This is a genomic window from Kaistella yananensis, assembly GCF_026107505.2.
GTDB classification, from domain to species: Bacteria; Bacteroidota; Bacteroidia; order Flavobacteriales; family Weeksellaceae; genus Kaistella; species Kaistella yananensis.
In genome coordinates this window covers 634,386-692,056 of sequence record NZ_JAPCHZ010000001.1, presented here as the reverse complement: position 1 = coordinate 692,056, position 57,671 = coordinate 634,386, and the positions used below count along the sequence as shown (strand labels likewise).

The 57,671-nt window shown below is 37.9% G+C and carries 60 protein-coding genes, 2 tRNA genes and 3 pseudogenes (2 of these 65 cut by a window edge); 19 read left to right on the top strand and 46 right to left on the bottom strand.

Translation table 11 applies throughout. The features are described from left to right. The 5 genes and pseudogenes from OK344_RS03120 to OK344_RS03100 form a co-directional block, all read left to right on the top strand. Nucleotides 1-416, top strand: partial view of a helix-turn-helix domain-containing protein gene (locus OK344_RS03120; RefSeq protein WP_265143400.1) — the 3' portion only. 160 nt of this gene lie to the left of the window's left edge; only the last 416 of its 576 coding nucleotides appear in the window; its start codon lies off the left edge, out of view; the stop codon is at nucleotides 414-416. A gap of 363 nt (nucleotides 417-779) precedes the next feature. Continuing rightward, nucleotides 780-1,730, top strand: a pseudogene (locus tag OK344_RS03115) (efflux RND transporter periplasmic adaptor subunit); the annotation flags it as partial. A gap of 3 nt (nucleotides 1,731-1,733) precedes the next feature. Further along, a complete protein-coding gene (locus OK344_RS03110) occupies nucleotides 1,734-4,859 on the top strand; it encodes an efflux RND transporter permease subunit (protein WP_265143399.1) in 3,126 nt (1,041 codons plus the stop codon). A gap of 9 nt (nucleotides 4,860-4,868) precedes the next feature. After that, entirely contained in the window at nucleotides 4,869-6,164 is a 1,296-nt protein-coding gene (locus tag OK344_RS03105; RefSeq protein WP_265143398.1) for a TolC family protein, read from the top strand. An 81-nt stretch (nucleotides 6,165-6,245) separates the two neighbouring features. After that, nucleotides 6,246-6,809: a DUF2652 domain-containing protein gene (locus OK344_RS03100; protein WP_265143397.1), complete on the top strand. Its 564-nt coding sequence runs from the start codon at nucleotides 6,246-6,248 to the stop codon at nucleotides 6,807-6,809. A 55-nt stretch (nucleotides 6,810-6,864) separates the two neighbouring features. Here the strand turns inward: OK344_RS03100 and hppD are convergent, their stop codons facing one another. Beyond that, nucleotides 6,865-8,025 (bottom strand): 4-hydroxyphenylpyruvate dioxygenase, encoded by a 1,161-nt coding sequence (gene hppD, locus OK344_RS03095; RefSeq protein WP_066434350.1) that lies wholly within the window; start codon nucleotides 8,023-8,025, stop codon nucleotides 6,865-6,867. Between the two features lie 370 nt (nucleotides 8,026-8,395). On the opposite strand from hppD, the gene OK344_RS03090 reads away from it, so the two are divergent. From OK344_RS03090 to OK344_RS03050, 9 genes are all read left to right on the top strand, one after another. Further along, a complete protein-coding gene (locus tag OK344_RS03090) occupies nucleotides 8,396-8,617 on the top strand; it encodes a heavy-metal-associated domain-containing protein (protein ID WP_027384830.1) in 222 nt (73 codons plus the stop codon). Nucleotides 8,618-8,652: 35 nt separating this feature from the next. Beyond that, nucleotides 8,653-9,096: a DUF3347 domain-containing protein gene (locus tag OK344_RS03085; RefSeq protein ID WP_082738211.1), complete on the top strand. Its 444-nt coding sequence runs from the start codon at nucleotides 8,653-8,655 to the stop codon at nucleotides 9,094-9,096. 66 nt (nucleotides 9,097-9,162) lie between these two features. After that, the gene (locus OK344_RS03080; protein WP_265143394.1) at nucleotides 9,163-11,463 is read left to right on the top strand and encodes a multicopper oxidase family protein; all 2,301 of its coding nucleotides are present in this window, start codon (nucleotides 9,163-9,165) and stop codon (nucleotides 11,461-11,463) included. 162 nt (nucleotides 11,464-11,625) lie between these two features. Further along, entirely contained in the window at nucleotides 11,626-12,822 is a 1,197-nt protein-coding gene (locus OK344_RS03075) for an MFS transporter (RefSeq protein WP_265143393.1), read from the top strand. Nucleotides 12,823-13,005: 183 nt separating this feature from the next. After that, a complete protein-coding gene (locus OK344_RS03070) occupies nucleotides 13,006-13,860 on the top strand; it encodes a DUF8832 domain-containing protein (RefSeq protein WP_258454290.1) in 855 nt (284 codons plus the stop codon). Nucleotides 13,861-13,975: 115 nt separating this feature from the next. Continuing rightward, entirely contained in the window at nucleotides 13,976-14,197 is a 222-nt protein-coding gene (locus tag OK344_RS03065) for a heavy-metal-associated domain-containing protein (protein ID WP_091520439.1), read from the top strand. Between the two features lie 152 nt (nucleotides 14,198-14,349). Further along, a complete protein-coding gene (locus OK344_RS03060; protein ID WP_265143392.1) occupies nucleotides 14,350-15,006 on the top strand; it encodes an RteC domain-containing protein in 657 nt (218 codons plus the stop codon). Nucleotides 15,007-15,048: 42 nt separating this feature from the next. Continuing rightward, nucleotides 15,049-16,362 carry an IS1380 family transposase gene (locus OK344_RS03055; RefSeq protein WP_124986422.1) on the top strand — a complete coding sequence of 438 codons (1,314 nt, stop codon included), beginning with the start codon at nucleotides 15,049-15,051 and terminating at the stop codon, nucleotides 16,360-16,362. Next, nucleotides 16,359-16,580 carry an RteC domain-containing protein gene (locus OK344_RS03050; RefSeq protein WP_444875026.1) on the top strand — a complete coding sequence of 74 codons (222 nt, stop codon included), beginning with the start codon at nucleotides 16,359-16,361 and terminating at the stop codon, nucleotides 16,578-16,580. Before OK344_RS03055 ends, OK344_RS03050 begins: the two co-directional genes overlap by 4 nt. 345 nt (nucleotides 16,581-16,925) lie before the next feature. Here OK344_RS03050 and OK344_RS03045 read toward each other — a convergent pair. The 25 genes and pseudogenes from OK344_RS03045 to OK344_RS02925 form a co-directional block, all read right to left on the bottom strand. Next, a pseudogene (locus OK344_RS03045) lies at nucleotides 16,926-17,753 on the bottom strand (PRTRC system ThiF family protein). Then, nucleotides 17,750-18,481 carry a PRTRC system protein B gene (locus tag OK344_RS03040; protein WP_407936698.1) on the bottom strand — a complete coding sequence of 244 codons (732 nt, stop codon included), beginning with the start codon at nucleotides 18,479-18,481 and terminating at the stop codon, nucleotides 17,750-17,752. Before OK344_RS03040 ends, OK344_RS03045 begins: the two are co-directional and overlap by 4 nt. 21 nt (nucleotides 18,482-18,502) lie before the next feature. Beyond that, nucleotides 18,503-19,663: a hypothetical protein gene (locus OK344_RS03035; RefSeq protein WP_265143389.1), complete on the bottom strand. Its 1,161-nt coding sequence runs from the start codon at nucleotides 19,661-19,663 to the stop codon at nucleotides 18,503-18,505. Between the two features lie 87 nt (nucleotides 19,664-19,750). Beyond that, complete coding sequence (locus OK344_RS03030) at nucleotides 19,751-19,969, bottom strand: PRTRC system protein C (protein ID WP_265143388.1); 219 nt, start codon at nucleotides 19,967-19,969, stop codon at nucleotides 19,751-19,753. A gap of 41 nt (nucleotides 19,970-20,010) precedes the next feature. Continuing rightward, complete coding sequence (locus OK344_RS03025; RefSeq protein WP_265143387.1) at nucleotides 20,011-20,535, bottom strand: PRTRC system protein E; 525 nt, start codon at nucleotides 20,533-20,535, stop codon at nucleotides 20,011-20,013. A 50-nt stretch (nucleotides 20,536-20,585) separates the two neighbouring features. Continuing rightward, nucleotides 20,586-21,098, bottom strand: a complete 513-nt coding sequence (locus OK344_RS03020) for a DUF1281 family ferredoxin-like fold protein (RefSeq protein ID WP_265143386.1) — start codon at nucleotides 21,096-21,098, stop codon at nucleotides 20,586-20,588. Beyond that, nucleotides 21,082-21,327, bottom strand: a complete 246-nt coding sequence (locus OK344_RS03015) for an addiction module toxin RelE (protein ID WP_265143385.1) — start codon at nucleotides 21,325-21,327, stop codon at nucleotides 21,082-21,084. The genes OK344_RS03020 and OK344_RS03015 overlap by 17 nt, the downstream gene beginning before the upstream one ends. An 11-nt stretch (nucleotides 21,328-21,338) precedes the next feature. Next, the gene (locus OK344_RS03010; protein WP_265143384.1) at nucleotides 21,339-21,746 is read right to left on the bottom strand and encodes a single-stranded DNA-binding protein; all 408 of its coding nucleotides are present in this window, start codon (nucleotides 21,744-21,746) and stop codon (nucleotides 21,339-21,341) included. 530 nt (nucleotides 21,747-22,276) lie between these two features. Beyond that, on the bottom strand, nucleotides 22,277-23,125 hold the full coding sequence (locus tag OK344_RS03005; RefSeq protein ID WP_265143383.1) for a DUF8464 domain-containing protein: 849 nt from the start codon (nucleotides 23,123-23,125) through the stop codon (nucleotides 22,277-22,279). A 418-nt stretch (nucleotides 23,126-23,543) separates the two neighbouring features. Next, nucleotides 23,544-24,680 (bottom strand): hypothetical protein, encoded by a 1,137-nt coding sequence (locus OK344_RS03000; protein WP_265143382.1) that lies wholly within the window; start codon nucleotides 24,678-24,680, stop codon nucleotides 23,544-23,546. Between the two features lie 22 nt (nucleotides 24,681-24,702). Next, nucleotides 24,703-24,918, bottom strand: coding sequence for a hypothetical protein (locus OK344_RS02995; protein ID WP_265143381.1), 216 nt, complete (start codon nucleotides 24,916-24,918; stop codon nucleotides 24,703-24,705). A gap of 29 nt (nucleotides 24,919-24,947) precedes the next feature. Then, nucleotides 24,948-25,652: a hypothetical protein gene (locus tag OK344_RS02990; RefSeq protein ID WP_265143380.1), complete on the bottom strand. Its 705-nt coding sequence runs from the start codon at nucleotides 25,650-25,652 to the stop codon at nucleotides 24,948-24,950. 1 nt (nucleotide 25,653) lies between these two features. Continuing rightward, nucleotides 25,654-25,905 (bottom strand): DUF3853 family protein, encoded by a 252-nt coding sequence (locus OK344_RS02985; protein WP_265143379.1) that lies wholly within the window; start codon nucleotides 25,903-25,905, stop codon nucleotides 25,654-25,656. Nucleotides 25,906-25,928: 23 nt separating this feature from the next. Continuing rightward, complete coding sequence (locus tag OK344_RS02980) at nucleotides 25,929-26,522, bottom strand: transcriptional regulator (protein WP_265143378.1); 594 nt, start codon at nucleotides 26,520-26,522, stop codon at nucleotides 25,929-25,931. A gap of 9 nt (nucleotides 26,523-26,531) precedes the next feature. Further along, nucleotides 26,532-26,789 carry a helix-turn-helix domain-containing protein gene (locus tag OK344_RS02975; protein WP_265143377.1) on the bottom strand — a complete coding sequence of 86 codons (258 nt, stop codon included), beginning with the start codon at nucleotides 26,787-26,789 and terminating at the stop codon, nucleotides 26,532-26,534. A gap of 191 nt (nucleotides 26,790-26,980) precedes the next feature. After that, nucleotides 26,981-27,460 (bottom strand): immunoglobulin-like domain-containing protein, encoded by a 480-nt coding sequence (locus OK344_RS02970; RefSeq protein ID WP_265143376.1) that lies wholly within the window; start codon nucleotides 27,458-27,460, stop codon nucleotides 26,981-26,983. A 32-nt stretch (nucleotides 27,461-27,492) separates the two neighbouring features. Then, nucleotides 27,493-28,689: a chymotrypsin family serine protease gene (locus tag OK344_RS02965; protein ID WP_265143375.1), complete on the bottom strand. Its 1,197-nt coding sequence runs from the start codon at nucleotides 28,687-28,689 to the stop codon at nucleotides 27,493-27,495. A 27-nt stretch (nucleotides 28,690-28,716) separates the two neighbouring features. Further along, nucleotides 28,717-29,559: an RteC domain-containing protein gene (locus OK344_RS02960; protein WP_265143374.1), complete on the bottom strand. Its 843-nt coding sequence runs from the start codon at nucleotides 29,557-29,559 to the stop codon at nucleotides 28,717-28,719. Nucleotides 29,560-29,646: 87 nt separating this feature from the next. Next, nucleotides 29,647-30,072, bottom strand: coding sequence for a hypothetical protein (locus OK344_RS02955; protein WP_265143373.1), 426 nt, complete (start codon nucleotides 30,070-30,072; stop codon nucleotides 29,647-29,649). Nucleotides 30,073-30,081: 9 nt separating this feature from the next. Then, entirely contained in the window at nucleotides 30,082-30,612 is a 531-nt protein-coding gene (locus OK344_RS02950) for a hypothetical protein (RefSeq protein WP_265143372.1), read from the bottom strand. A gap of 20 nt (nucleotides 30,613-30,632) precedes the next feature. After that, on the bottom strand, nucleotides 30,633-31,001 hold the full coding sequence (locus tag OK344_RS02945) for a hypothetical protein (protein ID WP_265143371.1): 369 nt from the start codon (nucleotides 30,999-31,001) through the stop codon (nucleotides 30,633-30,635). Between the two features lie 4 nt (nucleotides 31,002-31,005). Continuing rightward, nucleotides 31,006-32,622: a hypothetical protein gene (locus tag OK344_RS02940; RefSeq protein ID WP_265143370.1), complete on the bottom strand. Its 1,617-nt coding sequence runs from the start codon at nucleotides 32,620-32,622 to the stop codon at nucleotides 31,006-31,008. Nucleotides 32,623-32,696: 74 nt separating this feature from the next. Next, nucleotides 32,697-33,347 (bottom strand): annotated as a pseudogene (locus OK344_RS02935) (ATP-binding cassette domain-containing protein); the annotation flags it as partial. A 138-nt stretch (nucleotides 33,348-33,485) separates the two neighbouring features. After that, entirely contained in the window at nucleotides 33,486-34,346 is an 861-nt protein-coding gene (locus OK344_RS02930; protein WP_265143369.1) for a TonB-dependent receptor, read from the bottom strand. Nucleotides 34,347-34,396: 50 nt separating this feature from the next. Continuing rightward, entirely contained in the window at nucleotides 34,397-34,618 is a 222-nt protein-coding gene (locus OK344_RS02925) for a hypothetical protein (protein ID WP_265143368.1), read from the bottom strand. A 338-nt stretch (nucleotides 34,619-34,956) separates the two neighbouring features. Between OK344_RS02925 and OK344_RS02920 the strand changes: the two genes are divergently transcribed. Continuing rightward, nucleotides 34,957-36,615, top strand: a complete 1,659-nt coding sequence (locus OK344_RS02920) for a helix-turn-helix domain-containing protein (protein ID WP_265143366.1) — start codon at nucleotides 34,957-34,959, stop codon at nucleotides 36,613-36,615. Here the strand turns inward: OK344_RS02920 and OK344_RS02915 are convergent. From OK344_RS02915 to OK344_RS02820, 20 genes are all read right to left on the bottom strand, one after another. After that, nucleotides 36,599-37,837 carry a site-specific integrase gene (locus OK344_RS02915; protein WP_265143365.1) on the bottom strand — a complete coding sequence of 413 codons (1,239 nt, stop codon included), beginning with the start codon at nucleotides 37,835-37,837 and terminating at the stop codon, nucleotides 36,599-36,601. The two genes, OK344_RS02920 and OK344_RS02915, sit on opposite strands and share 17 nt — an antisense overlap. 251 nt (nucleotides 37,838-38,088) lie before the next feature. Continuing rightward, nucleotides 38,089-38,162 (bottom strand) — tRNA-Asp (locus tag OK344_RS02910). Between the two features lie 32 nt (nucleotides 38,163-38,194). Further along, a tRNA-Asp gene (locus tag OK344_RS02905) sits at nucleotides 38,195-38,268 on the bottom strand. Between the two features lie 128 nt (nucleotides 38,269-38,396). Continuing rightward, nucleotides 38,397-38,714, bottom strand: a complete 318-nt coding sequence (trxA, locus tag OK344_RS02900; protein WP_265143364.1) for a thioredoxin — start codon at nucleotides 38,712-38,714, stop codon at nucleotides 38,397-38,399. A 73-nt stretch (nucleotides 38,715-38,787) separates the two neighbouring features. Continuing rightward, a complete protein-coding gene (locus tag OK344_RS02895; RefSeq protein ID WP_265143363.1) occupies nucleotides 38,788-39,963 on the bottom strand; it encodes a cysteine desulfurase family protein in 1,176 nt (391 codons plus the stop codon). A gap of 39 nt (nucleotides 39,964-40,002) precedes the next feature. Next, nucleotides 40,003-40,590: an HAD family hydrolase gene (locus OK344_RS02890; protein WP_265143362.1), complete on the bottom strand. Its 588-nt coding sequence runs from the start codon at nucleotides 40,588-40,590 to the stop codon at nucleotides 40,003-40,005. A gap of 10 nt (nucleotides 40,591-40,600) precedes the next feature. After that, nucleotides 40,601-41,326 (bottom strand): SDR family NAD(P)-dependent oxidoreductase, encoded by a 726-nt coding sequence (locus OK344_RS02885; protein WP_265143361.1) that lies wholly within the window; start codon nucleotides 41,324-41,326, stop codon nucleotides 40,601-40,603. Nucleotides 41,327-41,337: 11 nt separating this feature from the next. Beyond that, nucleotides 41,338-42,657 carry an FAD-binding oxidoreductase gene (locus tag OK344_RS02880; protein WP_265143360.1) on the bottom strand — a complete coding sequence of 440 codons (1,320 nt, stop codon included), beginning with the start codon at nucleotides 42,655-42,657 and terminating at the stop codon, nucleotides 41,338-41,340. Further along, complete coding sequence (locus tag OK344_RS02875) at nucleotides 42,657-43,541, bottom strand: decaprenyl-phosphate phosphoribosyltransferase (protein ID WP_265143359.1); 885 nt, start codon at nucleotides 43,539-43,541, stop codon at nucleotides 42,657-42,659. Before OK344_RS02875 ends, OK344_RS02880 begins: the two co-directional genes overlap by 1 nt. A gap of 93 nt (nucleotides 43,542-43,634) precedes the next feature. Beyond that, a complete protein-coding gene (locus OK344_RS02870; RefSeq protein WP_265143358.1) occupies nucleotides 43,635-44,327 on the bottom strand; it encodes a YiaD family glycine zipper/OmpA-like lipoprotein in 693 nt (230 codons plus the stop codon). A 15-nt stretch (nucleotides 44,328-44,342) separates the two neighbouring features. Further along, on the bottom strand, nucleotides 44,343-44,822 hold the full coding sequence (locus OK344_RS02865; protein ID WP_265143357.1) for a lipocalin family protein: 480 nt from the start codon (nucleotides 44,820-44,822) through the stop codon (nucleotides 44,343-44,345). 105 nt (nucleotides 44,823-44,927) lie between these two features. Continuing rightward, entirely contained in the window at nucleotides 44,928-46,658 is a 1,731-nt protein-coding gene (locus tag OK344_RS02860; RefSeq protein ID WP_265143356.1) for a S8 family serine peptidase, read from the bottom strand. Between the two features lie 9 nt (nucleotides 46,659-46,667). Continuing rightward, nucleotides 46,668-47,279 carry a WbqC family protein gene (locus OK344_RS02855; RefSeq protein ID WP_265143355.1) on the bottom strand — a complete coding sequence of 204 codons (612 nt, stop codon included), beginning with the start codon at nucleotides 47,277-47,279 and terminating at the stop codon, nucleotides 46,668-46,670. Between the two features lie 62 nt (nucleotides 47,280-47,341). Next, the gene (lepB, locus tag OK344_RS02850; protein ID WP_265143354.1) at nucleotides 47,342-48,994 is read right to left on the bottom strand and encodes a signal peptidase I; all 1,653 of its coding nucleotides are present in this window, start codon (nucleotides 48,992-48,994) and stop codon (nucleotides 47,342-47,344) included. Between the two features lie 73 nt (nucleotides 48,995-49,067). Next, on the bottom strand, nucleotides 49,068-49,769 hold the full coding sequence (gene dapB / locus OK344_RS02845) for a 4-hydroxy-tetrahydrodipicolinate reductase (RefSeq protein ID WP_265143353.1): 702 nt from the start codon (nucleotides 49,767-49,769) through the stop codon (nucleotides 49,068-49,070). A 19-nt stretch (nucleotides 49,770-49,788) separates the two neighbouring features. Continuing rightward, nucleotides 49,789-50,418, bottom strand: a complete 630-nt coding sequence (locus OK344_RS02840; protein ID WP_265143352.1) for a DUF5683 domain-containing protein — start codon at nucleotides 50,416-50,418, stop codon at nucleotides 49,789-49,791. Then, the gene (locus OK344_RS02835; protein ID WP_265143351.1) at nucleotides 50,419-51,306 is read right to left on the bottom strand and encodes a ParB/RepB/Spo0J family partition protein; all 888 of its coding nucleotides are present in this window, start codon (nucleotides 51,304-51,306) and stop codon (nucleotides 50,419-50,421) included. A gap of 51 nt (nucleotides 51,307-51,357) precedes the next feature. After that, nucleotides 51,358-52,131, bottom strand: a complete 774-nt coding sequence (locus tag OK344_RS02830; protein ID WP_088468771.1) for a ParA family protein — start codon at nucleotides 52,129-52,131, stop codon at nucleotides 51,358-51,360. Nucleotides 52,132-52,301: 170 nt separating this feature from the next. Continuing rightward, a complete protein-coding gene (locus OK344_RS02825) occupies nucleotides 52,302-53,117 on the bottom strand; it encodes an energy transducer TonB (protein WP_265143350.1) in 816 nt (271 codons plus the stop codon). A gap of 324 nt (nucleotides 53,118-53,441) precedes the next feature. Then, nucleotides 53,442-54,728, bottom strand: a complete 1,287-nt coding sequence (locus OK344_RS02820; RefSeq protein WP_265143349.1) for an adenylosuccinate synthase — start codon at nucleotides 54,726-54,728, stop codon at nucleotides 53,442-53,444. Between the two features lie 173 nt (nucleotides 54,729-54,901). Between OK344_RS02820 and OK344_RS02815 the strand changes: the two genes are divergently transcribed. The 4 genes from OK344_RS02815 to OK344_RS02800 form a co-directional block, all read left to right on the top strand. Next, complete coding sequence (locus OK344_RS02815; protein WP_088468768.1) at nucleotides 54,902-55,456, top strand: phosphoribosyltransferase; 555 nt, start codon at nucleotides 54,902-54,904, stop codon at nucleotides 55,454-55,456. 48 nt (nucleotides 55,457-55,504) lie between these two features. Beyond that, entirely contained in the window at nucleotides 55,505-56,083 is a 579-nt protein-coding gene (locus OK344_RS02810) for an adenylate kinase (protein ID WP_088468767.1), read from the top strand. 114 nt (nucleotides 56,084-56,197) lie between these two features. Next, the gene (gene obgE / locus OK344_RS02805) at nucleotides 56,198-57,181 is read left to right on the top strand and encodes a GTPase ObgE (RefSeq protein ID WP_265143348.1); all 984 of its coding nucleotides are present in this window, start codon (nucleotides 56,198-56,200) and stop codon (nucleotides 57,179-57,181) included. 84 nt (nucleotides 57,182-57,265) lie between these two features. Continuing rightward, a protein-coding gene (locus tag OK344_RS02800; RefSeq protein WP_265143347.1) for a DUF6438 domain-containing protein crosses the window boundary here: on the top strand, nucleotides 57,266-57,671 show its 5' portion. The gene runs 83 nt beyond the window's last position; only the first 406 of its 489 coding nucleotides appear in the window; its start codon is at nucleotides 57,266-57,268; the stop codon falls past the right edge of the window.

The window sequence follows — 57,671 nt, the reverse complement described above, 5'->3', positions numbered from 1 at the left end:
TGCTGAAAAGCATCGGCTTAGAACTGATGTACGACAAGAACCAAAAGACGATAAACAGGATAAAAGAGTTGGTGGAGAAAGGTATCACGTTGCAACTGCAAAGCGGCACTCCTACCAAATTTACAACCTTAATCAGTGGCAAGCTGCACAAGAACTACGATACATTGAGTGCCTTATTTTCTTCGGTGGAGGGAATAACACTCGAAAAGTACATCATTCATCGGAAGATTGAAAAGGTAAAAGACCTTTTGGTACATACCGAAATGTCGCTGACCGAGATTGCCCACGTACTGGGTTACAGCAGTCAGGCATACCTTTCCAACCAGTTGAAAAAACACACCGGCTTTACATCAAGCTATTTCAAGCAGGTAAAGCAGCAACAAGGGCAAAACGTTACTATGCAGATGGACGAATAGCATACTCCGCATTGAGGCTTTTTCAATCCATTCGCAGGCATTTTGCTATTTTTTAATGCGAGCATCAGAGCTACTGAAACATCAGTAGCTCTGTTTGTTTCAGGCAGATACCCACCAATCAAAGAAGTAAATTTCACAACTTTTACCCGTCATTTCGTATAGCTGCGCCTTAGCTGTAACCCGACCTTTGCCCTGTATTTAAAAGTTTAATTAAACAAAGAAGCGTAACAAAATAAATGTAAGATGAGAACAAGTAAAATTGGTTTGTTATCCCTCTTCATAATCGGAGCAGGATTGATACAGAGTTGCAAACAAAAAGAAGAAAAATAGTTAAAAGATGAGCCTCCGGTAGTCACCGTAGCCACTATCAGCAGTTCGGAAACCGAGCAATCCGTTTCCTATTCGGGTTCTATTGTACCCGACAATATGACCACCGTAAGTTTCGCCGTTCCCGGAACGATAAACAGCGTGGGCGTGAATGAGGGGCAACGTGTTAGCAAAGGACAGTTCCTTGCAAGCATTGATGCCACCGAGTACGAAGCTGCATTGCAGATTGCCAATGCCAGCTTAGACCAGAGCCAGGATGCGTTTAGAAGATTTGATGAATTGTATAAAAAAGGAAGTTTCCCTGAAAAGGACTATATCGACATCAAAACTAAAGTAGCACAGGCGGAAGCCAATAAAAAAATCAACCGCAAGCGTATTACCGACAGCCGTTTGCATTCACCGACCAATGGTATTATAACCGTTAAAACTGCCGAGGTTGGCGGTATGGCAGCACCGGGCGTTCCTGCCTTTACCATTGTAAAAACAGATATGGTATATGCACAGTTTGCCGTACCCGAAAGCGAAATCGGCAGCTTCAAACAAGGAATGCAGGTAGCCGTAAACATTCCTACACTGCAACGCAATTTCACGGGCAAAATCACTATAATCAATCCCGTAGCTGATGAAATTTCAAAAGCCTACACGCTGAAAGTTCGCTTGGACAATCCGGGTGGTGTGCTAATGCCGGGAATGATTACAGAAGTACTTGCAGGCGTTCCGGTAAAGGTTAGGCAGGTGCGTGTACCGCTTACCGCCATCATCAACAATGTAGATAAAATCCCGCACGTATATGTTGTGGATAGGAACAACACCGCTAAGCTGACAAGGGTTACAGTAGGCAAAATCGTGGGCGATGAAGTTATTATTACCGATGGTCTTAACGAGAGCCAGACAATTATCCTCGCCGGACAAAACAACGTGAAAGACGGGCAGAAAGTAAAAGCGCAAACAGCATCCGTAACCGCATCAGCCCCAAAATCTGAATAATTTATGAAAAGAAAGATAAACCTCATTGAAGCGGCAATGAAATTTCCGCAAGTACCGATAGCGATTACCGTTATTATGGTGCTTGCCGGGTTGATTTCATTAATGACGATGCCGAGAAGTGAAGACCCCCGTGTAACAGTTAGACAGGGGCTTGTCGTGGCTTTTTATCCCGGAGCCGACGAAGAACAGATAGAAAAAGAAGTAACCGACAAACTGGAACAATACCTGTTTGGTTTCGAGGAAATCAAAAAAGAAAAAACACATTCAGAGAGTAAGCCCGGACAGGTGGTGGTAACAGTCGAATTGCAGGATTATGTAAAAGACACCAAAAAATTCTGGAGCACTTTACAGCACGGTTTAGATGCCAATATGCCTCTGATAATGCCACGGGGCGTACAGGGACCGTATGTGAACAGCGACTTCGGTGATGTGGTCGTTCAAATGATTGCTGTATCAGCTCCCGGTCGTTCTTACGCCCAGTTAGAAAATTATCTGGACGAACTGGAAGACGGTATTAAGACCATTCCGCAGGTTTCCAAAATCAAGCGATACGGCGGTCAGAAGCAGCAAATATTCATTACCCTGCGTGAAGATGTATTGAAACAATACGGCTTCGGTATCAATGAAATCACAGCAACATTGAGCCAACAGAATGTAACCATTCCGAGCGGCGATATTGAGATTGACAAAAACCGTTTCCTCATTTTTACAGATGCGCAGTATCAGAATGAAAATGAAATCGGAAACCTTATTGTATATAGTTCTCCGCAGGGTGGCAATATCCGCTTGCGTGATATAGCCAAAATCGAAAGGAGATACGAAGACCTGAAAAGTAAAATTACGGTTGCGGGAAATGATGTAATGATGCTGACCGTAGAAATGCAACCCGGACAGAATATTGTCGATTTGGGAAATGCGCTGACACAAAAAGTTGCTGAAGTAAAAGAAATCCTGCCATCAGATGTGCAGGTCAACACTATTGTCGACCAACCCAAAGTGGTGGATATGAATTTGGGGCATTTCTTTATTGAGTTCGGTATTGCCATTGCCTCCGTTATCTTGGTAGTGATGCTTCTGCTACCGTTTAGAGTGGCTACAATTTCTGCTATTGCCGCACCTGTTACAATTGCCGTAACATTCGCTATCCTAAATTTACTTGGTATCGAAATGCACCAGGTTAGTTTGGCGGCAATGATTATTGTACTGGGGATGGTAGTAGATGATGCCATTATCGTAGTGGATAACTACATTGAGAAAGTGGACGAAAAAATACCGTCGTGGACTGCCGCTTGGCAAAGTGCAACGCAATTAATGGTTCCAATTTTTACTGCTACACTAACCATTGTCCTATCGTTCCTGCCGTTGGCATTTACGCTAACCGGACTAACAAGGGAGTTTGTGCAATGGATACCGATTACCGTTAGTATCGCTTTGGCGGTTTCGTTCTTGGTAGCCTTGTTCCTGACCCCATATATGTGTTACCACTTCCTGAAAAAAGGATTGAAAAAGCAAGATGATAAACCGAAAAAACGCAATTTCTTAGACAGGATGCAGGACGGTTTCGACAGGGCAATTGAGTTCTGTATGAAATGGTACAAAACCACGTTGGTAGCAGGTTTGGTTATCTTCTTCCTTTCATTCGTGGTAGGTAGTCAGGTGAAAACCGAGTTTTTCCCAATCGTTGAAAGAAACCAGTTTAACCTTGAATTGTGGATGGATAACGGTACAAATATCCACGAAACCGAAACAGCCGTTAAGAAGATAGAAAAAGAAATTGCAGGCGATAAACGAATTGTAACCACAGCGAGCTTTATAGGTACAAGCTCGCCACGTTTCTACTCCACCTACGCACCGGAGCACCCACGTGAGAACTTTGCGCAGATATTCATCAATACCACAAGCAAGGATGCCACTTCTGAAATGATTGATGAGTATGTGCAGAAATTCAACAACTACTTGCCGAACGGTTATGTACGGGTAAGGCAGTTAAGCAAGAAGCAGCAGCCCGCACCGATTGAGATACGTGTGATTGGCAAGGATATGACCGAGCAGAAAAAAGTAGCCAAACAGGTTGCGGCATTACTGGAAAATACCAAAGGCTCTAACTGGGTGCGCACCGATTATCAGAATGATTATGTAGGGCTGAAAGCCGTTGTTAAAGAAGATGTAGCCCTGCGTTTAGGCGTTAGCAAAGCGCAGATTGCGCAGGCATTGGGTGCAAAGATAAAAGGCTACCCAGTATCGCAGATGTGGGAGGGCAATAAAGCCATCGACATTGTATTGCGTACAGACGAAACCGACCGGGAAAGTCTGGATGCTTTGGGTAATATGTACATCAATTCAACATTCGGTGCTAAAGTACCTTTAAAGCAAGTGGTAGATTTACAACCGTCTTGGCATACTGGGGCTATTGTACACCGTAACGGATTAAGAACGTTAACCGTTTCTTCCGAAGCACAGTTAGGCAGAAAACCCGCAGAAGTATTTGCAGAGGTACAGCCGAAAATTGACAGCCTGAAATTACCGAAAGGCATTAAGATTGCCTACGGTGGCGAATATGAAGACGGACTGGAAAGCGGTCCCAAAATGGGAAAAGCTTTTATGATAAGTTTCGTCCTCATTTTCCTTGTCCTGTTATTCCAGTTCAAGCGTGTTGGTAAAGTATTCATTGTACTGGCTTCGTTCCCGTTGAGCTTGCTTGGTGCAATGTTAGGCTTGTTCCTTACAGGTTACGAGTTCGGGTTTATGGCAATCATCGGTATTACCGCCTTATTGGGTATTGTGGTTCGTAACGGGATTATCCTCGTTGACTATGCGGATGAACTGGTAAGCGAGCACGGTCATACAATTAGAGAAGCAGCTTTATTAGCAGCCAAAAGAAGAATGCGTCCCATCTTCCTTACCTCAATGGCGGCGGCTATCGGTTTGATACCGTTAATGGCGAGTGGCTCTCCGGAATGGGGACCGATTTCCAGTACCATTTCAATCGGTATTCTGGTATCAATGATTACTACTTTGTTTATCGTTCCAGTATTGTATTACAGGTTCGTAAAACCACCAAAAAACAAACAGTTGGATGAGCAACAAGAATTGAATGCCGATGCTCACAACCAAAAATACTTATCATAAAAAGGGATTATGTTACAGAAAAGATATAAAACAGTCATAAAGGTTTTTATATGCGGTTTCGCTCTTTTGCAGGGAACAAACAACCTCTTTGCACAACAGCAGTTAACCCTTGCGGAAAGCAAAGAACTGGCATTAAAAAACAATAACAGGATAGGCAAAGCCAAAGAAGACGTAATTGCAACCCAATCCGATAAGCTGATTGCAGATGTGGCAGGCAGACCGAAACTGGATGCTTCAGCTACCGCCTTTTACTTTGGGGAGCCATTGAATACTATGCTGCCCGAATATGGGTTTGCGCCAATGGTCAGCGTTACACAGCCGATTTATACTGGCGGTAAGATTAAGTACGGCAAGCAGATGGCAGAAACCAATATACAGATGAGCAACGCTCAACAACGATTGGTAGAAGATGAAGTATTACTGGCTACCGAAACCACTTACTGGCTTGTGGTACAGGCTAAGGAAGAAATCAAACTGGAACAGCAGGTTAAAAAGCAACTGGCTTCACATTACACATTCCTGAATAACCAGTTTGAGGCAGGATTGATTTACAAAAACGATGTGTTGCGGGCAAAGGTACTTCAGAACGAAAATGAAGCCCGTTTGCAGGCTGCGGAGAATAAACTCGTCTTATCAAAGAGAAGATTGAGCCAGTTAATCGGGACGGAAGACCCCACAGGTATAGACGTAGCCGATACGTTGAGTACGAGCGACTTTTTAAAACAGGGTGTTTTGGAAGCTGCCGATGCTAACCGTCCGGAAATTGAGTTGGCAACCAATGGCTTAAAAATGAGCGAGCTTACCAAAAGTATGCTTAAAGCAGACCTGAAACCATCGGTAGGTTTATCACTGAACGGAATGGCAGCCTTTGGAAAAGAGGGCATCAACTTCGGCGACCCTACCAAAAACCATATGCTGACTTACTTTGGTATGCTAAGCGTTAAAATTCCGGTTTTCGACTGGGGTAGCAGAAAAGAAAAAGTAAAGCAGCAGGAAGCCAACATTCGTTCGGCTGAATACGGTCTGAAAGAACTGAAAAGCCAAATCACTGTGGAGATTGAGCAAGCTACGCTTAACCTGCAATTGCAGGCGAACAACATTGTTTTAATGCAGGCATCGTTAATTGAAGCAGACGAGAACCTGAAGCTAAGTAATGACCGCTTTAAAGCCGGAACCATTACCGGGGAAGATGTACTGATAGCAGAAACGCTTTGGCAAAGAGCATACAGCAATATGTTAGATGCAAAAGTACGGTACAAGATTGCCGAAGCTGTGTACAACAAAGCTACCGGGCAGATAAAATAGTTTTATTAGAGTTTAGATATACTCAATTTGCGGGGGCGGTAATAAGCCCCTGCATTTTTAATTGAAAATACGATGAAATAAATGCAAAACGACACAGCCAGTAAAAACGGAATGTTAATGATACCCGATATTTCAGGCTTTACGGATTTCGTTATCAAATCAAATATGTTTGTTGGCAAATACATAACAGAAAGCCTGCTAAAATCAGTAATGGATAGCAATATCCTTTGCCTTGAAGTTTCCGAGGTTGAGGGTGATGCGATACTGTTTTACAAGTACCACAACCTGCCCACCTTTGAAGAAACATTGATGCAGATAGAACAGATGTACAACGATTTTCAAAAGGAATGCCAACGCCTGGCATCGCAACTTGCAATCGAAATCCCTTTATCATTGAAAATAATTGTACACTACGGGGAGTTTACCAAATACAAAATAGGGAAATTCGAAAAGCTCTATGGCGCACCAGTGGTAGAAGCGCATAAGATGCTCAAAAACCATATTGCGGAATACCCGCCCTATGCCTTGTTTTCGGATGCTTTTTTAAAAGCCAACTTCGACTATCCCGAAAAATCAACTTTAGAATACGATAAGTGCGACGATTGTAAGTACCTGCCCGCAATAGGTTACATACATTATTTATAAAAAAGAGGCTGTTTCAATTGAAACAGCCTCTTTGTATAAGAAAGGGAATGAGTGTTTATAATGTACCTCTGCGCTCCTGCTCCCTTTCAATAGACTGGAACAATGCTTTAAAGTTTCCTGCTCCGAAACCTCTTGCACCCATTCTTTGGATGACCTCAAAGAAAAATGTAGGACGGTCTTCAACTGGTTTGGTAAAGATTTGTAACAAATAGCCCTCTTCGTCCGCATCAATCAGAATACCCAACTCCTGCAATTCCTTGATATCTTCTTTAAAGCGGTGCATATGCGCTTTTAAGCGTTCAGGAATGGCATCATAATACGCTTGTGGCGGTCTTGACAGAAATTCAACCCCTCTTGATTTCAGGTCGTTTACGGTCTTTACAATATCATCCGTAGTTACGGCAATATGCTGAACGCCCTCGCCCTCGTAAAATTCAAGGTATTCTTCAATCTGTGATTTCTTTTTGCCCTCTGCGGGTTCGTTTATCGGGAATTTTATTCTGCCGTTACCGTTTGCCATTACTTTAGACATCAGGGCAGAATATTCGGTAGAAACCTGCTTATCATCGAATGACAGGAAGTTCTCAAATCCCATTACATCCTCAAACCATTTTACCCAGGTGTCCATTTGGTTCCAGTCCACATTGCCCACCATATGGTCAATATATTTTAGTCCCGCAGGCGCAGGGTTATATTCGGTTTCCCATTGCTCATAGCCCGGCATAAATATACCGTTGTAGTTTTTGCGTTCGGTAAACATAAAAATCGTTTCGCCATACGCATAAATGCCCGATTGTACCACTTCGCCGTTTTCATCGGTAGTTACAGTTGGTTCCATATAGGCTTTAGCACCTCTTTTCGTGGTTTCTTCAAAGGCTTTGCGGGCATCTTCTACCCAAAGACCCACTACTTTGATGCCGTCGCCGTGCTTCTTTACGTGTCCGTTAATTTCGGAATTAGAGCGCATCCCGGTCGTTAATACCAGTCTCACTTTGTCCTGCTTTACCACGTAAGAAGCCCTGTCCTGTAAGCCTGTTTCCAGTCCGGCATACGCCAACGACTGAAACCCGAAAGCTGATTTGTAATAGTGAGCAGCCTGTTTCGCATTGCCTACATAAAATTCCACGTAGTCTGTTCCTAAAATCGGTAAAAAATCTTGTGCGCCCTCGAATATCTTATCCAAGCCATATTCGACGTTCTTTAAATCGTTTGTCATTATATATGATTTTTAAAAATTATGTTATGTGTGATTTTGCAATAAAGATTGTTGCACAAAGAAGATTTGTGCAATCGTGTTGGGGTTGGGAACCCGAAGCTACAACATAGCCCGATGCAAAACGGAGAGAAAGGTTTTGATAGCCATTTTATAAAACAGTTAGCGTTATACTTCGATAAAAGTATTCCGCTTATTCTGAACGAGCACTATAATCAGTAAAAGTCATAAAACAAAGCCGGAATATTACAAGCGGAACCGTTTTTGAAATGCAATCAGTAAATATCATAAATCAAACAAGGAATTTCACAAACAGCTTAGCGCATTATCTACCGATTTTTGTATCAGCAAAAACAAATAAAAGTTCAAGACAATGGAAAGCAAAAATCTTCAATTCAAGACAAACCTTAATTGCAGCAACTGTGTATCAAAAGTGCAGGCAGATTTAGATAACGCAGGCGGTATCTGCGAATGGAACGTTGATACGACCAACGCCGATAAAATCCTGACTGTAAAAGCAGAGGGCATTACCGAAGACGAGGTTGTCGCCATCATCAAGAAAAAAGGGTTTAAAGCTGAACCCATTTCAGAATAATCAGCCATTCACTCATTATTAAAAAGGATAAAAAAATGAAAAAGTTAATAGTAGCAATGACCGTAATGTTGTTTGGATTTTCTGCCTTTGCGCAAAATACAGGCAACCTGCTGAACAACTACATCAGCGTAAAAAATGCTTTGGTAAGCAGCGATAGTAAAGCGGCAAGCACCGCCATTAGCGCACTGAACGAAGCCGTTAAGAGCGAGGGCGATTTTGCACAGAAAGCAGAATTGCAGAAAGCCACCGACAAATTAAGTAAGGCAGGTAACAACCTTGAAAAGCAAAGAGCCGCTTTCAACGAAGTATCAACCGTACTGTGGAAAGTGGTAAAATCATCAGACAAAGTAAACCAACCCGTTTACTACCAATATTGCCCGATGAAAAAAGCATATTGGTTAAGCAAAGAAAAGGAGATTAAAAATCCTTACTACGGTTCTTCTATGCTTACTTGTGGTAAAGTTACCGAAACTAAATAATAACCCACAAAGGCATTGCTCAATGGGCAATGCCTTTTAATCTTTATAACCAATGCGATTTTTAAAATGGATAATCAAAAATTTCTTTACAAAAAGCTGTTGCCGCTAACCCTGTTGGCAATCTTTATATCACAAGTCAGCATTGCACAAAAGGTAGTTCATTACGACCTGTATGTAAAAGATACGCTTGTAAATTATGCGGGCAAGGAAAAGAGGGCAATTGCTGTAAACGGGCAAATCCCGATGCCCACGCTTGAATTTACAGAGGGCGACACGGCAGAAATCGTAGTGCATAACCAGTTAAAAGAAAGTACATCCCTGCACTGGCACGGCTTGTTCCTGCCGAATAAGGAAGACGGCGTACCTTTCTTAACGCAAATGCCGATTGAGCCGGGCGCAACTTATACTTACCGATTTCCGATTATTCAGAACGGAACGCATTGGTATCACTCACATTCGGGATTGCAGGAACAGATTGGAATGTACGGCAGCTTTATAATGCGCAAAAGGGCTGATGATAAAACATTTAGGAAAGGAATTGACGATTTACCGGAAATTCCCATAATGCTAAGCGAATGGACGAACCTGAAGCCCGAAAATGTACACCGTATGCTGCACGCAGCAAGCGACTGGTTTGCGATAAGGAAAGGCGCAACACAAAGCTACGCCGAAGCCATTAGAAGCGGAAAATTCAAAACCAAGCTGAACAACGAATGGAAGCGTATGTTGGCAATGGACGTGAGCGATGTGTATTACGACCGTGTAATGATGAACGGTAATCATCATACCGATTTAAAAAGCATTGACGGCAAGCCCTTAAAAGCAGGCGATAAAGTACGTTTACGCATTTCCAATGGGGGTGCATCGTCTTACTTTTGGCTGCGCTATGCAGGCGGTAAAATTACCGTAGTGGCGAGTGATGGCAACGATGTGGAGCCTGTGGAAGTGGACAGGCTGATTATTGCTGTATCGGAAACTTACGATGTGGTTGTTACCATTCCCGAGGACGGCAAAGCCTTTGAATTTATGGCAACCACCGAAGACCGTACCCAATCCACAAGCTATTTTATTGGCAACGGTACAAAACAATTGGTCGGGGAAATGCCACGCCTGAAATATTTTGAGGGTATGCAAATGATGAACGATATGATGAAGATGAACGGCGACCTGGAAGATATGGGAATGAATATGAGCCTGAACCAAATGGATATGAACGTAGTGATGTACCCGGAGATTACAGGCGAGGAAAAGAGCAAAAAAAACAAGGGTACAGCACCGTCTATGGAGCATCACGGCGACCATAAGATGAATAGCGACGAAGACCCCAACCGTTATAATGCTAATGCGTTGAGCGACATTAAAACGCTCAATTACGCAATGTTGAAATCGCCGCATAATACCACGCTTCCGGCTGATGCCCCGGTTAAGGAACTGAAATTTACCTTAACGGGAAATATGAACCGTTACGTTTGGAGTATGGATAACAAGGTTTTGGCAGAAACAGATAAGATACCTGTTAAAAAAGGCGAAGTATTGAGGATTACGATTTATAATAACTCAATGATGCGCCACCCGATACACCTGCACGGTTTTGATTTCAGGGTGCTGAATGAGCACGGCGAAAATGCACCGATGAAAAACATCATCGACATTATGCCGATGGAAACCGATACGATAGAGTTCCTTGCGAATACCGAGGGTGATTGGTTTTTCCATTGTCATATCCTGTATCATATGATGGCAGGTATGAATAGGGTTTTCGCTGTGGATGATTACAAAAATCCGTATTTACCCAATAAGGAAAAAGCATATAAAATGTTGCAGCGTGAAAGCAATATGCCACATTTGATGGCTCAAAGTGATTTTGCGACCAATGGTATTGACGGAGAAGCAATGTTGATGAACGCCCGTTACAGTTTGGGTACGGAATGGCGTTTAGGCTATAATGATATGCACGGCTATGAAGTGGAAACGCATTTGGGACGTTACATTGGTAAAATGCAATGGCTGATGCCTTTTGTCGGCTTCGACTGGCGATACCGCAGAATGGGAATAGACGAGCACGAGAAAAACCTCTTCGGACAGGTTAATAAAAAGGACAACAGGGCTGCTGTGAGTTTAGGGGTAATGTACACCTTACCGATGTTGGTTAATGTACAGGCAGAAGTTTACCACGATGGTATTTTCAGGGTTTCATTGATGCGGGAGGATATACCTATTTCCAGACGGTTAAGAGCCGGGTTTATGGTCAATACCGATTTGGAGTATATGGCAGACCTGCGGTACATCCTGACAAGGCATATCGGTATCAGGGCGCACTATGATAGTGATATGGGCTTTGGTGCAGGGCTTTCGCTCAATTACTAAAAGAGCTATTCAAAGAACAAGTAAAGGTTGTAGCGATTACGCTATGACCTTTTTGCATTTACAATACCGGGCTAAATCAGTAAACCTCACAAATCAAACAAGAAATATCACAATAGACAGCCCGAAGCAAATTGCCAATTTTGTATCATAAATTTTAAGATTATGACAGCAAAAATAAAATGGAACAACGTGTATCTTCTGTTTACCTCACAGGCGCTGTTTCAGACTGCATCCATATTGGTCATTACGCTTTCGGGTCTGGTAGGCTTACAAATGGCTCCCGATAAAAACCTGGCGACCTTGCCACTGGCAATGATTACCGTAGGTACGGCAGGTATGATGATACCCGCATCCCTCATCATTAGAAAATTAGGTCAGCGCAATGCCTTTATGATAGGTACGCTGATAGGCGTTTTGTCGGGTTTGCTTTCGTGGTACGCCATTATCCAAAATTCCTTTTGGCTGTTTTCAGTAGGTAATATGCTCATTGGTGCTTATCAGGGCTTTTCGCAATACTACCGTTTTGCGGCGGCAGATGCCGTTCCTGACAATGCGAAAAGCAAGGCAATTTCTTTCGTTATTGCGGGTGGCGTTGTTGCGGCTTTCGCCGGACCCAACTTAGCGAGGTTTACACAGCATTTAGGGGCGGTTCCTTACGCTTATTCCTACTTTTCCATTATCCTGTTAAGCGTGGTCGCTTTGGGCGTTATTTCCTTTCTAAAGCTGCAAAGAACATCTGCGGTACAAACCAAGGAAGCAGTTAAGAAAGTTCGCCCGTTAAAAGAAATCATTAAGAATAAAGATACCATCCTTGCAATACTGGCATCATCTACCGCATTTGCCGTAATGGGAATGTCTATGACCGTTACACCGATAGCGATGCATAGTGTAGGACATTCGTCAGATAGTTCAGCAACGGTTATCCAATGGCACGTATTGGGTATGTTCCTGCCTTCGTTCTTTACAGGTATGCTCATTCAGAAATTCGGTATTTACCGTATCATTATTTCAGGCTTGGCGATTTTGTCCCTGTACATCGTTATTGCCGTGATGGGAACAGGCTTTGTACATTTCGTTTCCGCATTGTTTATTGTGGGCTTAGGTTGGAACTTCCTGTTTATCGGTGGTTCATCCTTGCTAACCAAAGTGTACAGACCTGAAGAGAAAGAAAAAACGCAGGCTTTCCACGATTTCACGGTTTTTGCAGTAATCAGTATAGCGAGCTTCTTCGCAGGCGGCTTGTTTAATTACTGGGGTTGGAACGGCGTAAACATTGCATTGATACCGATGCTTATCATCACATTGATAGTCGTTATCAGGATTGTTATGAGCCAAAAGAACAGCGTTAGCAATCAGTAAAAATCGTAAATCAAACAAAGAATATCACAATAGATACAACCCATTTAATACGGAAATTTGTATTGTAGTAAGAGATATAGATAAGTGAATAATTTAAAAACCATATTGCTAAGCACGTTTGTTTCACTGGCAGCCTTATCTGCCTGTAACAATTCGGAAATTAATAATAAAAAATCAGAGGATATGAATACACATCAGCACGCAAATCACGACAGCGCATACGCTTGTCCGATGCACCCGGAAGTAACAGGAAACAAAGGCGATAAATGCCCTAAATGTGGTATGGCTTTGACACCTGTTAACAATAAGAAAAGCCAGTTTGACGTAAAAGTGGCTGCCGACCCGCAAAATGTCCAAACAGGCAAACCGACAAACTTATCCATTGCCGTTACAAAACACGGTAAAAATGTACCGTTGGAAGTAGTGCACGAAATGAAAATGCACCTTTTGGTGGTGAATGAGGAGCTGACCTGGTTTGACCATATCCACCCCGAAGAACAGGCAGACGGTTCTTACAAGGTTTCAGAAACATTCCCGGAAGCAGGCAAATACCTGTTATTTACGGACTACAAACCGAACGGAGCCGAGGGAGAGGTCAATAAGCAAACCATTGACGTAAAAGGTACGGCATCAGCCCAAACCACCGAGTTAAAAACAAAGTTGGTTTCAACCGTAGATGGTTTTACGGTAACGCTGCTTAACGGCGAGGATTTCAAAACAAACAGAAATCAGGGCTTGCAATTTTCAGTAGAAAAGGAGGGCAAGAAATTAGCTGAAGAGGATATGCAGAACTATCTCGGAGCGACTGCCCATATCGTAATGATAAGCAAAGCCGATAAGGATTTTCTACATATACACCCCGTTTCAAAAGAAAATTTCCCAATCTATGCCGAAACGCTTATCAAAAAAGCGGGGCTTTACAGAGTATGGGTACAGTTCAAAATAGACAACGTGGTGCATACGGCAGATTTCACGATTACCGTATCAGAGGGAGAAAAATCGGAAGAAGACCACAGCCATCACGCCCACAAACATTAATAGTCCGCAAAACAGTAAATGTCACAAATTAAACCCAGAATATCACAATAGCAGGCTTAGGGATTATATTGAATTTTGTGGCAGTTCAAAAAATATTAAATAAAGTTTAAAAAATATGGAAAATACAGAATTTCAGTTCAAGACCAATCTTAATTGTGGTGGTTGTGTATCAAAGGTAAAAGCGGATTTGGATAGTGCGGACGGTATCTGCGAATGGAATGTAGATACAGCTAACAATGACAAAATTCTAACCGTAAAATCAGAGGGCATAACACAAGATGAAATAGTTGCCATCGTTAAGAAAAAAGGCTTTAAAGCAGAACCATTAGCGGTTTAATCTCTTAGCCCTATCCTGTTTCTAATAAAGGATAGGGCTTTCTCGTACCCTTTCAATACATATTAAAATGAGGCAATTTATTGTGGGCTATCTGCAATTGCTGCCTCATTTTATACTTTTTAATTGGTTTCACACTTTAAATTCCGGTTCCGATGATAGATTATTGCCAAACTATAATAAGCGAATTAGACGATAGAATAAATGAATTGACCTATGAGCCGAGTAATTCACTGGTATCGTATGAAAATGCTATTGGACTGGTCTTACAGAAACTTGAAGAGATAAAGAAATACATTAAGAAAAATGGCTTTAAAGATGATGAAGAGGAAATACTATTTTTCAAGCAGTTAAAACCGCAGTTGGTTTCTAAGCTCATCTACTTCAATTCGATTTACAAGATTGAAACCAAAAGACCACGTGGAGGGGATAAAACCATCAAGAAATATCTTAATGTAGAGCTTTCCAAAATCAAACGATATTTCGATGCCAATCTGGAATTTTACAAGTATTATAGAACCAACAGCACCCACCTCGACAATAAATTCTTTTTGCGTGGCAAGCACGATATAAAGTTAAGTTTAGACACGTATTATTTTGAAGCCGACCATAATTTCACAACATCCCACGATTACAAGGTTGCCAAGATTATTGCCAACGATTTGATACAGGTTTATCTTGAAGACCAGTTGAGTAATAACAATCAGAGAAAGCTATTTGAAACCACACCTTTGAACTGGACGGGCAGCAAAACTTCACTCATTGAATTGATTTATCCCAAATTCCGCAATAGAAAAAAAAGAGTATTTTAGTATTCTAATATCCAACTGCGTAGCAGTAGAAAAAAATAAGCGATGAAATTCGATCTATCCTTTACCAATAAAGAGATTACGCCTTGGGGAGGAATGGTGTTTTTAAAGCAAATGTTGGACAAAATCGGCTTTAGAGAGCAAATTGAAAAATGCGAATCTTTACCTGTGTCACTTTCCAATAATTCTTATAAAAAAGAAGTTTTGCTTGAATCTTTTATTACGAGTATTTGGTGTGGCGCCAATCGTTTTTTGCACACAGAAATTACCCGTGCAGATAAGGCTCTTGGGGAAATATTTGACTGGCGGAAAACCCCTGCTCAGGACGCATATAAACGCTATTTTGGCAAGTTTACACAACACATCAACCAGCAAGTTGGGCATCATTTTTTCAGTTGGTTTTTTCAGAATTTGAACCTCAATTATTTTACGTTAGACATTGATTCATCTGTAATTACTCGATACGGAGAGCAAGAGGGAGCAAAAAAAGGCTACAATCCTAAGAAAAAAGGAAGAAACAGCCATCATCCTATCATTGCATTTGTGAACGATGTAAAGATGGTCGCTAATTTTTGGCTCAGGAGCGGTGATACTTCTTCGGCAAATAATTTTGTAGGATTTTTAGAAGAAACACTCTTAAATTTTGGGGATAAAAAAGTAGGATTAGTTCGTTTGGATAGTGGTTTTTTCCAGAAAGACATTATGGATTATCTTGAATTAAAAACACTCCAATACATCATCGCTGCAAAATTTACTCACCCCATTCAACACTTGATAAACCAGCAAGATTTTTGGATAAAAGTTGATGAGGGCATCGAAATTTGCGACAAATATTATCAAGCAAAAAACTGGGAAAAGCCAAGAAGGATAGTCATTGTAAGGCAAAAAACAGCACAACGGCCGAATGCGGCAGGTCGAATATTAAGCCTGTTTCCGGAAGATGAAATCCATAGAAATTATCGTTATTCAGCCTATATTACCAACCAAGAACAATCGGCAACAGATGTTTGGAGAACGTACCGAAACAGAGGCGATGCAGAGAATCGAATCAAGGAATTAAAGGCAGATTTTGGAGCCGAAAGTTTTAACCTTAAAGGCTTTTTCCCTACAGAAGCTGCACTTATATTTTCGATGATTGCTTATAATCTGATGTCAATTTTCAGACTGTTTGTTCTTCAGGAAAAAACGCAGAAAACATTATCTACACTACGATATAGAACCTTTGCTATTGGAGCTTATTTTGAAAAAGTAGGTGACACACTCAAACTGAAGATTGCACTCACCAAAAAACGCAGAAAATGGTTCGTCGGAATTTGGGATTACCCCATAGACTTATCTCAAAAAATTTCAACTGCGTGATTTGGGTTTATTCACTGCATTCGCAGGGTTCCATTGACAACGGGAATGCCGACATTAAAATCATTGCCAAGACCTTTGAGAATATGTTTAATATTGACTTAGGGGATTTCTACCATTCCTATTTGGAACTGAAAGGCAGGAAGATAAACCGAACGAAGTTCCTTGATAGTCTTCGGGATGCACTTATCAAAAGAATGGACGAGCAAGACGAAAAATAAAGGTAAAGTTTCACTGCTTTACCTTTATTTTTTATAAATTTGCAATAATGATTTACAAGGTAATTGAATGAAAGCAAGTGCAGTAAGCACCATTACTAAATCGTTACCGATAACTCTTTCGGTTCTTGTAAACTACTCTTTATTAGTCAGTTTTGACTAAATTAATCTTTTTTTAAAAAAAAACAAAAAAATACCGCAACCTCTTTTCAAAAACATCCCATAGCAAAGCATCGGCAATGTTTTAGAAATGTGGTTGCTCCTATTTCGCAAAAATGCGGTTCCGACCGTAGTGAGGAGCTGCATTTTTGCCGCCGACCAAATTTTGGATTCGGTCGGCGATATTTTTTACAATCTTATCGGTTGGGACTGATAATTTTTGAGATTAAGGAAAAATCCCCTGTATTCTGTCATTCCGTTTCGGAACAAATTCCACAAAAGCGAACTTCCCATTTGTGCCAAAGTGGAGTTGATAAACAAGTCCTGTTTCCCCAATGCTTCCGCCAAACTGCAACTCGGTGTGTCGTCCTGCATTTCAGAATTCCTCAATAGTTCGCCAAATTCTTCGGTTACGAAAGGCAGATTTTCAACCGTATTGTATTTTTCTGATTGGGGTTGGCTGATTTTTCCAATTGTGGAAAGGACGACCTGTCCAGTATTTTGGCTGTTTCCAAAGTCCATCCAATAACGTGGACGGTTGGAATAATAGCCTACATTTTTTAAGTTTTTCAATATTTCGGCAATTTCAAACCGTGTCTTCACATTATCCACGCAGGAAATATAGATACTTGCTCCGGCATTTTCGGGAAGCCTGTTTAGTCTGTCTTTTTCAAATTTTCGAGTTTCTGCTTTCCAATCCGTCCCGAAAAATCGGTTGGCTCGGTTGATTAATGCGACAGATTTGTGCAATCCCAACTCACTTTCTGCAAATAGTTGTCAACCAAGATTGGCTTCGGTTACAATATCATTATCCCACAATCTTACGGATAATCCTGCGTGGTGAAGTTCATTAAGTGCGTGGTTCATTCTTGCCAATGAAGTAAGCATTTGCGAACCTGTTCCTCCTGCTCCGATTAGGTTTACAGAAATCGGATTGGTTGGGTTCAGTAGAAGATTGTCCGTAAAGTGGACTTTAGTTTTAATGTCTTGTTCAGTTGTAGTTATTGCGATATTCATTTCAGTAGGTTTTTTAAGGTCTTGTTGGATTTTTTAAGCACTTTGTTTGGAAATTTGTTCCCTGTTCCTATTAACTCTTTCCACAGATTCAAACAGTTTCCGTTGATTGGGTTATGTCCGTTCATCAAATGGCTGAAATAGGAATTGAAAAAATAATCTTCCCATTTTTGGGTAAATTCTTCCAATGAAGCAGATTTTTTGATGTCCACATCCACTGTTCCCATACAGACATTTCCGTTTTCGTAAACATTGAAAAATGGGGCATAGAAAAGCAGCGTGTTTTCTGTCGGTCTCCTGTTGTTGGCGAGTGCAAAAACGGTCAAGTTTCGTTCGGTTGCGAACCAAAGCAGTGCGGGAACTTCTCCTATTCCGTTGGGAATTTCTAAATTTCCACTAAAGAATAGATTCCGCTTACCTGATTTTGTGAACCAAATTACCGAAGCATTTTCGCTTGGGTTGATGTGCAGAATATTCGTCGCCAAAATCCCTTTAGGATTCAAAAATTCTCGTCTTTTTTCCTTTTTCGTATTGACTGCCAAAGATTTTGCCAATACTTTCGCTTCTCTCTCTGTCAAAGGATGGGCGTTGATTGGATTTCCGTTTTTATCCATATCAAAATGCTCTACATAGTTATCTTCAATTTGCTCCTTAGATTGATAAAAAACCAATGCTGATGTTGGATAATAAAGTGTTCCGAAGTTTTGGGTTATATCTTCCATTTCTTTAATTTAAATATTGATTGATGATGTTTAAGAGTTGTTCAGTAAATCTATCAGTTCCTCTATCAAACGAAAAATTCTTTTTTCATAATCGAGGTTTATATCTGTCAAATCGCTTCCATCAAACTTTTTGATAATTGTCGGTTCTTCTGTCGAAGCATATTCTTGAAACTCCATATTTACATTTTCAAAAAGTGTCTGAAAAAGGCAACCTTTATCTTCCGCACAAAAGGAAATATATTTGTCCATTGATAGAGATGAATAGCGCTCATCATCGTCAAAATTTCTTTGAATTTGTGCGTTCCGATAAATGTTTTCATTAGGATAGTTCTGATATAGTTCATAGAGTTTTGATGCCAATAAAAAGCAGTCATTATCAAATTTGTCTTTACTTTTAAAGGCATTTAAACGCTCTTTAAACCGACTTAAATTTTGATGGCTGAAAATTTTCTGCGCCATTAATTCACCGATAATTTCCGCCTGCTTTAATTCATACAAGTAATTTGCAGTATCTTCGTTTTCATCATCAGAAACAATCCAATCCGTTATCATTTCATACATCCAATACAGATAACTGTTTTGGTCCCGATAATACGGAATCTCTGCAACGTGATACAGATACGAATACACCGACTTTAAAAGTTCTGTTGCCTGTTTTCTTTTTGGATTTTTTGACAATCGGTATAGTGCAACAATGGGAATGTAATAAAGCATTGAACCTGTATCATAGCGTTCCTTAGTGGTAAGGTAGATTTTTTCTTCTGCCTTTATTAATCGAACTTCTTCCCAATCTCCTATCTTATTTTTGAGTTGGTATTCAAGATCGTCCAATGCCAATGCAATATTGTAAGGATAATCAAAATGCTTTGTCGGTTTCGTTTGGATCTGGTAGTGTTCCGCCAATTGGGAAAGGGAATTGTAAAAATCCCTTTCCATTATTTTGGTTTCAATTGTCGATAATTTTTCTGTCTTGCGTTCTCTCAATTTTGGCAGAAATGTCGCCTTTAGAAAACCATTGGCAGTTGGTTGATGGGAACTGATTTCCGTTTGTCTTTCCTTATTTCCGAACCATCTTTCGGGCGTTTCATCCATTCCGAAAATTCGGTTAGTTGTCGGTGCAGTTGCCTTTGTTTTCTTTCTTCGGGAAGTTTTATGATTCCCGAAATGGTGTTTTGTTGTTGCATAGTTCATAATTGATGATTGATGATTGATGATTGATTTATGATGATTTAATATCTAAATCCAAAAACCTCGCAAAATGGGAGGTTAGAGGCAATTTTATCCTTTTGTTCCCATTACACTTTCAAATCTGTATTGAACCGTATCGTCCTTGATTTGTGGTGCAGAAACTTTGGCTGTTGTCAGAATCGGATAGGTGTTGGAATAAAAATTCATCACCGCTTCTACGCTCCATTTCGGTTCCGGGTCGGGAAGTTTGATTTCCTGTCCGTTGTCTTTCAAGATAAACACTCTTTCTAATTGGGTGGCTAATAACATAATTTCTCATTTTTAAGATTCTATTCTGTAACTTCGTTTACCTATTTTGTTTTCGTGAAAAGACTTGGAGCAAAATGTCTTTCGTACTCGTCCTGCTTTTTTCGGATGACTTCTGCAAAGTCGGGAAACTCCGATGATTTGGGAAGTGCCGACCACGCTTCTTTGTATTTGCCGTCTTTTTCGAGTGCTTCGGCTTTTTCAAAGGCTTCTTTGTATTTTTTCTCTTTGGCTTCCTTATCTTTTTTCTCTTTATCGGCTTTTTCCTTTTCCATTGCGGATTTCTGTTTGGCTTCTTCGAGTTGCTTCATATACTGCTCCATATCCACCATCAGTCCCCATGCGGTTTTTAGCGGTGTTGAAATTCTCTCAAAAAAACCGTTATCCAATTCTTCGGCTGTTCCCCGAAGATTTAAGGGCGGAATAAGTTTTCTCGCATCGTCCCCGCATTGCTCGTTGTGGAGCAATACGGAAAGGACGAAACTATTTTCTGTGGTTGGTCTTAATGTAATCTGCAAATCGCCTGTAAGGTTCAAATTGGCGAGTTGTCTGAAAAAATTGGTCTGCATATTTTTTGCTTTTTGAATTGTTGTTGGTCGTAATGGTTCTAAATTTTTAATCAAATTGGATTGCTGTTTTGCAATAGTTGGACATTCTCATTCCTGCTTCTCACCTTTCTTTCGAGTAAGGTTTCCAATATTTCGGCATCGCTGTCATAGTATTCTCCCTCAAAATGGTAGGTGTCGGTTTCATCATCATATTGATACTTTTCAAAATCTTTATCGTCCAAGTCGATTTCTGTCAGTATTCCATCTTCATAAATGCTCCTGCCGTAAAGCAAGCTTCCCATTTCCTCGTAGTCGTGGATAAAGTCCACATTGAAGCGTTCCGCAATCTGAACCAAAACTTTGGTGTTCTGCGACCATTTCGTTTGATAACTGAAAATGCAGTCGCCTTCATCCCAAATGATATCGAAGAAATATCCTCCGTCTTTTGGATTAATAAAATTGGGAAGTTGTCCGCACTGTTCGCTTCTTTCAAGGCTTATCATTCTTCGGAACTTCGATTTTATCTGTTCCAATGCTGTTTCGTTGCCTTCAAAGGCAACCATATTGCTACACCAGTTTGCCATAATTTTTTGAATATAAAGGTTCTGAATTTTCGTAAATGTAGGTTCCGCTTGTCTTCAGCGGTTCTTTTCCCTCTGTCAGTCGGATTTCCGATTTGAACATTTTGGATAGGTTTCTCGCATAGCGTATTGCGGTGGTTCTGTCGCAATGGGTTTTGTAGTACACCTCTATTTCTTCCCAATCTCTTTTGTCGGTTCGGTGTTTCATCTGAAAATTAAATTGTGCTGTCATTTTGTGATTCTTTAGAATGGTAAATCGTCTTCGGTTTCTTCTGCAAATGGGTTCTCGTTCTTTGGTTGCGCGGTTTGTTTCGCAATGGTTTGGGTTGCATCCAACCTTTGTCCGCCACCGTGAAGTTTGATTTTAGAAGTGTGGAAATTCAGTCCCGACTTTATTTCGCCATCCTTTCCTATCCACGCACTCGAACTGATTCTTCCCGATAATTCCACCAATGTTCCTTTGGTAAGTATTTTGGCGACATTCGGACTAATCCAATAAGAGCAGTTGTAGTAAGTGGTCTGTTCTTTCCTTTCTCCATCTTTGGTTCTGTAGCTGTCGTTGATGGCTACTGAAAAATTCACGACCTGTTTGTCGTTTCTTAATTGGTTGATTTCTGCGTTTTTGGTAACTCTACCGATAATTGTGTTCATAATGTGTTGTTTTAAATTGTTGATATTTCGTTGATTTTCGTTTTGTCAGTTGGTCAAATTTTCGAGTGAATTGATTTGGTATCGAGGACACTCGGCTTTTCTTTTTCTTTTATATAGTGTAAGGACACTATTGTTTCCTGTATTTTTTTGTTTTCCCGCTGATGTCAAAGAGCGTCTTTTGTTGAATTGATTCGTACAACTGAGGTTCCGGCTTTTTCTTTGCCGATGACCATAGGACGGTAACAGACACACAAAACCCGATTCGTTCCACTGATGAAATCATCAATGCCGAATCGGGCTTGAAATCTTTTTGTCCGAAGGATTTAGGAGTGTCTGGAAAAATTATTGGAGCGTGTGGAAAGAATTTTTGTAGAAACCCAAAAAGATTTTTTTGAGTGGCTGTTGCCGTCCTACATTTGCAAACGTAAAAGCAGAGCCAAGGTTGGAGTAAGTTTAAAGGACGCTGTTGTCAGAAGAAAATAAAGGAAATGAAGTAAAATTTTGGATTTAATCTATTTGAATTGAAAATTTCATCGTTTATCCGAACACCACCACTCATTCAAATCCTTGAAATCGTGATAAATTAACGAGCAATCTTCAACAGTTTTATATTTACAATGATTTTGAATTTTCATCTTAGAAGATTTGCCATTGTCATCGTTGTCTAAAAAAAGGCAAATTTTGTTATAATTCTTTAGAATTTCTTCCGCTCTAAACAGCATTGAAGTAGAATTTAAAATTAGATAATCACAAGTTGGAGTTTTGTTTTTCTCCAAATTTCGGTAAGTGAGGTAATCGAAAAAACCTTCAAAAATTACGATTTCAGAACTTTTTGTACTCAACTGAATGAGTGTAATATCTTTTTTGCCAAGACAGATTTTTGAATAAGTACTACGAATTTCAAATCCCCCCGATTGATTTTCAAATCCAATTCCGAAGCCTTGTTTGCCACCTATTTCATAATGAATTTCTCTCACTAATTCTTTTTGTTCAAATACTTTTCGCGATTTTAAATAATCTGCCAAAGCAGGATGCCAGACTTCCTGAACTTTAGTAATTCTGTGATTTTCTCCTTTTGTAGTTGGCGTTTTTGAACTTGCATTTTCGCTGATGCCAGCAAATTGTGCAAGGTATTTCAAGGCATCTGAAACGGAACATTTATTTATCTGCTGAACGATGGAAATCACATCATAACTTCTGCCTGTCCCAAAATCGAATGCCTGATTTTTTTCAAAATCAACAGAAAGACTCGGGATTTTCTCCTCCCTGTCCAACGCAAAGTAAAAAGCGGTTTTCCTATTTTCTTTGACGGGAAAATGATTGAAGGATTCCAAAACCGCGCGGATTAGAATTTTTTGCTTGATGTTTTTGCAATTCATTTTTTTCTTTTTTAAAGCAATTGACTTATACACATTTCCTTTTAAATAAAAAAAGACTTTTTAATTTCTTTTAATAATACTTTTAGTTTATTGTCAAAGTCCCTTTTGACAAAGGATTTCTTTCTATTTTATGGTGAGTCCAATTCCGAATTACGGGTGAGTGCAAATCCGAAAATGTGGTGAATGCAATTCCGAAAAACAAACTGTTTTTTGGTGAGTGCAATTCCGAATAAATTTTTTTCTTATTACACCAAATCTTGAGTTATCCACAAAAAAGGCAGTCATCCGCAGTTTTACACTTGCATTGGAATTGTCGGTGAGTGCAATTCCGAAATCAGAATCAAAAATTCCTATTTATTAACAGTTCTTTAACTTTTGAGAGTGCAATTCCGAATTACGGGTGAGTACAATTCCGAATTCAGAGGATTATCGGGTAGCCATTGGGAAATAACTCTCCCATTTTTGTGTTCCCATAGATAATCTTGATATGTTCCTGAATTTCATTTAAGAACTGTTTTCCCTGAAACCGTGTTGATTTTATTTTGTTCATTCTGCAGTTTTGTATGAATTGCTTAAATGCCCTCTCTATCAAATCCCTCGTCTGTGCAATGTTTTTATACTGATGGAAAAACTGTATTGCATCGGTTTCACCCAATCCATATCTGCTTTTGAAATAGATAAGTCTTCTTGTTATTTTTTCCGTAGGATCAAAACGGTTTTTCATTTGATCAAATTTTTCAAATGGGCTTGAGTTCAATAATTGATTATCGGTTTGAGCATTTTTGTTGTGATATGGAACGATAAAGATGGAATCTTTTTCATATCTGAAATTGAAGGAAAGCGTATTGAAATTATCAAAACTAATTCGTGCGGGCTTTAAAAATTTGAAGCAAAAATCCTTCGCGGATTTATAATTCAGTCCAAACTTTTTGTTGAATGTTGCAAGTTTTAAAACCGTTCCGCTTTCGGGAATTTTGGAAAGCCAAATCGCAAAAATAATATGCTTGTTGTTTCGGATATTGTACACGAGGTTGTAAAGGACGTAGTTGTATTCGGGAATGACCAGCAGCTTCTTCAACCAGTAACTGCTGATAAGGAAACTTGTAAAACCTCTCTGGTCGTAACTTGGCGTGGAGATAAGTCCGCCAAATGTCTTAATCTCCCTACCTTTTGAGTTTATGGATTTGTACCATCCCATTTTGAATTTGGCGAGAAACTCGTAAGCATCTACCACCTGCTTTGTGGAACCACTTGGCGAAATCCTGCTGTTCCGTATTTTGATCGAGGCGAAAATATTGTTTTCGGTCTCAAACTCTTCATCAAACAATGAGAGTTGTTTTGGGCGAATTTCCGGATGGAACTGTTCGTTTCCGATAATCGAGATAATGTTGAAAATCACTCTAAGTGCATTAATCGGAATATCTGCTGCCTGCTGGTCTTCGAAAATAAAATCATCCACAAATCGGTTGCCGAAGCGTATTTTTTCCGGAACATTATCAACTTTATTTTCAAATTTTTTACGGATGAGTTTTACCTCTTTTTCAGGAACAGCCATTTTAATCTCGTCATTAAAACCCCTATGAATTCTTCTGTAGTTTTATTTTCTCACTTTTAAGCGTTTTAGAGCCTTCGTTGAGATTGTAATATCTGTAAACATCAATTCCTTCACATCTAAAAACTCTTTTCTCTGCCTTTCCAAAGTTTGGAATCCTCACTTTCTGGATTCCTAAATATTCGGCAGATATTCCATTGATACTCACTTTTTGTCCGGGCTTCAAATCTGATATTTTCATAGTATCGAGTTCTTTGTAAGTAATTGTTTTTAAGGAGAGTTTGGTCTGTTGATTGTGGGAATTTCAACTGACGCGTTTTCAGCATTAAGGTTGTTCGACAAATACGGCAAAACACTTTTCAAAGAAGATTTCCAGTTCTTAATGGGTCTTCCAAAGTTGTTGAGCCAATTGTTTTTTTCCCAGGTTTGATATTTCTCTTTGATGTCTGAATCCAGTTCCTCTTTGTAGGAATCCAATGTTTTTGCATACGCTAAAAATTCTTCAAATGTTGGATTTTTGCTGTCTTCGGATGGATTTGGTTCTGTCGGTTTAGATAATTCCGTAATTAGCAGTTTGTCATTTGGTAAAACATCACTAGAAATTGCTTTTGAAGAAAAGAATTCTACTTCTTCTTCAACGAAAGATTCGGACTCCGGTTGACTCTTTTCAGGGGTTTTCTCTAAAGTCTCAATATTTAAATTGTAGTTGAGAATTAACCGGTACGAACACGGCAAACCTTTCTTTGCCTCAAATTGAATAAGTTCATAATTTTTCAATCTTTTCTTGGTTGTCTTCACCGTTTTTCTCGTGATTCCTAAAGTGGCACTGATTACACCATCCGAAACAACTACTTTATAAGAATTATTTTCATTACCCATCTTCAGGAGATACAAATACATGGCAATAGCGATCGCACCAAGACGGGTATTTTCATTGAAGCGCCACAATCGATCAATAAGTTCCTGATAATACATTCTAATTTTTTCGAAGAAGTTCTAACGCTTTCTTCTTATCGATAATGATAATATTTCCCTTCTGGACAATGGCTTCATTTAAAATTCCCGTTGACTTTATTTCGGAGGCCTTCGATCTCGAGCAACCGAGGAATTTTGCTAAGCCTTTTAGTCCGTGAGCATAATTTTCGTCAGCAACAATTTTTTTGGATACTTCCAAAAACTCTTCGACAGTAAGGTTTAATAGTGGGGTTTTCGAATTTATGCGTTTCATTACACTTTCGTATTTTAACGAGATTACAATTCCTTTCTATCTAATTTCTTCAACCAATTTCTTGCTGCAGCCGTCCAACTTTTCATTGGAAATTTTCGGGCAACAGTCCATCCGATTTTTTCGTAATAATCATAAAATTTTTGTGCTTCTTCCATTGGGGCTTCTTTTTCCTGAAAATACATTCGTATTTCAGAAAGATGTGGTGGCTGAAAATCTATTGAGTTAACATTAGGTGAGTTTTTACCTACATCCATTAAGTTTTCATCTTTGAAAGAATTGAGCGATTTGTCAATTGCAGAGTCAATATTCCTACTTTTACGCTGGATAGATGAAGTTTCTACGATAGTAACCAAACTTCCAATGTATGGGTTGAAACTCGGCTCATAAATGATGTAGCCTAGATTATGCAAATCTGTAAGACATTTATGGTAAGTGGCGACGGATTTTATCTTGCTTACTTTCATCACCTCTTCTCTTACAATTCGAAATTGATTTTCAAAACGATTAATTGTCCACAGTTGGAAAAGCGACATATACATGCTGATATGCGTAGGACTTAATCTATCATTATTCAGAATTTGGCTGAAAAAACTGTTCAGATATTGCATGCAGTTCATAACCTCCAATTATTTAGGTTGCACCATTTTTTCAATATCCTGAAAATCATAATAAATTGTTCCACCCACTTTTGAATAGCGAAGAGTCCCGTTGATTCGTAAGTTTTGGAGTGTGCCGGATGAAATGTTAAGTAGTTCCCGAACTTCCGCTGAGCGAAGCCATTGTTTCTGTCCTGAAGATTTTGAATGAAATAAACTTTTAATATCCTCCAAAAGTTCTTTTTTGAAATCCTGAAGGTCTTCTTTGGTGAGTACTTCGATTGCCATAATGATAAGAATTTATTTGTGGCAACAAAGTTTGGGATTATCTGTGAGACCATTTCACAAGTGAAACCGAAGTTGTGAACGATTTTTTAAAACAAAAAACCCTAAAAAGTGTTATTAAAAATTACTTTTTAGGGTTTATAAACTGAGCAAGTTGCAAATCACAAGTTGCACAGAATTGTGATTTTTTCTAACTATTCAATTAAAAATTCATCGTATACATATCGAACATCTTTGGGATTCTCAGAAATCCATACTTTTTTACCAATTCTATAAAGTCCTTTTTCTAACTGCTTATTTTTCATAAAAGTTTTCAAAAAAAGCGGATAAGATTTTGAGGTTTTCTTTTCTAATGAATAATTAATCTCTCCAAAAACTAATTTAGGATCTAAAGCCTGTTTTAACCATTTTTCATCATTAAATTTCTCAATAATAAAATCGCTTGAATATAATATTTGATTTTCAGTATTATTTATGAGTTTATAAGTACCCTCTTTTTTTGAATCAGAATAATTGAAAATTTTTGGTGAAATTTTTAGTACTACCTCCGTTTTTTCACTTCTATTTAAGACATTTTCATTCATTGAATATTTATTAACAGATGGATTTGTAGGATTGAGTTTTTTGTTACATCCATAACTTATAGTAAGCAATAACAAAAGCAAACTTCTCATTACTTTATTTTTAATAATTAAGTTACTTATTTTTAATTCCTAGATAATCCAAAAGTACTAAGGATATTTGTAGCTTTTGTAAAATATCTTGTCGTTCCAATTGCACCCATATGTATTCCAGCTGTTGGTCTTGCCCCAGTACTACTTATGTAAGTATAAACAGTACCACCACTATCACCCTCATCACTATTATAATCTGCAGTTGACATATTATCAATAGTTTCCCCTGTAGCACTAATTATACTTATATTCGTACTTAAAATCTTACCAGATGTTGCCCCCGTCTGCCTACCTCTTTTATTAACAACTGTTCCAACACCGGGAAGAGTTGTAGATAAAGACAAATTGTCAACAGTGCTGCAAAGTGTATTACTTACTTCATCTGTTGATATATTATTTAAAACAACAAATGCAGCATCAACCGTTCCAGATTGTTTTGAATTTGCACAAGTGCCAACCGCTGCACCTCCATAATAAGCAGTTTCGCCAACTGATATTGCATGACCGGCAGTAACAAATCCGATTTTTCCATCAGAATTTCTTTTTGCCTTAAATCCTACTGAACCAGCGGTGACCATGGAAGGGGTTCTATCAACGGCACATCCCGGATATATTATTGTTTCTAATTTAACTCTTCCACTTACATTTGTAAATTTGATTCCTTCTTTTCCAAATATAGATTTTTCTAAGAGAGATTTCTTGTATTCATCCAATCCCAAAACATTGACCTCGATTGTATTAAATTCATCCATTACCCCAAAGGTTGAAATAAAATTTAACAAAGAGGGATCCTCTTTAGTTTTTGCCCAAACATTCAATTCATCCATTAAGCCTGTTAAATATTTATAGGAAAATTTTGCCGGCTTAAATTTTACTTTGTCTTCGTCAATTATTTTCAGTATTTCTTTTTTACCTACGCCAAACTTACCTGAAATATAAATGGTTAAAATATCCTTATCAGATATAAATGAACCTCCATAATAATCTGGATAACTAACATTGGATTTCCCTAATGCATTGTTCGCTCCAAAAGCTTGCATTAATTTCCCAATCTTTAAATTTGCTTCTTCCTGAATTGCTGCATCAGCTTCTTCATTTATATCAGAAGTAAACTTTGTGATTTTTTCAGAACCTCTTTCATCAAATTGAGTTGATATTGAAGAGTCTGAGCATGATGTGAATAGTAAAAATAAACAGCATGCTAATGTCATAAAAAAATGTTTTTTCATAATATTATGTATTTTGGTTAGTAATAATTAATTTTCATCCGCATCATCCATTCTTTTTACAAGGGTTTCTTTCAGATTATCCAGAAACTTCGTTTTTGAGGATTTACGAATTCTAATTTCAAGGAAAACTCTGTGAAACTGTCCTAGATCGATATTGAACATTTTCTCAAAACTTTCTGCAATTTCTTTCAGTTCCACTGCGCCATTGTTAAAAACGCCTTCTGCGTGCAAAGCATAAAGCAATTCAATTAGCGAAACCTTTGGAGCTGTCCATTTTAAACCGGACAAAAGTTCTGCCTTCTCTTCTCTGCTGTGGGTTTTGTAAAGATTAGTGAGCTCATTTTCAAGATAAACCTGAAGTTGGTCATTGGCAATAATTTTGGCCACTTTATAGTCGTGGGAAGTAGTGAAAGAATGGTCCGATTCAAAGAAGTAAGTATCCAAACTCAGCTTTATATCATACTTACCTCTTACAAAATAATGATCATCCAGAAAGGTATTTCCAGTTCTGTAATATTTATAAAACTCTAAATTATTCTCAAAATAATTTTTGAGCTTGGCCAATTGTGATTCATAATATTTTCTAATAATTTTCTCACCACCATTTGGCTTTTTGGTCTCTATCCTGAAAACTGAATTATGATAGATTAATTTTGAAAGAATTTTTGGTTTAATATTTTTGAAAAACCAAATTTCATCTTCAATATTTTGGAATGGGTGTTCGAGAACATATTTCTTAAGCTCAGAAAGCGTATCCAAACTCAATTTGATGGCCAACTCGGAAAATACAATGGGATTATCAATCTCCATGGATAATTCCTGGATGTTTTCCTGGAGCGTTTCGATTATATTTTCAAAATATTCCTGCATTTGGTTTTGATAAGCAAAGCAAAAATATTGTTGAATTGTCCTAATTTACAAGCATTATAGGTCGTGATTTATAAATTAGGACGGGCTTTATAACTCTGCAACTATTTTATTAAATATGTCTTCAGCCAATTCCTTATTTTTCTGTTCATCTTCATTACCAAAATCGGGTTTCTTAATCCAATCAATCTTGTATTCTGGCTCTAATAGCTTAACAAAATCGACAGTGGTTCCCCTCGTTCGAGTTGCGCACAGAATAATATCGCAGTTCATTTCAACAAAAATGTTCAAGCTTGTTTTCAACCTAGAATCAGGATCACCTTGGCTTTCTATCCCAATTAATTTACCATTAATTTTAACCGTAACTCTGATATCACCTTTTTCATAAAAAATATTCGTATCAGTCTCAACGATTATTTTATTACCAAATTTTTTAATAAGCAGTTTGTATACCTCCTTAATTGTTGAGGTTTTTCCTATTTCTCCTCTGCCATAAAGTGCGTAAATGTTTTTCATAATATTTTTCTAGAAAGTGTAGCCTATTCTTAAATGAATATCAAATTCTCCATAATTTTTATATTTAAACTCGTGGCGGAAACCAAAGCCAAAGCCAGCTTCATAATTAAAATGATTGCCGAAGTTCCTTCTAATTCCCCATTTCGGAACAAAAGAAATACTCTCAATTGTTTTTAAATCTTTATTGTTAGAAAAGACGACAGCATCTGGTCTATAATTAAGGGCAATTCCAAAAAAATTTCCTGAATTGTTATTTATTGGATAGCCTTTTTCAACTCTTTTTTCAAGGTTATAATAATACCTAGGTTCAAGTCTAAAATTTGGATGCCAAACTGTACCATCTCCGACAAGCCAAATAGGCTCAATGCCAATTTCTGACCTTAGCACAATTGATTTTGCCAATTTTAGTTCGTTGTTTGCCCAAAAACCAACAAAGCCCGTCTGAATATTAAAGACTGACTTTTCAACACTAACATTTTTTTCTTGAGACAGTGCTAAACTAGAAATAGTAAGTAGTGCAATTATATATACTTTTTTCATTTTATCTTATGCAATTTTGATTATTGTTTTGTTACAGTCCAGCTACCATTTAAAGATCCTTGTTTCCATACTCCTGATTTAGTATTTAAACTACCCGAAAGAAAAAAACCAGAATTTGAATACGTATCATTTAAAACACCATTATCATAGACTTGTCCGTAGAAAGTTTCTGTGGTACTATTAAAAATGCGTTTTACTTCAATATTACCAGCTTTATAGACCATTATTTGTAACTGACCATTTTCAGCACCATTATATGCTCCATACCAGGTACCCTGGTATGGAGATGTATAATTGTTTAACTCTGTATTAAATTGATTTTGCTCAATTATTCGTTGACAACTTGTAAAGCAAAATGCAATAATTAATAAAAAAGTTAATCGTTTCATTTTCTTAATTATTTATAGTATTTATTTTACTACCGTGCCACTGCCCATTCCTTTTAGCAATTCCATACATTAAAACTCTAAATTCTTGAGGCTTATGCAATCCCTCTCCAGTTGTTGGGCTAATATTTCCGGTTGAAGGGTCTAAATTAAAGCCAACTTGAAATCCCCAATCGAATGATTTTTCTAATTTATCATCATTATAGGCACTATTATAAAATGTTTTTTGTATAAGAATTTTTCCATATGTAGGAGCTTTATACATATATGTGATGTTATTAGCAGTAGGTGCAGGCTTACCTAGATTTTGCCACCAAGTACCAAGGGTAGGAATTACATAATTCCAAAATTGCTGGTTCAATTTGTCTGCAGTTAAAGCTTTATTACCCGCTTGAATTGCTTGGTTGATGTATTGATTATTGGAAAACTGTTCAATAACAATATCATCTTGTAATATTTTTGGGAAGCCTTGAGTTGAATAACCAGTAATGTTCAAACCATTTTGTGACCAATAAGTAGTTGCGTCAAACATTAGACGACTATTATTGTTGTATATTGTGGTTATATTATATTGTGTCTGAGGATATTGAAAATAAGAAGAATAGTCGTATGAAAACTGACCGCCAATAACTCCCAATCTCAATTCATCACAATTTTCCTTACGCCATATTCCTGTCCAACCCTTATACTGATGCTTAACTTTAACCCCTAAATTATAGACCAAATAATAGTTATAATTATAAGCCTTTGTCTTTACTCGGTATCTACTTTCATACTGATCTTTACAAATATCACTATCTCCAAAAATACCATCAAATAGGCCATTTGTAGGACTGCAGTTTTGAAGACCATTAATGAAATTTACCATTTGCTGATTAGGATCTACAACTGGTGGATAATAGGTTCCACCACCTCCGCCACCACCACCAGAGTCGGGATCAATCGGAGCAATTCTCGCATTAAAATAATCAATATTGGTATCAACCGATATTCTTTGATTTGTCGGCTGGGATTCTATAAAATTTTCTTTTACAGATTCATCAGTAGGATAAAGCAAATCATCTGAAATATTTCTTACTGCTAAATAATCTCCCAATTCTTGGTAGTTTTCCTCTGGAACTATAAATAAACCTACATCAGTATATTTATAAATTTCATCTGCAACCTGAATTTCAGCTTGTTGATTTAAAAATGCACTATACGCATCATCACCTACAATTTCTTCCAAATCATCAATGTCATCGGCAATTTCTTCATCATTTGCAATTCTGGCACCAGCATTTTTTGTTGCCATAAAACGCTTATTTGTCTTTAAATAAGAAATCCTGGTTTGTAATTTATCATTAACTAGTTTCTCATTTTCTTTTGTGACAACAGGTCTCAATGATATGATATTTTTACTATCAATGTATTTTGCAATGGCTTCATCATCAGCATTTTTTACTTTATCATATGCAAATTGTAATGATTCTTTGTTGGGGAAATACAATCTCCCATTCTTCACACTGCTTTCTTGAATACTAACATCATTAGTTTTTTCTGTGTTTGGTAACTCTTCTCTACACGAAGCTACTAACGTTAAAAAACTAAAAGTAGCAATTTTTAAAAAATTGTTGTTTTTCATTATAAATTTGATTTTTGATTAATACAATTTAATCTTGTATTGCGCACTACTTGATTAAAAAGTCTTTTAATTAATTAATTTCCCAATTCCAATTGATTTTTAACCAAATTAAAGTAATCTGCCTTTTTGTTTACCAGCTCCTGGTGATCTCCATGTTCTACAATCTCACCATTTTTCAGTACAATAATTTGATCTGCATTTTTTACTGTAGAAAGTCTGTGAGCCACTATTATCACTGTTTTTCCTTTAAAGAAAGATTGCAGATTATCGTGAATTATCTTTTCATTTTCTGAATCCAAGGCAGAGGTAGCTTCATCAAACAAAATGAAGTGTGGGTTCTTGTAAACTGCTCTTGCAATAAGAATTCTTTGTTTTTGTCCTCCTGAAATACCGTTACCTGAAGCTCCAATTTTCGTATTTAATCCTAACGGAAGTTCTTCAACAAAAGACTTAATATTTGCAGTATCTAATGCTTTATTTAGCTTTTCATAATCAATATTTTCATCGCTTGTTGCAATATTTCTCTCAATCGTATCAGAAAAAATAAAACCGTCCTGCATAACTACACCGCAGTTTTTTCTAAGATCCGTTGGAGAGACATCATTTAGATTTAAATGATTAAATTTTATTCCACCTTTTACTGGTTCATAAAATTTCAGCAGCATTTTCATCAACGTTGTTTTCCCGCTACCGCTAGCCCCGACAATTCCCGTCTGCTTTGCCTTTAGGTTCATATCGTTGTTAAAAACATCGGTGTTGGTGGCGATATTCCATTCTCGGTCAAACTGATAAGATTTGGTATTGTAGTAGGATCCGATTATATTCAAACTTAACTCGTCTTTTTTACCGATGTTTTTTGAGTATTACAAATCTACAGAAGGGTTCGAATAATTGGAATTGCTGTTGTGAATGGTATTATGCGAGGTTTCTGAAGCATCCTTTGTAAACAAACTTGTTCCAAGTCCTTTATTAAAGCTTGAATTCAGCACCATATTAAATTTTGCCTGAAACGCATACTTTCCTGCATCCACATTCGCATATCTTAATCCCATATTATGATAAGTGTATCCAAAATGGTCCTTTTGCTGTTCTTCTGAACGGTAATGACTATTGTGTAAATGATAGTCGTACACTTTGTCAACGATACGGTTGTCATAATCCCGCAGATTAATAGAATATTCCAAGCCAAAATCATTCTTACCTTTCGTATACCCTGCGTTAGCCGAGCCGATTACAAATCCTGTAGTCAATGCCGAAGTAACGTCTGCACCGTAAGAATACCCAACTTCGGGATTTCTTGTAATGATGTTCACCACGGTTTCGGCGCGTTGGGAATATCTTGCAGGCGGAATATCGAAATATTCAACACGAACAACATTGGTCGGTACAATGCTCTTTATTTGGTTGTCCGAGGCTTCAATGCCGTTAATCAGAAAAAGCGTTTTTCCGCCTATAATGCTTACGATGGTATTTGAAATGGGATCGAGTTGCAATTCTGGAAGTGTAGATAACAAATCCTTGGAATGTCTTGATTTTTCCAATGCTTCTTTATCAAAAGTATAATTGGCATGATCGGAAAATTGTTTCTTTCGTTGCAATTTTATAAGAACCTCTTTAATTTCTTTTGTAGTAATACTATCATTTTTATTTTGTGCACCTACAAAATAAAATGAAGCTAAGGCACAAGGAAAAGAAATTAATTTTATAAAATTTATTTTTACCATAATTCTAAATTCACATTTTATAAATGTAAACAATCATCTAATGAATTATATTACCAATTATGTCCATCTTTTACGGGAGGATCTTTAGGAGTATTCTCCATTTGGGTGTTGTTTTCTGCATTAGTCTGTATATTTGCAGAATCATTAACCGTTTTTGCTGCAAACTTTAAGTTTTGATTTTCAGAAAAATCTGAGATTTGTTCTGCTTCTCGACATCCAATTGCTGAAAATAATACAGTAGCTAATGCTACGAATGAGATAAACTTTTTCATATTTTTTATTGTTGTAAAGTTTATCCCGGCCGGGAAATTTTTATTTTAGAATTCTGTGGCTAATGTATTAGGGTTAAAAAAATCGTGCAAGGATATGGCGTCCTGAACTAAGGAATTTAAGATTAATGACGTCAGCATTTATAAATTACGACACAAAAAAAATAATATTAGCTGAAAATCAACATGTTGGACGGTAAATTATTTTTCTTGAATTTTCCCCTACTCTAACGAAAATTGTTTATTTTTGAAACTAAAGTTCCATTCAATATACTTCGATGAATTTTAAATCATACATGTTTTTAGTGTTTGTAGTATTCTCGTTTTCATTTTTATCAAAAATGAATGCGCAAGAAACTTACATTGATGCTAGAAAAAAATATGAAATGTATGAGCAAAATGACGATTCAGCGCTTCCCATAGTTAATAAATTTATTTATAAGGCTAAATCCGAAAAAAATTATGAACAATTAGCACAAGGTTATGAAGATGCTTTTTATTTTAGTTCAAACCCAAATAAGAAATTAAAATATGCTGACAGTTGTATTATTGCATCTTTGAAAACTGATAATAATGATCTTATAAGTCGCTCTTACTTGGGAAAGGGCACAATTTATTATTTTAATTTTAAAAAATATCAGCCAGCGCTTTCAGAGTATCTTAAAGCCTATGAATATTCTAAAAAGGGATCCGATGAATATCAAAGGTATAAGATAATTTACCATATGGGTGTAGTCAAAAGCTATTTGGGATATTTCAATGAGGCTGTAAAACATTTCAAAGAATGTATTAGTTTTTTTGAACCTAAAACAAAAGGAAATTATCACCCAAATTTAATTTACAATAATAGCAAAGGATATCTCAATAGCTTGCACCAAGCAACCATTTGCTACAGAAACTTGAGTAATTTCAAAAAAGCAGATTCTTTAGTGCAAGTAGGGTTACAATTCACTAGCAGAACAAAAGATTTTCCTTTAGAAAAGGCCTATTTTACAAAATGTAAAGGAATACTTGAATTTCATCAAAAAAATTACGTTGAAGCAATTGGTAAACTTAATAGTGCCTTACCAATCTTGAAAAAAAATAATGATTTTGCATGGACTTCAGTTGCTGACTTTTATGTTGGAAAAAGTTATTTGGGAATGGGAGACCAAGCCAAGGCTATAAGACAATTTGAAAAGGTAGATTCTATTTTTCAAAAGCACTCTTTCATCGTTCCAGAACTCAGAGAAAATTATGAATTATTAATAAAATTCCGTAAAGAAAAAAAAGATTATAAGCAAGAGTTGTATTACACTAATAATTTGCTTCGAGCCGACAGTATTTTAACGAAAGACTTTCCATATCTCTCTGCAAAAATTCATAAAGATTACGATACTCAAATTTTAGAAGATGCTAAAATTAAACTTGAGAATCAAAATCATTGGAGTTTACGTGCAATTTTTCTATTAGTTTTTGTAGTTGGAATACTTTTATTTACTACTTGGAAACTATATAAAAAGGAAAAGAATATCAGAATTAAATATTCCGAGTTAAAGGTAAAATTACTAAACCATCAAAAATCAGAACCATTAATTTCTTACGAAAACATACCTCAAAAAAGTAAATCTGTAATAAGCAAGAATGTATTTGCAGATTTGGAAAAAAAATTAGATCAATTTGAGATTTCAAAAAATTTTAAGGAAAATGGGTTAACGCTTCCACAACTTGCGGAGAATTTCGGAACTAACACTACTTATCTTTCAGAATATATTAACGATGTGATGGGAGTGAACTTTAATAAATATCTTTCTACCTTAAGAATTAATTACATCACTGAACTGATGTATAATGATTCTAAAGTTTTGGGTTACTCTGTTCAAGGTTTGGCAGATGAATGTGGTATTTCTTCCCGCCAAAATTTTTCGGATTTGTTTTTGGAAATTAATGGAATACGCCCTACTGATTTTATTAAGCAGAGGAAAAAGGAATTGGAGTCCGGTGTCATATCACTTTCGTAACAGATTTTCCTGGAGAGCTTAATTTGCATTTTAACATTATCATATCCTCACTCACTTTTGCATCCAAAATTTTAGCATAATGTTGAGTAGTTTTAATGCTCTTATGCCCAAGCATCTTGCTTACACTTTCGATAGAAACACCGTTAGATAAGGTAACTGTCGTTGCAAAAGTATGTCTGGCAATGTGATAGGTTAACTCTTTATTTATTCCGCATATATCTGCAATTTCTTTGAGATAAGCATTCATTTTTTGGTTGCTTAGAACCGGCAATAGCTTCCCGGAATTGAGGCGTGTTTTATGGTCCTTGTATTTTTCAATAATATGTTCTGCTTGTGGAAGTAAAGGGATATTGGAAGTTGTCTTAGTTTTTTGCCGCTTGGTAAAAATCCATTTGTTGCCGTCTAATCCAAGATTGATATTGCCCTGAGTTAGTTTCTGCGTATCAATATAAGCAAGACCAGTATAACAACTGAACAGGAAAATATCCCGCACCAATGATAGTCTTTCGTTTTTGAAATCCTTATTGATTAGGTTCTCTAATTCTTTTTCATTGAGGAAAACTCTGGTTACCTCATTAAATTTTGAATGGTAGTTGAGGTAAGGATCTTTGTCGAGCCAGCCATTTGCCAAACAAATTCTGATTATTTTCCCAAAATTTTTCAAATATTTTACTGCGGAATTGTTGTTACAGGATTTTTCGGTTCGTAGATAGAATTCAAAATCATTCAGAAAAGCGTAATCAATCTTTTTAATATCTATGTCAGAAGTATTGAATTTCCATTTTAAGAATTCTTTCGTATGGCTGATGCAAGTTTGATATCTGCCAAGCGTCCCCTTGGCAAATTCTTTTCCTACTAATTTTTCCATCCGGTTATTATGGTCCTGGAAAATTGGGATGAGCATCCTTTTTTTTATTTCTGTACCCAGGAGTTCATTCTTTAAATTTTCAGTTGTAATGAATGAATTTTCCTTCATCAGGAGATGGTAGGCATCATAAACTTTCTGTTCGAATGTCTTGAGGAAAAAATTAAGCGATTTGACCGATTCTGTATTGCCGGTAACCTTTTGTTTAGAATTCCATTGAGCTGGCTTAATATGCCTTTTTGTGCTGATTTCGCTCACTTTTCCGTCGATAGTAATACGGAGATAGATTGGGGCTTCACCCTGAGAATTAATCTTTGCTTTCTTCACATAAAAAAGCAGGTTGAAGGATTGGTTCATAATGTGTCACTTTTTAGAGTTTAAAACTAATCTAAACCAAACCCGGCCACAAGATTTTCAATTTCTGAAAAGCATGTTGAACAGGTGGTTTTCCAATATTTCAGTGACCTGTTTTTGACCGTGGTGACAGGTCACCGAATAGGTCACTAAATATTTATGTTTTTTTGATACTCTTTGGTAGCAGCACAAAACAAAAAATGCCGTAAAACATATATTTTACAGCATTTTGTATTACTTTGTTGTCGTAATTGCGATCCGGACGGGACTCGAACCCGCGACCTCCGCCGTGACAGGGCGGCATTCTAACCAGCTGAACTACCGGATCAATTTTTTGAAAAGTAATTGATAAACTTTTTGCGATCCGGACGGGACTCGAACCCGCGACCTCCGCCGTGACAGGGCGGCATTCTAACCAGCTGAACTACCGGATCATTAATACCTAAAGAACTTCTTTCGTTTTGGTGAGTGCAAAAATACAACTTTCTGGCTATCTACAAAATGTTTTCTCACAAAAAATGCTTTCTTTTTCAGAAAGCATTCATTTTCACGGGATTATTTTTTATAAATGCGCTGATAATTTTTCTGAAATTACCTCTTTTGATGCCACACCTACGATTTTATCAACCACCTGTCCGTTTTTGAAAATCAAAACTGTTGGGATATTTCGGATTCCGTAGTCTACAGAAACCTGCTGATTGTTGTCAACATCCACTTTTCCCACTACAGCTTTTCCTTCAAAATCTGTTGCAATTTCTTCTACAATTGGCCCCAGCATTCTGCATGGTCCGCACCAAACTGCCCAAAAATCAACTAAAACCGGTTTATCGGAATTTAAAACCACTTCCTGGAATGACTGATCTGTTATTTCTAATGCCATTTTTCTATATTTTTATAATTAAATTACTTTTTCGATACAAAATTACAACTTTTCAGCGACTTTGGCTAATCCTCTATCTATGTGAAACATTTGTATTTTCTATCTTAAATGATGCTGCAATTTCCTTCAGGGCAGTGACCAAAGAATCAATTTCTTCTCTGGTCGTAAGATGACTGAAAGAAACTCTTAAAGGTGTGGAATCCTGCATTTCCTCCTCATCCAGAATCATCATCATCACCATCGAAGGTTTTGAAGCCCCTGATGAACATGCACTACCCTGCGAGATTGCGATTCCTTTCATGTCGAGTTTAAGGCCGATCATTGGATCTTTAAAGGGTAAAAGCACGCTTAAAACCGTATATAAGCTTTTGTCATCCTCGGCACTTCTTCCGTTGAATTTAACGCCTTCAATTTCAGCAGAAAGTCTTTCCACTGTATAATTTTTTATCGCTTTAATATGAGTGGCATATTCCGTCATATTTTTCAGAGAAAGCTCCAGCGCTTTACCAAGGCCTACGATTCCGCACACGTTTTCTGTGCCCGCACGTAAAGCCCGTTCCTGGGGTCCTCCTGTGATAATGCCCTTTAATCCTGAAGATTTTCTTACAAAAGCAAATCCGCTTCCTTTTGGACCATGAAATTTATGGGCACTGCAAGATGCAAAATCCAGCGGAATCTCGGAAAAATCAAGTTCCATGTGTGCCATCGACTGTACGGTATCCGAATGGAACAACGCACCGTTTTCTTTACAAATCTTCGCTACTTTTTTAATATCCAGAAGATTTCCGATTTCATTATTGGCATGTATTAAACTTACCAGTGTTTTCTTTTCTGATGCTTTAAGTAACTCCTCTAATTCATTGATGTTGAAATCTCCTTTATGGTCGGGACGAAGATAAACCACTTCAATTCCCTTCCTTTTCTTCATATCCAAAACCGTTTCAGCAACGCATTTGTGCTCCATTGGTGAAGTAATGATGCGCTCTACACCCAAATGATTGATGCAGGATTTAATAATCATGTTGTTGGATTCGGTTCCGCAGGAGGTAAAAATAATTTCAGAAGGTGATACATGGAGATAGTCAGCCACTTCGCGCCTTACATTTTCGATGAGAATTTTCGCTTCCTGGCCGAGACTGTGGGTGGATGATGGGTTACCGTAATTTACTTTCATCACATTTACCATTGCATCGATTACTTCTTCGGCAAGTGGCGTGGTAGCAGCATTATCCAAATATATTTTATCCATTTTCTTAACTTTCTTTTTAGCGGTATAGCGGGTATAAAATTAGTGAAAAAATTCAAACTGGCTTTCATCTGCCCAAGCCAAGATTTCAGTATCGCCGGATGTGTCGCCAAAAGCTATGGTTTTATCGAATTTTCTGCCTTGCAATGCTTCATTAATCCTGTTCACTTTTTCCGGGCCGTTGCAGTTTTTTCCTATAAAATTCCCTGTGAAAATATCATTTTTAAACTCTGCCTGGGTTGAGAGTAGATTCATCCTGAGTTTTTTCGCGAATGGCTTCACCCACATGTCCAGGGAAGCGGTAACGATATAGCATTCAGTTTGGTTTCTGTCGATATTGGTAATGAATTCTAAAGCATTTTCACGAAAAATCTCGTGTTGGTATTTTTCAAAAAAAGCCTGCGATTTGTTTTCAATTTTCGTCCGGCTTTGGCCTTTGAGGATTGAGGCAATAAAACTTTTTTTCACTTTCTCAGCATCCGCGAGCTTGAGTTTTAAAAGCAAAAAAAGCGGAATATGTTTCAGAAACTGTAAATAAAATTTCGACGGATTATAGAATTTAAGATACAGAAACATGGTGTCTTTGTAGGTTAAAGTACCATCAAAATCGAAGAGATACAGTTTTTTCATTTCCAGTTCTTTAAAGTTTTAATTTTTTAAATATAAACTCCGGTATACTCTTAATAATCAACATAATAATTCCCCAAACCGGCAAAACATATGCTGTGTTTTTTTTCTTTCTAAAAGCTTTATAAATTCCTTCTGCAGCCTGTTTTGGCGTTGCGGTAAGTGCAGGATTCAACGGTAAACCTTCTGTCATTTTGGTGTCCACAAAACCAGGTTTTATGGTAAGAACATGAACTTTTCTACTAAAGAGATAATTTCTTAAACCGCTTAAATAAGCCGATAATCCTGCTTTTGCGCTGCCATAAATAAAGTTGCTCTGCCTCCCGCGGTCTCCTGCGACAGACGAAAGCACAATTAAGGTTCCGGAGCGCTGTCTTTCCATTTTACCGGCAAAAAAGTTGAGAACAGGAATTAGTTTCGCGTAATTTATATCAATAATTATTTCAGTATTTTTATTGTTATACAGGCCTTCTTCCGTGTTTTCGCCCAAGTATCCTGTAGCGCAAAACAGTAATTCGGAATTGATCTCATCAAGCTGAGTATAGTCGATTTCCTTCATCAAATCAAGTTCGATGATTTCGGTACGCTGAAAAAACTTGACATCAAGATGGAGGGCAAACTTTTCTGCAGTTCCGTGATTTGAGGTGAGAAGATAGATGACCGAGTATTTTTCACCAGCTTCTAAAACCTTTTCTACAAAGGCCTGGGCGATTTCTGAATTGCTGCCGAGAACGATCATATTTTGTAGATTTAATTGCTGTTGCTGAGGATTCTCTTGTGTTGCACCGACACAAATTTAGGATTCTGAACGTTTCGAAGATAATTGGTAAGTGATGATTTGCTCATACTGTCTTTGGTTAAATAAATCCTGCCGCCAAATTCTTCTACAATTTCATCTAAATCTGAAACCAATTTTGCAAGCTTCGGATTTACTTTAAAATCCAACGCCAATGTATACCCTTCCAGAGGGAAAGAATTGTAAGCTGAAGGATTTTCTTTGCCGAAAAGTTTCAGAACCGCGAGGAAAGATCCGTTTCCGCTTTTGGCGATGGTTTCAAGGATTTTTTTCATGCCCGCTTTTCCTTTCTCCTTCGGAATTACCATTTGGTACTGGATAAACCCTTTCTTTCCGTAGATTTTATTCCAGTCATTCACCACATCCAAAGGATAAAAAAAGGTTTCGTAATCCACAAAATTCTTCACCTCTTTTTTTTGTTGTTTATTGAAATACAGATAGTTGAATAACTTTACACTCCATTTATTAAGCATAAAATCAGGAAAATAGAAAGGCACTTTTGGAATGAATTTCTGTTTTAGCCTCAGTGGATTCTGCTGCAATTTCTTAGGAAGTTCATGTTTAAAAGCATGTTCGCCACGCATCATGATACTTCTGCCGATATTTTTTCCGGTTTGCAGGCAATCAATCCACGCAACATTATACGTCCAGGACTCGCTTTCATCAAAAAGTTTAAAAATTTCATCGAGATTTTCTGCCTTGATGGATTCCTGGCGGATATAGGCAGTCTCAATATTCTTTAATTTGAATTTTGCAGAGAGAATAATTCCCGTAAGTCCCATTCCGCCAATTGTTGCCCAGAATTTATCCTCATTTTGAGTTCTTGAACACGTAATGACTTCGCTGTTTTCATTGAGCAAAGAAAATTCCTCCACATATTCGGAAAAACAACCTTCGGCATGATGATTTTTGCCATGCACGTCCGAAGCTATAGCTCCACCGACGGATATAAATTTGGTTCCCGGAGTTACGTAGAGGAAATAGCCCTGCGGCACAATTACTTCTAAAATTTCAGAAAGTAAAACGCCTGACTCGCATTCAATGACACCGTTTAAACGGTCGAAACTGATGAATTTATTAAGCCGCTTGGTTGAAAATATATGTTCTGAAAGGGAAGCGTCGCCATAACATCTGCCGTTACCACGGGCAATAACTTCATTATTGTTTCTAACGAAATCTTTTATTTTCTCAATAGAATCTTCTGACTTTATTTCCTTTTCCACCACAGGGAAATTCCCCCAATTTGTTACTTTCTGTATAAAATTCGGTTTCATTATTTGAAATAAATTTGAAGTAAAAATGCAGCGAGCCAAAGCACCAAAGTGACCTGAATATATCTGTCGCGGTATACTATTTTTGTTGGCGATTCGGTTTTATTATACACGAGCGTTTGCTGCAGATATCTTAAAAACGCAAATACAACAAAAATTACAGTATAAAAAACCCTGGAATGGAATTTCTGCTGAACTTCCGGTGAAAGCGTAAACATTAAATAACAAACGATTGCAAGGGTACAGCTTATTGAAAGCGCGATATCGGCAAACTGAACATTGTAACCATCGAGTGCCCGACGGGTTTTTCCGGAAATCTGCGCATTGATAAGTTCGCCTCTTCTTTTACCGATTGCCAAAACCAGCGCCAGAACGAATGTTAGCAGAATTGCCCACTGAGAAATATAAATACCTGTCGCATATCCGCCTGCCAAAACCCTCAGCACAAAACCTATGGCGATGATACAAACATCGATTATGGCGACATGTTTCAGTTTGAAAGTGTAGGCCACATTCATTAAAAAATAAAATACCACGATGGTGGCGAACTTCCAGAAATTATTCTGGAAATATGCCCCGCCGCAAAATATCAAAACTGAACAAAGGGCAATTAATCCTATAAAAATAAAAACCGCTGTAGGCTTTGAAATCGCTCCGCTTGCGAGTGGTCTTTTGCTTTTTTCCGGATGTTTTTTGTCGGATTCAATATCTGAATAATCATTTAAAATATAAACTGTACTGGCCGCAAGGGAAAATACTGCAAAAGCAAAGAAACTTTTGATCAGCAAATCGGGATTGGTAATATTTCCGGAAAAGAAAAGTGGCGCAAAAACGAAAAGGTTTTTCACCCATTGTTCAACGCGAAGCAGTTTTAAATATTTCGTCATTCGTATTAAAGAGTATCACAAAATTAGTGATTTTAAAATAAAAAAATCCGCCGAAGCGGATTTAAAAATATAATGATTGTGATTTGGTCTTATTTACTGACCGGTTTTTGCATCGTTGATCATTTCTTCATTTGCGGTAATCGCAAATTCAACACGTCGGTTTTCTGCTCTGCCTGCATCTGTATCATTAGAAGCGACAGGTTCTTTTTCACCAACCCCCATTGTAAACATTCTGCTTGCTGAAACACCCTGAGAAACCAAATAGTTTTTCACTGCTGCGGCTCTTCTTTCAGATAGAGAAAGGTTATAAGCATCTGTCCCCTTACTGTCGGTGTGTCCATAGATATTAATGTTAGTATCCATGTTATTTTTAAGAACCTGAGCCAACTTGTCTAAGTTTGCTTTAGCTGCTGATGTTAAATCTGATGAATCGAAACCAAAGTTTACCATATTTTCTTTCATGGTCACTTTAATACCTTCTCCTACTCTTTCAACTTCTGCACCCGGCAAAGTTTCTTTAATTTCCTTGGCCTGTTTATCCATATTTCTACCGATAACATTACCTGCAACACCACCAACGATTCCTCCAAGAACTGCTCCGGCTGGTGCATTTTTGCCTTTTCCTAAGTTGTTTCCAAGAACTCCGCCAATTACAGCTCCTGCTGCAGTACCGATTACAGTACCTTTCTGTTGGTTATTGGCATTTTTTACTGCTTCGCAACTTGTTAACATCATTGTAGATGTAATGAAAAGAGCTGCTATGTTTGTTGTATTAAATAGTTTCATTATTATAATTTTAGATTATTTCATTCCTGTTCTTGCAAAGTTATATACAATTCTTACGTTTTGACCACCTGACGGAACGTTTTGTTCTAAACTGAAAGAATCTGTTGTTTGGCTGATTAAGTTTAAAGAGTAGCCTTGGGTTACGGATTTTGCTTTGGTATCTTCCAGTAATTTTTTGAATTTAAATTCGTTACCGTTTACCACTTCAAATTTAATTGGCTGAATAACACTCGGGCAGGCACCACCTCCGTTAAGGGTATAAGATCCGCTCCAGTTATTAGGAATTAATCTCCAGTGGCTGCCTACGAAACATTTTGCATCTGCACCTTCATCAAAAGGCTTTACACTGTAATTTTTGTCGTAGTCGACACTTGTGATTTCCCAATCTCCTTTTAGCTGTAAAAATTCTGCTCTGTTTGCCTGAGCGGTTTTTGCTGTGGAACAGGAAATGCTGATTGCAGCACCTAAAATTCCTGTAAGTAGTATATTTTTCATAGTAGTAAAATTATAACTACTAGTTACAAAAAACCGTGCCAAGTTTTCTACTAAACGAGAAAAGCCCGAATAATTCGGGCTTTTTATAAATAATCTAACAAATCATTAATTTCGTCTTACGGTTTTCTTCACCGTTTTCTTTGTCGTTTTCTTTACAGCTTTTGGTTTTGCTGTCGGTACAGGTGTTCCGGCTTTATAGAAATTTGTGAATGCATATTCCGCGGCTTTACGAAGGTCAATGACTCCGCCAGCTTCAGAGATCAAATCGAATCTGTTGTTTGTATTGGAGTTGATCATTGCATTAACAGAAGATTTGTTGGATGTTTTCACCAATGCTTCAATGATCTGTTGCGGTTTTAAATTCGGCATATATGCCCAAAGAACAGAGGCTGCACCGGCAACTACAGGCGATGCCATTGAAGTTCCCTGCAGATACTCATATTTACCATCCGGAACGGTAGAATAAATTTTATCTCCCGGCGCGAATACATTCACCATTTTTTGGTTATAGTTGGAAAAATCTGCCCGCAGGAATTCATTATTATTCGTAGAAGCTCCCACTACAAGCATGTTATTGATGAAGGGTTTAGCATCTGTTACCTCTTTAAAATTTGTTGGATAATAGACATTTTCAGCAATATTTTCATTTTCGTTGCCTGCAGCTTTAACCAAAAGAACGCCTTTGTCCTGTGCGTACTTAAAGGCATCCCAAACTACTGTTTTACCCGGAGAAACAGGCTTGCCAAAACTCATATTCAGAATTTTAGCACCATTATCTACAGCGTATCGAATTGCATTTGCGACATCTTTATCACGCTCATCACCATTCGGAACAGTTCTTACGGTCATAATTTTAGCCGTTTTGTAACCAACTCCGTACTGCGTTTCTGAACCTTGCGGATAACCTGCAATGATTCCTGCAACGTGGGTTCCGTGCTGGGCATCGGGACCTTCATAATGATTGTTGCCGTAATATTTCTGAGTATAATCTTCGTAATTATCACCAACCACAGATGCTCTTGGATCGAAATCAAGGTTATACTGCTGTGTGGCCTGCGGTGTGTAATAATCTAAAGCTTCTTTCATTTGCGCCTCCAAAAACTTCTGAACATCTGCAGGAGATTTTCCTTTTACAGAAGGATCCTGAGCGACCTGACCAAGCACTGATGCTGCCATTGCCTGCTCCTGGGTAGTTGGTCTTATTGCTGCCACCGCCTCTGGAGTCAGATTCTGGCCATTCAACAACTTAACCATATCCGGAATCATTTTCTGAATTCTGGAATAAGTTTCGTAACCCTGCTTTGCTTCGATGCTTTTCTTGGTGAAGATTTCTTTGGATTTCATGTACATTGCAAATTCTTCGGGCATTTTCGCCTGATTTGCTTTGTTTGTGGCAGAATTTGGACCTTCAAAAAGTGATTGGTATTTTTTTACCACTCTGGTCACTTCCATATTGTCAATATCAATATCACCATTTTTTCCACCAATGAAATTCCAACCGTAGATATCATCGACATAACCGTTTCCGTCGTCATCTTTTCCGTTGTTTGGGACTTCATTAGGATTTTTCCACATGTTTTTAATTAAACCCGGATGATCAACTTCTACCCCACTATCAAGAACGCCCACAATTACAGGCTTTGGTTTTAAACCTTTGGATTCAAGATATTTATAAGCATTTTGTGTATTAACTCCGTAAGTATTTGAAGAAGAAAAATCTTTGTGATACCAGGTCATTAAATCTTTGTCCTTCATGGGATCCAAAGCAACGTCGGTACTTTGGGCAAAAGAAGCAACTCCTGAAAGGAAGGCAGCTGCAATAAGTATTTTTTTCATTATAAATTTTTATTTGGTCTGAATATTCTTTAAATATGTCAAAGTTTCCGGTCCTTTGTTACAAATCAGATCCAGAATTGAAAGGTCTTTCTCGAACCCCAACTTATCACTGAAGGTTTGGTAATATTCTTCCATTTCAAATTCTGTTTCTTTTTTAGCTGAAAATTTCTCACGATAATTCTCTTCCAACGGAATTTTGACATAGTCATTATTCAAAGAGTATGCCTTTTCGGTCTTCAGAATATCCTGAATAATTTTTAAGGCATTCAGATTAAACTCAATCAAAGAATCCGTTTTAAATTCAAATATTTTTTCAAGTTTTTCCTCATAAAATTCAAAATAAGGAGAGCGCTGATACGCAGTTTTTATCGATTTCCAGTGAAGTTGCTGCCAGTTTTCGCGGTGAGAAATTTCGGTTTCCTTCATTACGCACTTTCGCGTGTGCCTCGTGGGAATGATTAAAGACAATCTTCCGTTGGCACCATAAATATTGGCCCTGTTCCGATAGGTTTGTTTCGGAAAGTTTTCGCATTGCTCCAAAACCACCTCGTTTTCATCCTTCAAAAAAACCGCAAACCACGAAATGGGCGGCAGATAAAATATGGGTAATAAAATTTTCATAATCGGTTTAATAAAAATCCCCCTCCGATGGAGAGGGATTGTATTTATATCAGGATAGATTATTAGTCTTCGTTATTTTTCTTTTTGAAGAGTTTAGCAAAGTAATCCCAGCCAAAAAACAGTACTAAAAGTATCACGGCTACCCACCAGTAAGATGTCTTGTTTGCTTCGCCGGTGTTGGTGGCTTTGAACATACGGTCCCAACGGATTTTTTTACCTTCCGGTTGGTAAGATGAGCTTTTATCAGAAAACAGGCCTTCCACACTCATCCAGGTAAACATCGGGCTGCCGACAATATTTTCTTCCGGCACGAACCCGAAAAACCTGGCGTCGAGTGAAGCATCTCGGTTGTCCCCAATCATCATGTAATAATCTTGTTGAATCGTGTATTGAGTCGTTTCTTTACCGTTGACAAAGATTTTTCCGTTTTTGTTTTCGAGTTTATTATGCTCATATTCTGAAATAATCCACTGGTATTCAGGTAAAGTTTCCTGATTTAAAGTTACCACATCTCCTTTTTTAGGAATTTTCAATGGTCCATACCAATCCTGATTCCATTTTTTATTAATTGGGAAAATAGACTGAGTCGTATCTAAATTCTTCGTATAGCTGTCTCTTGCGGCATTCACTTTATAGGAAAGCGCTGCCGAATCTTTTGGCCAGATGTGTTCTTTAAGCTCGATAACCTGTGGCAATTCTTTTATTTCTTTAGCCGTTTGATCGGTCAGACCTTGAAAATCGTACAAATAACCTGTTTCTGTTTGTATCTCCTGCACAGGCAAAAAACCGTATTGTCTGTAAAGCGCCGGAATATCTAATTGGCTCCCTGTAGTTGCAATAAATTTGTGCTGTTTCTGCTGATCTCCTAAGATCGTTTCCGGTTTTCCGTTTACGAAAAGTCTTCCGGCTTTAATTTCAATAATATCTCCGGCTACAGCAACACAACGCTTTACGTAAGGATCTTTTCTGTCGATTGCTTTATGAACCGAATCCTGAGGATAATTAAAAACTACAATATCATTTCGCTCAGGTTTGCTGAACTGAAAAATTCTGGCATACGGTAATTTCACTGCTTCCACATACGATTTTGGATCATCTTTCGGGTTGCCTTTTTCGCCTGTATCCATAATGGTTCCCTGCAAGAACGGAATTGCCACAGGACGCATCGGCATTCTGAATCCATAGCTCCATTTATTCACAAACAGGAAATCGCCTACCAAAAGCGTTCGTTCCATGGAACCTGTCGGAATTCCGAAAGGTTGGGTCATGAACACGTGAACGATTGTCGCAAAAACGACAGCAAAAGTGATGGAACCTGCAAAAGACTCTTTCTTTTTCTCACTTTTCTCGTCCTCAGTTAAATACAGTTCGTCCTCAGTTTCTATCTCTGGATCTTTCGAATAATTGATGAAAGCCATATAAATGAAAGGAAGAATCACAGTAAGTAACCGCTGCGAGAAGGTGCTCTTACCGAAATGTTTCATCAGAAACAAATGGAAAACGGTCATCATAATAGGCCCGACAATCGGAAGATAAGCCATCGCGACCCACCATTTCGGGTGGCCGGTTTCTTTCTGAATGATATAATAATTATAAAAAGGGACAAAAGCAAAAAGCGGATTGTAACCCATTTTTTTATAGAGTTTCCATGTAGAAATCCCCATCAGAAGAGAGAGGATTAAGACATAAACTGTATAAGTGAGAAAATAATTCATAATGTGGTTTTGGTGGTTGTTTTAATGGCTTATTAGTTAGCAGGATATTGTAACTGTTACAAAATAATTTTTACTAAGAGAAAAGAACATCTTTCATGGAAAAGTTTCCTGTTTTTCCCTTAATCCATTCCGCGGCAATTACAGCGCCCAGTGCAAAACCATTTCGGGAGTATGCCGTATGTTTTATCTCGATTTCATCGACCTCACTTCTGTAAAAAACGCTGTGCGTACCGGGAACCTCATCTTCACGGATTGCAAAAATTCCCAGTTCCTTATCTCTGGTTTCATCGAGCTTCCACCCTTCAAATCTATTGTCATTTTTGATGATTCCTTCTGCAAGAGAAATCGCCGTTCCGCTTGGAGCATCTTTTTTGTGAATATGATGAATTTCTTCAAGCTGAATATTATAGTCAGGAAAATTTTTCATCAGATCAGCCAGTTTTTCATTCAGTGCAAAGAAAAGATTTACTCCCAAGCTGAAATTCGAGCCATATAAAAAAGAGGTATTATTTTCAGCAGCGATTTTTTCTATTTCAGGCTTCTGATCGAGCCAGCCTGTCGTTCCGCAAATCACCGGAATTTTATTCTCCAGGCAGGTTTTAATATTGTTAAAAGCCACTTCAGGATTGGAAAATTCGATGACTACATCAGCATTATTCAGGTTTTCTGAATTTGGAGATTCATTAAGTCTTGCCACGATTTCATGATTTCTTTGGGTCGCTATTTCATCAATAATTTTACCCATTTTTCCGTATCCTACCAGTGCTATTTTCATACTTTCCGTTGATTTTGCTTTAAAAATTATAACTTAAACTAAGACCTGCTTTTGAATTCTGTTTTCCGAATTCATCATAAATTACCGTAGGCTGCAAAGCAAGATCGGGATCCTTTCGGCCTTCATAAAGGTGTGCGTCCACTACCGCGTCTACGATATTGAGTATGTAAACCAAGCCGGTAACCGCGATGGCGTAATCGCGCTGCCGCTTTGCCCTGTCCTGCGTTCTTCCCAAAGCTTCTGCTGTAATTCCGGGAATGTCGGAAAATTCATGAGTCTGCCCGTTGAGCTGCGCAATAAATGCATCCCGGTATCTGTTATACTGTTTCTGGTTCCAAAGGGTAATCCCGATTCCGGTACCGATTCCGCCCCAAACGATTGGGATTTTCCAGTATTTTTTGTTGTAATACTGGCCGAGTCCAGGTAAAACAGCCGAATATAATCCTGCTTTTGTGGGATTGAATTTTGCCACAGTTGGCGCAGCGTTGGATTCCTGAATTTCGGTATAAACTTCGATTTCAGATTTTGGGGTTACTGCAGAGATGGAGTCTGTAGGATAATTTTCAACACGAATTGTATCTTTCGGACTTACCTGTGCGAAGATTTTCATTGAAAACAGTAGGACGAAAAGTACCGTTAGTTTCTTCATTTATCTGAAATGTGAAAGAATATTTTCGAGCTCTTCTTCGTTTTTGAAATCGAGTACGATTTTTCCTTTTTTTCCGTTAGCAGCAGCTTTAATTTCAACTTTTACGTCTAAAATATCGGCAAGATTTTTCTCGGCTTTTTTAATATGATTCGGGACTGCGGCTTTCTCTCTTTTGGGTGAATTATCCGGATTCTTAAGCCGGTTAGACTCTTCTTCTGCCTGGCGAACGCTTAAATTATTCTTCACAATCTTGGCAAAAAGTTCTTCCTGCTTCTGCGGATCATCCAAACTGATGATTGCACGGCCATGGCCTGCCGAAATTTCTCCGCTGCGGATCGCGTTCTGCACGTCCGGATTCAGCCTTAAAAGACGGATAGAGTTGGTGATGGTACTTCGTTCCTTCCCTACACGCTGACTCAAATTTTCCTGAGTCATCCCGATTTCTTCCAGAAGTCTCTGATAAGTTAAAGCAATTTCGATGGCATCCAGATCTTCTCTCTGGATGTTTTCAACCAAAGCCATTTCCAGCAGTTCCTGATCATTAACCAAACGGATGTAGGCAGGAATAGTTTCCAAACCTGCAATTTTACTTGCACGGAATCTTCTTTCGCCGGAAATAATTTCGAATTTACTGCCGTCTTTCCTTAAAGTGATGGGCTGAATAATGCCTAAATTTTTAATCGACTGCGCTAAATCATTCAGGGCTTTTTCATCGAAATATGTTCGCGGCTGCGAGGTATTCGCGTAAATATCATCAATAGAAACCTGTACGATATTTCCCACAAACTTATCAGCTCCTTCATCGGTAGCGGAGTTTACCGTAGCTTTGGATTCGGCACTTAAAATAGCGCCCAAACCACGTCCCATTGCTCTTTTCTTGTCTTTCATTTTTTATGAATGATGATTTTTTATTATAGCGATCCGTATTAAAAGTCCAGTTTAATTTTTTACTAAGTTCTCGTTTTTCAACAAAACCTCTTCAGCCAGCTGAAGATACTGTATCGCTCCTTTGCTTTCTGCGTCGTAATTCAGGATACTTTCACCGAAACTTGGTGCCTCGCTTAAACGCACATTTCTGCTGATGATGGTTTCGAAAACCATTTCCGGGAAATGAGAATTTACTTCTTCCACCACCTGATTCGAAAGTCTTAAACGGGAATCAAACATCGTCAGCAATAATCCTTCGATATCCAGATCTTTATTATGAATTTTCTGCACATTCTTAATGGTATTGAGCAGTTTCCCCAAACCTTCAAGCGCAAAATACTCACACTGAATCGGAATAATCACGGAATCAGCCGCAGTTAAAGCATTAATTGTGATTAATCCCAAACTTGGTGCACAGTCGATAATGATATAATCGTAATCTTCTTTTACAGATTGCAAAGCTTCTTTCAGCATGTATTCACGGTTTTCGCGGTCAACAAGTTCGATCTCTGCTGCCACCAAATCGATGTGGGAAGGAATAATATCCAGATTTGGAGAAGCGGTTTTCTGAATACAGTTTTTCGCATCTGTACTGTGCTCCAATAAATTGTAGGTTGAGAAATTAGCTTCATCAATCCCCAGTCCTGATGTTGCATTAGCCTGAGGATCTGCATCAATCAAAAGGATTTTCTTTTCCAGAACTCCAAGTGCGGCTGCCAAATTAACCGCAGTAGTTGTTTTACCAACGCCGCCTTTCTGATTTGCAACCCCTATAATTTTAGCCATTAGTTAAATTTTAATCACCAAAAATACACTTTTTTATCATTTTCGGATGATTGTTAATAACTTGGTTTAAGTTAAAGTATTGTTAATTAAAGCTTTATAGCGGAAAAAAATTATCCACAAAACCTGATATTTTGTGGATAACTGAAAATTAAGAAATTCATGCTGAGCTTTTACTCAAACTGCATAGAAATTGGGAATTTAAAATAACTTCGCACATACGCCCCGTTGAGTTTTGCAGGCGTCCATTTTCCTTTGATTTTTTTGATGGATTTTTCTGCTTCTGCATTAAAATCCTTATTGCTTCCATTTGCTTTGATGTTCGAGATGGTACCGTCTTTTTCCACAATAAAAGTGACTGTAGTTTTCATAAGCCCAAAAGAGTCGTCGAAATCCTCTGAGTTAAAATTCTGCACGACCTGCGCCCGAAAGGAATTAATTCCTCCATTGAAACCCGCTTCAACATCTACCCTATCAACCGGAGTATTATCCACTTTTTTCGGAAGTTCAGGTATAATTGGAGTAGTGATTTGCGGAGTTTCTACAACCTGCGGAGTAAGTACAGGCGGATTATCCAAACTAGTATCAATGCCCGGTGCCGCATAATTTTTTTCGTCTGCAGTTATGGGTTTCGGTTCCATCGCGTCTCGTGTCGGTGTTGCAACACGGGAATCGTAAGTATTTACTTTTGGTGCAACTGGAGGCGCAGGTTTAATAACATCAGGCTCTTTATCTCTGATAATTGGGATCGGTGTTAAATCATGAATAACTGGCGGCGCCGGAAGCACTGTTTCTTTCACCATTAAAGCATTAATTAATAAAGGAGTTAAAGCAATGGCCGCAAAAAAGGCGACTCCTATAAAGAGCGACTTTTTCATAATCAAGCCTTCTTCGTTTCGCAGCACGTACGCTCCATAACTCTTGTTCCGGTTTTCGAAAAGAATCTCATTAAACCGAGATTCTCTGTCAGAAGTTAAAAAATTTTTCATGATCCTGTAATTTAAATGTTAAATAATGCCGTATTAAATTATCTAATTTGAATTAAATTTTTAATACTTTTAAATAATCATCAAAAAACAAACCAAATTTTTAACAATTAAAATTAAAATATATTCTATCCATAACAATATGAAAATTTTATACTAACCCAAACTGAATTTGATGACTAGCCCAGACGAATTGATTTAAATATTTCTTTCTTAATATGTTTATGGTTAAAAATATTTAAAATAAATTTTTAACATATTAGAAAAATACCATAAAAAAGCTGCAATAATTTCTTACCGCAGCTTTTTGATATTTCTAAATAACCTTTAAAACAACTCTTTACGGATGATGTTCTGACTTCTTTCTGGTCCTACAGAAACCAAATATACATTGATTCCTAAATAGTTTTCAATAAACTCAATGTACTTTTTGGCGTTTTGCGGAAGCTCATCGTAGCTTCTAACTTTCGTAATATCTTCAGTCCAGCCTTCAAGCTCCTCGTAAATCGGCTCGTATTTATAGAGTTTTGTTGTGGATGAAGTGAAATAATCGATGATTTTTCCGTCCTCAGTTTTATATTTAGTTGCAATTTTCAGTATCGGAATACCGGAAAGCACATCTAATTTAGTGATAACCAGATTATTGATTCCATTGATCATCGTCGCATGTTTCAGCGAAACCAGATCGAGCCAGCCGGTTCTTCTTGGTCTTCCGGTAGTTGCCCCAAATTCGAAACCAATCTGTCGGATGTTTTCGCCCAGCTCATTATCGAGTTCTGTTGGGAAAGGTCCCTCACCTACTCTGGTGGTGTAAGCTTTTGCAACTCCGATTAAATTCTGCAGACTTGTCGGGGGAACACCCGCACCGGAACAAACCCCACCGGTAGTAGGCGAAGACGAAGTTACATAAGGGTAAGTTCCGAAATCAATATCGAGCATTGCAGCCTGCGCGCCTTCAAAAAGAATGTTTTTTCCGTCGTGGATGGCCTGGTTAAGTTCAACTTCAGTATCTACGATTCTGTCTTTCAGTTTTTCACCCAGCTCGAGGAATTCTTTATAAATTTCATCAAATTCTAAAGTAGGTTTTTCAAAATATTTCTCGAAAAGAGAATTTTTAATTTTAAGATTTTTTCGGATTTTTTCTTCCAGAACTTCAGGATTCAGCAAATCTACCATTCGGATGCCGATTCTGGCGATTTTATCTTCATAACACGGTCCGATTCCTTTTTTTGTGGTGCCGATGTGCGTTCCGCCGGCTTCTTCTTCACGGTAGGTGTCGAGTAAAATATGGTAAGGCATAATCACGTGGGCTCTGCGGCTGATAAAAACATGATCTGTTTTCATCCCTTTTTCTTCAATTTGCCCGATTTCTTTAAGAAATGCTTTAGGATTTACTACAACTCCGTTGGCAATGATACATTTCCCTTTACACTGCAGAACACCGGATGGAAGAATATGCAATACAAATTTTTCTTCGCCCGCATACACTGTATGTCCTGCATTATCACCGCCCTGAAAGCGTACCACGTAATCGGATTTTGCCGACAGCACGTCTGTTATTTTACCTTTACCTTCGTCCCCATACTGAAGACCTACAACTACATAAGTTGACATATTTTACTTTTTTTTAGATTTCTACAAAAATAGATTTAATTAAGGTTTTGCGCAAAAGTTTTAACTCTAAATAATACCATCAACCTCTGTAAATGGATCAATTTGAATGGTCTGTAATTTATAATTCAAAAAAATTCCTTAAAAAACCTTAAATTTGCATTTTGTAAATATATATGGAGTCCATTCAAATTCACGACAAAACTTTTGTTCCGTATCTTAAAGATGCTGAAATACAGGAAATCGTAAAAGCAACCGCGCTAAAAATCTATGAAGATTACAAAGATGAAACCCCAGTATTTATTGGTGTTTTAAACGGCGTGATCATGTTTTTTTCTGACCTGCTGAAACACTATCCCGGGAAATGCGAAATCGCTTTCATCCAGATGAGTTCATACGCCGGAACCCAGTCTACAGGAATCGTATACCAGAAAATGGAACTTACAAAAGACATCAAAGACCGGCATATTATTTTAGTTGAAGACATTGTAGACACCGGAAACACCGTAGAAAGCCTATTTCAGTATTTCACAGAAACCCAGCGTCCCAAATCGGTAAAATTAGCCTCTTTCCTTCTGAAACCTGATGTTTACCAGAAAGAATTTAAACTTGATTACATCGGCAAAGAAATACCGAACAAATTTGTTTTAGGTTACGGTTTGGATTATGATGAACTGGGCAGAAACCTCAGAGATTTGTACCAACTTGAAGAAGGCAGGATAAACGAATAAGTAAAAATTGAGTATCAACACTCAAATTCAAAATATAAATCTAATAAAATGATAAACATCGTTCTCTTCGGTCCTCCGGGAAGTGGAAAAGGTACGCAAGCACAAAATCTGATTGAAAAATTCAATCTGAAACAAATCTCTACCGGTGATCTGTTCCGTTACAACATGAAAAACGGCACAGAACTGGGCAAACTCGCTAAATCCTATATCGATAAAGGCGAACTTGTACCCGATCAGGTAACCACCGATATGCTGATTGATGAAGTAAAAAAACCGACTGATACTAGCGGTTTTATTTTCGACGGCTATCCAAGAACTGCAAATCAAACGGAAGCGTTGGAAAAGATCGTGAAAGAAATTCTGAATGGTGAAATCTCCGTTTGCCTTTCTTTGATCGTAAACGATGAAATTTTGGTGGAAAGACTTTTGAAAAGAGGCGAAACCAGCGGAAGAACAGATGATTCGAATGAAGAAATCATCCGGGCAAGAATTAAAGAATATTATACAAAAACTGCAGAAGTTGCAGAACTTTACAAGCAGCAGGGCAAATACGTTGAAGTAAACGGCGTAGGCGGAATTGATGAAATTTCCGAAAAACTCTTTGCAGAAGTAGAGAAGATTAAATAAAAAGCCGGTAAAGTAAGACGCAGAATTTTCCCTAAAACATAACTTTACTCAGGCAGATCAACCGATTCAGGAAGAACTTAAAAGTTTTTTAGCTGAAATCAGAATTTTAAAAATATGTCAAATTTCGTAGATTACGTAAAAATCCATTGTAAAAGTGGTCATGGCGGCGCAGGCTCTGCACATCTCCGCCGTGAAAAATATATACCCAAAGGCGGTCCCGATGGTGGTGATGGCGGAAGAGGCGGCCACGTAATCATGAAAGGAAACGCTCATGAATGGACGCTTCTACCTTTACGTTTCACCCGACACATCAAAGCGGAACGTGGCGAAAACGGCGGCAAAAACCAGCTCACAGGTGCTTATGGAGCCGATGTTTACATTGAAGTTCCTATCGGCACCATTGCGAGAAATGAAGAAGGAGAAATTATCGGCGAAATTATGGAAGACGGCCAGGAAATCATCATTATGCATGGCGGAAAAGGAGGTCTCGGAAACGAACATTTTAAATCTGCAACCAACCAAACACCCCGCTATGCGCAGCCTGGACTTCCTGGAGAAGAAGGTTTTGTTACGTTCGAGTTGAAACTTTTGGCAGATGTGGGTCTTGTAGGTTTTCCAAATGCGGGAAAATCTACCCTTTTAGCCGCAGTTTCTGCAGCGAAACCAAAAATTGCAGATTATGCGTTTACCACGCTTACTCCTAATTTAGGGATTGTAGATTACCGGAATTATAAATCTTTTGTAATGGCCGATATCCCGGGAATTATTGAAGGTGCAGCAGAAGGAAAAGGTTTAGGGCACAGGTTTTTAAGACATATCGAGCGAAATTCAATTCTCCTATTCTTAATTCCGGCAGACGCTGAAGATTACTATAACGAATTTGAAATCTTGGAGAATGAGCTGAAAAAATTTAATCCAGAACTTTTGGATAAGGATTACATCATTTCCATTTCCAAATCGGATATGCTGGATGAAGAACTGAAAGAAGAAATCTCAAACAAATTCCCTGATAACAGAAAACCCATTTTCTTTTCGTCGGTAACGCAGGAAGGCCTTATGGAACTGAAAGACGCGATCTGGAAGAAACTTCACGGATAAAAATTTCAATATTTAAAAATAGATTTGAACATTCAAATCTATTTTTTTTGGAATAAAAGTTGCCGCAAATGTTTAAAATTAATTATGAAATATATCGTTTTTCTCCTCTCATTGGTTTTTGTAGTGTCGTGTGCAACTACAAACCCATCAAACTATTCCAAAATTGAATACAATGCTGAAGCCTGTTTTGGGTTCTGCCCGATTTTCAAAATAACCATTAATCCCGACAGAACAGCAGTTATTGATGCGGAAAGATTCACTTTTACTGAAGGAAGGTCGAAAGATGATTTCAGCGGTCCGAAAGAAGGTATTTTTAAAACCACAATTAAACAGGCAGACTACAACAAATTGATTTCACTTCTGGATGAGTTAAATCTTAAAAATCTAAACAGCTATTACGGAAACAAAAATATTACCGATTTACCCACTGCGCATTTAAGAATCACTTTTACTGACGGAAGTACAAAACATATTGAAGATTACGGAAAAG

Bases quoted from the DNA above. Each gene is read 5' to 3' on its own strand.
- OK344_RS03015 (WP_265143385.1), bottom strand. From the start codon at position 21,327: ATGACAGCACAATTTAATTTTCAGATGAAACACCGAACCGACAAAAGA.
- OK344_RS03110 (WP_265143399.1), top strand. From the start codon at position 1,734: ATGAAAAGAAAGATAAACCTCATTGAAGCGGCAATGAAATTTCCGCAA.
- obgE (WP_265143348.1), top strand. From the start codon at position 56,198: ATGTCAAATTTCGTAGATTACGTAAAAATCCATTGTAAAAGTGGTCAT.
- trxA (WP_265143364.1), bottom strand. From the start codon at position 38,714: ATGGCATTAGAAATAACAGATCAGTCATTCCAGGAAGTGGTTTTAAAT.
- OK344_RS03090 (WP_027384830.1), top strand. From the start codon at position 8,396: ATGGAAAGCAAAAATCTTCAATTCAAGACAAACCTTAATTGCAGCAAC.
- OK344_RS02970 (WP_265143376.1), bottom strand. From the start codon at position 27,460: ATGAGAAGTTTGCTTTTGTTATTGCTTACTATAAGTTATGGATGTAAC.
- OK344_RS02960 (WP_265143374.1), bottom strand. From the start codon at position 29,559: ATGCAGGAATATTTTGAAAATATAATCGAAACGCTCCAGGAAAACATC.
- OK344_RS03060 (WP_265143392.1), top strand. From the start codon at position 14,350: ATGATAGATTATTGCCAAACTATAATAAGCGAATTAGACGATAGAATA.
- OK344_RS02870 (WP_265143358.1), bottom strand. From the start codon at position 44,327: ATGAAACTATTTAATACAACAAACATAGCAGCTCTTTTCATTACATCT.
- hppD (WP_066434350.1), bottom strand. From the start codon at position 8,025: ATGACAAACGATTTAAAGAACGTCGAATATGGCTTGGATAAGATATTC.
- OK344_RS02880 (WP_265143360.1), bottom strand. From the start codon at position 42,657: ATGAAACCGAATTTTATACAGAAAGTAACAAATTGGGGGAATTTCCCT.
- OK344_RS03100 (WP_265143397.1), top strand. From the start codon at position 6,246: ATGCAAAACGACACAGCCAGTAAAAACGGAATGTTAATGATACCCGAT.
- lepB (WP_265143354.1), bottom strand. From the start codon at position 48,994: ATGAATTATTTTCTCACTTATACAGTTTATGTCTTAATCCTCTCTCTT.
- OK344_RS03030 (WP_265143388.1), bottom strand. From the start codon at position 19,969: ATGTTATTAGCCACCCAATTAGAAAGAGTGTTTATCTTGAAAGACAAC.
- OK344_RS03075 (WP_265143393.1), top strand. From the start codon at position 11,626: ATGACAGCAAAAATAAAATGGAACAACGTGTATCTTCTGTTTACCTCA.
- OK344_RS03000 (WP_265143382.1), bottom strand. From the start codon at position 24,680: ATGGCTGTTCCTGAAAAAGAGGTAAAACTCATCCGTAAAAAATTTGAA.
- OK344_RS02840 (WP_265143352.1), bottom strand. From the start codon at position 50,418: ATGAAGAAACTAACGGTACTTTTCGTCCTACTGTTTTCAATGAAAATC.
- OK344_RS02810 (WP_088468767.1), top strand. From the start codon at position 55,505: ATGATAAACATCGTTCTCTTCGGTCCTCCGGGAAGTGGAAAAGGTACG.
- OK344_RS03070 (WP_258454290.1), top strand. From the start codon at position 13,006: ATGAATACACATCAGCACGCAAATCACGACAGCGCATACGCTTGTCCG.
- OK344_RS02825 (WP_265143350.1), bottom strand. From the start codon at position 53,117: ATGAAAAATTTTTTAACTTCTGACAGAGAATCTCGGTTTAATGAGATT.
- OK344_RS02940 (WP_265143370.1), bottom strand. From the start codon at position 32,622: ATGAAAAACAACAATTTTTTAAAAATTGCTACTTTTAGTTTTTTAACG.
- OK344_RS03105 (WP_265143398.1), top strand. From the start codon at position 4,869: ATGTTACAGAAAAGATATAAAACAGTCATAAAGGTTTTTATATGCGGT.
- OK344_RS02815 (WP_088468768.1), top strand. From the start codon at position 54,902: ATGGAGTCCATTCAAATTCACGACAAAACTTTTGTTCCGTATCTTAAA.
- OK344_RS02820 (WP_265143349.1), bottom strand. From the start codon at position 54,728: ATGTCAACTTATGTAGTTGTAGGTCTTCAGTATGGGGACGAAGGTAAA.
- OK344_RS02995 (WP_265143381.1), bottom strand. From the start codon at position 24,918: ATGAAAATATCAGATTTGAAGCCCGGACAAAAAGTGAGTATCAATGGA.
- OK344_RS02865 (WP_265143357.1), bottom strand. From the start codon at position 44,822: ATGAAAAATATACTACTTACAGGAATTTTAGGTGCTGCAATCAGCATT.
- OK344_RS02945 (WP_265143371.1), bottom strand. From the start codon at position 31,001: ATGAAACGATTAACTTTTTTATTAATTATTGCATTTTGCTTTACAAGT.
- OK344_RS02830 (WP_088468771.1), bottom strand. From the start codon at position 52,131: ATGGCTAAAATTATAGGGGTTGCAAATCAGAAAGGCGGCGTTGGTAAA.
- OK344_RS02925 (WP_265143368.1), bottom strand. From the start codon at position 34,618: ATGAAAAAGTTTATCTCATTCGTAGCATTAGCTACTGTATTATTTTCA.
- OK344_RS02985 (WP_265143379.1), bottom strand. From the start codon at position 25,905: ATGAAACGCATAAATTCGAAAACCCCACTATTAAACCTTACTGTCGAA.
- OK344_RS03025 (WP_265143387.1), bottom strand. From the start codon at position 20,535: ATGCAGACCAATTTTTTCAGACAACTCGCCAATTTGAACCTTACAGGC.
- OK344_RS03035 (WP_265143389.1), bottom strand. From the start codon at position 19,663: ATGAACTATGCAACAACAAAACACCATTTCGGGAATCATAAAACTTCC.
- OK344_RS03005 (WP_265143383.1), bottom strand. From the start codon at position 23,125: ATGAATTGCAAAAACATCAAGCAAAAAATTCTAATCCGCGCGGTTTTG.
- OK344_RS02965 (WP_265143375.1), bottom strand. From the start codon at position 28,689: ATGAAAAAACATTTTTTTATGACATTAGCATGCTGTTTATTTTTACTA.
- OK344_RS03080 (WP_265143394.1), top strand. From the start codon at position 9,163: ATGGATAATCAAAAATTTCTTTACAAAAAGCTGTTGCCGCTAACCCTG.
- OK344_RS03020 (WP_265143386.1), bottom strand. From the start codon at position 21,098: ATGGCAAACTGGTGTAGCAATATGGTTGCCTTTGAAGGCAACGAAACA.
- OK344_RS03010 (WP_265143384.1), bottom strand. From the start codon at position 21,746: ATGAACACAATTATCGGTAGAGTTACCAAAAACGCAGAAATCAACCAA.
- dapB (WP_265143353.1), bottom strand. From the start codon at position 49,769: ATGAAAATAGCACTGGTAGGATACGGAAAAATGGGTAAAATTATTGAT.
- OK344_RS02885 (WP_265143361.1), bottom strand. From the start codon at position 41,326: ATGATCGTTCTCGGCAGCAATTCAGAAATCGCCCAGGCCTTTGTAGAA.
- OK344_RS02920 (WP_265143366.1), top strand. From the start codon at position 34,957: ATGAATGCGCAAGAAACTTACATTGATGCTAGAAAAAAATATGAAATG.
- OK344_RS02975 (WP_265143377.1), bottom strand. From the start codon at position 26,789: ATGGCAATCGAAGTACTCACCAAAGAAGACCTTCAGGATTTCAAAAAA.
- OK344_RS02835 (WP_265143351.1), bottom strand. From the start codon at position 51,306: ATGAAAGACAAGAAAAGAGCAATGGGACGTGGTTTGGGCGCTATTTTA.
- OK344_RS03055 (WP_124986422.1), top strand. From the start codon at position 15,049: ATGAAATTCGATCTATCCTTTACCAATAAAGAGATTACGCCTTGGGGA.
- OK344_RS02955 (WP_265143373.1), bottom strand. From the start codon at position 30,072: ATGAAAAACATTTACGCACTTTATGGCAGAGGAGAAATAGGAAAAACC.
- OK344_RS02895 (WP_265143363.1), bottom strand. From the start codon at position 39,963: ATGGATAAAATATATTTGGATAATGCTGCTACCACGCCACTTGCCGAA.
- OK344_RS02990 (WP_265143380.1), bottom strand. From the start codon at position 25,652: ATGTATTATCAGGAACTTATTGATCGATTGTGGCGCTTCAATGAAAAT.
- OK344_RS02980 (WP_265143378.1), bottom strand. From the start codon at position 26,522: ATGAACTGCATGCAATATCTGAACAGTTTTTTCAGCCAAATTCTGAAT.
- OK344_RS02930 (WP_265143369.1), bottom strand. From the start codon at position 34,346: ATGGTAAAAATAAATTTTATAAAATTAATTTCTTTTCCTTGTGCCTTA.
- OK344_RS02855 (WP_265143355.1), bottom strand. From the start codon at position 47,279: ATGAAAATTTTATTACCCATATTTTATCTGCCGCCCATTTCGTGGTTT.
- OK344_RS02890 (WP_265143362.1), bottom strand. From the start codon at position 40,590: ATGAAAAAACTGTATCTCTTCGATTTTGATGGTACTTTAACCTACAAA.
- OK344_RS02860 (WP_265143356.1), bottom strand. From the start codon at position 46,658: ATGAAAAAAATACTTATTGCAGCTGCCTTCCTTTCAGGAGTTGCTTCT.
- OK344_RS02915 (WP_265143365.1), bottom strand. From the start codon at position 37,837: ATGAACCAATCCTTCAACCTGCTTTTTTATGTGAAGAAAGCAAAGATT.
- OK344_RS03065 (WP_091520439.1), top strand. From the start codon at position 13,976: ATGGAAAATACAGAATTTCAGTTCAAGACCAATCTTAATTGTGGTGGT.
- OK344_RS03085 (WP_082738211.1), top strand. From the start codon at position 8,653: ATGAAAAAGTTAATAGTAGCAATGACCGTAATGTTGTTTGGATTTTCT.
- OK344_RS02950 (WP_265143372.1), bottom strand. From the start codon at position 30,612: ATGAAAAAAGTATATATAATTGCACTACTTACTATTTCTAGTTTAGCA.
- OK344_RS02875 (WP_265143359.1), bottom strand. From the start codon at position 43,541: ATGACGAAATATTTAAAACTGCTTCGCGTTGAACAATGGGTGAAAAAC.